The sequence below is a fragment of the Pseudomonas sp. B16120 genome, from assembly GCF_044218845.1.
In the GTDB taxonomy this organism is placed as follows: domain Bacteria; phylum Pseudomonadota; class Gammaproteobacteria; order Pseudomonadales; family Pseudomonadaceae; genus Aquipseudomonas; species Aquipseudomonas paracarnis.
Window position 1 is genome coordinate 3023956 of record NZ_CP162588.1, and the last position, 57671, is coordinate 3081626.

50 protein-coding genes and 3 pseudogenes (2 of these 53 only partly in view) are annotated in these 57671 nt (G+C 59.1%); 34 read left to right on the forward strand and 19 right to left on the reverse strand.

Going from position 1 to position 57671, the window contains the following annotated elements; translation table 11 throughout:
* Together AB4P90_RS14065 and AB4P90_RS14070 are read left to right on the forward strand one after the other, a co-directional pair.
* On the forward strand, positions 1-2594 hold the 3' portion of the coding sequence (locus AB4P90_RS14065) for an autotransporter domain-containing protein (protein WP_395606036.1). 514 nt of this gene lie to the left of the window's left edge; 2594 of the gene's 3108 nt are visible here — the last part of the coding sequence; the start codon falls outside the window, past its left edge; it ends in the stop codon at positions 2592-2594.
* Between the two features lie 128 nt (positions 2595-2722).
* Positions 2723-4147, forward strand: a complete 1425-nt coding sequence (locus AB4P90_RS14070; protein WP_395606037.1) for a lipase — start codon at positions 2723-2725, stop codon at positions 4145-4147.
* 121 nt (positions 4148-4268) lie between these two features.
* Here AB4P90_RS14070 and AB4P90_RS14075 read toward each other — a convergent pair whose 3' ends face one another.
* Positions 4269-4493, reverse strand: a complete 225-nt coding sequence (locus tag AB4P90_RS14075; protein ID WP_003191162.1) for a YgdI/YgdR family lipoprotein — start codon at positions 4491-4493, stop codon at positions 4269-4271.
* Positions 4494-4682: 189 nt separating this feature from the next.
* Here AB4P90_RS14075 and AB4P90_RS14080 point away from each other — a divergent pair, with 189 nt between their 5' ends.
* The gene (locus tag AB4P90_RS14080; protein ID WP_014718411.1) at positions 4683-6329 is read left to right on the forward strand and encodes a VRR-NUC domain-containing protein; all 1647 of its coding nucleotides are present in this window, start codon (positions 4683-4685) and stop codon (positions 6327-6329) included.
* Positions 6326-8587: an ATP-dependent DNA helicase gene (locus AB4P90_RS14085; protein ID WP_395606038.1), complete on the forward strand. Its 2262-nt coding sequence runs from the start codon at positions 6326-6328 to the stop codon at positions 8585-8587. Before AB4P90_RS14080 ends, AB4P90_RS14085 begins: the two co-directional genes overlap by 4 nt.
* A gap of 31 nt (positions 8588-8618) precedes the next feature.
* On the opposite strand, the gene AB4P90_RS14090 is transcribed toward AB4P90_RS14085, so the two are convergent.
* Entirely contained in the window at positions 8619-9569 is a 951-nt protein-coding gene (locus AB4P90_RS14090; protein ID WP_014718413.1) for an alpha-E domain-containing protein, read from the reverse strand.
* A gap of 2 nt (positions 9570-9571) precedes the next feature.
* The gene (locus AB4P90_RS14095; protein WP_014718414.1) at positions 9572-10981 is read right to left on the reverse strand and encodes a circularly permuted type 2 ATP-grasp protein; all 1410 of its coding nucleotides are present in this window, start codon (positions 10979-10981) and stop codon (positions 9572-9574) included.
* A 407-nt stretch (positions 10982-11388) separates the two neighbouring features.
* On the opposite strand from AB4P90_RS14095, the gene AB4P90_RS14100 reads away from it, so the two are divergent.
* The 3 genes from AB4P90_RS14100 (at position 11389) to AB4P90_RS14110 (ending at position 12378) form a co-directional block, all read left to right on the forward strand.
* Entirely contained in the window at positions 11389-11934 is a 546-nt protein-coding gene (locus tag AB4P90_RS14100) for a hypothetical protein (protein ID WP_014718415.1), read from the forward strand.
* Between the two features lie 85 nt (positions 11935-12019).
* Positions 12020-12232: a hypothetical protein gene (locus AB4P90_RS14105; RefSeq protein WP_395606039.1), complete on the forward strand. Its 213-nt coding sequence runs from the start codon at positions 12020-12022 to the stop codon at positions 12230-12232.
* A gap of 11 nt (positions 12233-12243) precedes the next feature.
* Positions 12244-12378, forward strand: coding sequence for a hypothetical protein (locus tag AB4P90_RS14110; RefSeq protein WP_014718417.1), 135 nt, complete (start codon positions 12244-12246; stop codon positions 12376-12378).
* On the opposite strand, the gene AB4P90_RS14115 is transcribed toward AB4P90_RS14110, so the two are convergent.
* The 3 genes from AB4P90_RS14115 to AB4P90_RS14125 form a co-directional block, all read right to left on the reverse strand.
* The gene (locus AB4P90_RS14115) at positions 12369-12716 is read right to left on the reverse strand and encodes a helix-turn-helix domain-containing protein (protein ID WP_014718418.1); all 348 of its coding nucleotides are present in this window, start codon (positions 12714-12716) and stop codon (positions 12369-12371) included. The two genes, AB4P90_RS14110 and AB4P90_RS14115, sit on opposite strands and share 10 nt — an antisense overlap.
* 55 nt (positions 12717-12771) lie before the next feature.
* The gene (locus AB4P90_RS14120) at positions 12772-14118 is read right to left on the reverse strand and encodes a sodium:proton antiporter (protein WP_019820078.1); all 1347 of its coding nucleotides are present in this window, start codon (positions 14116-14118) and stop codon (positions 12772-12774) included.
* A gap of 218 nt (positions 14119-14336) precedes the next feature.
* On the reverse strand, positions 14337-14780 hold the full coding sequence (locus AB4P90_RS14125; protein ID WP_014718420.1) for an Lrp/AsnC family transcriptional regulator: 444 nt from the start codon (positions 14778-14780) through the stop codon (positions 14337-14339).
* A 108-nt stretch (positions 14781-14888) separates the two neighbouring features.
* Here AB4P90_RS14125 and AB4P90_RS14130 point away from each other — a divergent pair, with 108 nt between their 5' ends.
* Positions 14889-15797 carry a DMT family transporter gene (locus tag AB4P90_RS14130; protein WP_032903427.1) on the forward strand — a complete coding sequence of 303 codons (909 nt, stop codon included), beginning with the start codon at positions 14889-14891 and terminating at the stop codon, positions 15795-15797.
* Positions 15798-15873: 76 nt separating this feature from the next.
* Here the strand turns inward: AB4P90_RS14130 and AB4P90_RS14135 are convergent, their stop codons facing one another.
* The 3 genes from AB4P90_RS14135 to fabF all read right to left on the reverse strand — a co-directional run bounded on the left by AB4P90_RS14135 (position 15874) and on the right by fabF (position 19836).
* Positions 15874-17853 carry a U32 family peptidase gene (locus AB4P90_RS14135; RefSeq protein ID WP_019820074.1) on the reverse strand — a complete coding sequence of 660 codons (1980 nt, stop codon included), beginning with the start codon at positions 17851-17853 and terminating at the stop codon, positions 15874-15876.
* 262 nt (positions 17854-18115) lie between these two features.
* Positions 18116-18496: a RidA family protein gene (locus AB4P90_RS14140; protein WP_014718423.1), complete on the reverse strand. Its 381-nt coding sequence runs from the start codon at positions 18494-18496 to the stop codon at positions 18116-18118.
* Positions 18497-18567: 71 nt separating this feature from the next.
* Entirely contained in the window at positions 18568-19836 is a 1269-nt protein-coding gene (gene fabF / locus AB4P90_RS14145) for a beta-ketoacyl-ACP synthase II (RefSeq protein ID WP_014718424.1), read from the reverse strand.
* 107 nt (positions 19837-19943) lie between these two features.
* On the opposite strand from fabF, the gene AB4P90_RS14150 reads away from it, so the two are divergent.
* Entirely contained in the window at positions 19944-20420 is a 477-nt protein-coding gene (locus tag AB4P90_RS14150) for a helix-turn-helix domain-containing protein (RefSeq protein ID WP_014718425.1), read from the forward strand.
* A gap of 4 nt (positions 20421-20424) precedes the next feature.
* Here AB4P90_RS14150 and AB4P90_RS14155 read toward each other — a convergent pair whose 3' ends face one another.
* Positions 20425-21294, reverse strand: coding sequence for an oxaloacetate decarboxylase (locus tag AB4P90_RS14155; protein ID WP_019820071.1), 870 nt, complete (start codon positions 21292-21294; stop codon positions 20425-20427).
* Positions 21295-21436: 142 nt separating this feature from the next.
* Between AB4P90_RS14155 and AB4P90_RS14160 the strand changes: the two are divergent.
* From AB4P90_RS14160 to AB4P90_RS14195, 8 genes and pseudogenes are all read left to right on the forward strand, one after another.
* A pseudogene (locus tag AB4P90_RS14160) lies at positions 21437-21553 on the forward strand (ATP-binding protein); the annotation flags it as partial.
* A 176-nt stretch (positions 21554-21729) separates the two neighbouring features.
* Positions 21730-22686 (forward strand): ABC transporter substrate-binding protein, encoded by a 957-nt coding sequence (locus AB4P90_RS14165; protein ID WP_019820070.1) that lies wholly within the window; start codon positions 21730-21732, stop codon positions 22684-22686.
* Positions 22687-22708: 22 nt separating this feature from the next.
* Positions 22709-24040 carry an LLM class flavin-dependent oxidoreductase gene (locus tag AB4P90_RS14170; protein WP_014718429.1) on the forward strand — a complete coding sequence of 444 codons (1332 nt, stop codon included), beginning with the start codon at positions 22709-22711 and terminating at the stop codon, positions 24038-24040.
* Positions 24041-24141: 101 nt separating this feature from the next.
* Entirely contained in the window at positions 24142-24981 is an 840-nt protein-coding gene (locus tag AB4P90_RS14175; protein ID WP_032873985.1) for a helix-turn-helix transcriptional regulator, read from the forward strand.
* Between the two features lie 36 nt (positions 24982-25017).
* The gene (locus AB4P90_RS14180) at positions 25018-26400 is read left to right on the forward strand and encodes an aspartate aminotransferase family protein (protein ID WP_038450089.1); all 1383 of its coding nucleotides are present in this window, start codon (positions 25018-25020) and stop codon (positions 26398-26400) included.
* A 145-nt stretch (positions 26401-26545) separates the two neighbouring features.
* A complete protein-coding gene (locus tag AB4P90_RS14185) occupies positions 26546-27925 on the forward strand; it encodes an APC family permease (RefSeq protein WP_395606040.1) in 1380 nt (459 codons plus the stop codon).
* A gap of 222 nt (positions 27926-28147) precedes the next feature.
* A complete protein-coding gene (locus AB4P90_RS14190) occupies positions 28148-29638 on the forward strand; it encodes an aldehyde dehydrogenase (RefSeq protein ID WP_395606041.1) in 1491 nt (496 codons plus the stop codon).
* A gap of 131 nt (positions 29639-29769) precedes the next feature.
* Complete coding sequence (locus AB4P90_RS14195; RefSeq protein ID WP_072434559.1) at positions 29770-30702, forward strand: cupin; 933 nt, start codon at positions 29770-29772, stop codon at positions 30700-30702.
* A 1-nt stretch (position 30703) separates the two neighbouring features.
* Here the strand turns inward: AB4P90_RS14195 and AB4P90_RS14200 are convergent, their stop codons facing one another.
* From AB4P90_RS14200 to AB4P90_RS14210, 3 genes are all read right to left on the reverse strand, one after another.
* Entirely contained in the window at positions 30704-31609 is a 906-nt protein-coding gene (locus tag AB4P90_RS14200) for a LysR substrate-binding domain-containing protein (protein ID WP_323556321.1), read from the reverse strand.
* A gap of 117 nt (positions 31610-31726) precedes the next feature.
* Positions 31727-31987, reverse strand: a complete 261-nt coding sequence (locus AB4P90_RS14205; protein ID WP_173877502.1) for a metallothionein — start codon at positions 31985-31987, stop codon at positions 31727-31729.
* A 56-nt stretch (positions 31988-32043) separates the two neighbouring features.
* Positions 32044-32271, reverse strand: coding sequence for a hypothetical protein (locus AB4P90_RS14210; RefSeq protein ID WP_003191203.1), 228 nt, complete (start codon positions 32269-32271; stop codon positions 32044-32046).
* 217 nt (positions 32272-32488) lie between these two features.
* Between AB4P90_RS14210 and AB4P90_RS14215 the strand changes: the two genes are divergently transcribed.
* The 9 genes and pseudogenes from AB4P90_RS14215 (at position 32489) to AB4P90_RS14255 (ending at position 40206) form a co-directional block, all read left to right on the forward strand.
* The gene (locus AB4P90_RS14215; RefSeq protein WP_020301502.1) at positions 32489-34216 is read left to right on the forward strand and encodes a hydrogenase maturation protein; all 1728 of its coding nucleotides are present in this window, start codon (positions 32489-32491) and stop codon (positions 34214-34216) included.
* Positions 34217-34358: 142 nt separating this feature from the next.
* Positions 34359-34967 carry a dTMP kinase gene (locus AB4P90_RS14220; protein WP_014718438.1) on the forward strand — a complete coding sequence of 203 codons (609 nt, stop codon included), beginning with the start codon at positions 34359-34361 and terminating at the stop codon, positions 34965-34967.
* 319 nt (positions 34968-35286) lie between these two features.
* Positions 35287-35535, forward strand: coding sequence for a CsbD family protein (locus AB4P90_RS14225; RefSeq protein ID WP_014718439.1), 249 nt, complete (start codon positions 35287-35289; stop codon positions 35533-35535).
* A gap of 490 nt (positions 35536-36025) precedes the next feature.
* Entirely contained in the window at positions 36026-37393 is a 1368-nt protein-coding gene (locus AB4P90_RS14230) for an epoxide hydrolase family protein (protein WP_288856694.1), read from the forward strand.
* A 62-nt stretch (positions 37394-37455) separates the two neighbouring features.
* Positions 37456-38529 carry an alpha/beta fold hydrolase gene (locus AB4P90_RS14235; RefSeq protein WP_395606042.1) on the forward strand — a complete coding sequence of 358 codons (1074 nt, stop codon included), beginning with the start codon at positions 37456-37458 and terminating at the stop codon, positions 38527-38529.
* A gap of 24 nt (positions 38530-38553) precedes the next feature.
* Positions 38554-39063 (forward strand): cytochrome P460 family protein, encoded by a 510-nt coding sequence (locus AB4P90_RS14240; protein WP_103451372.1) that lies wholly within the window; start codon positions 38554-38556, stop codon positions 39061-39063.
* A gap of 25 nt (positions 39064-39088) precedes the next feature.
* Positions 39089-39865, forward strand: a complete 777-nt coding sequence (locus AB4P90_RS14245; protein ID WP_137270508.1) for an alpha/beta fold hydrolase — start codon at positions 39089-39091, stop codon at positions 39863-39865.
* A gap of 12 nt (positions 39866-39877) precedes the next feature.
* A pseudogene (locus AB4P90_RS14250) lies at positions 39878-39955 on the forward strand (creatininase family protein); the annotation flags it as partial.
* A 119-nt stretch (positions 39956-40074) separates the two neighbouring features.
* A complete protein-coding gene (locus AB4P90_RS14255) occupies positions 40075-40206 on the forward strand; it encodes an aldehyde dehydrogenase family protein (RefSeq protein ID WP_014718444.1) in 132 nt (43 codons plus the stop codon).
* Between the two features lie 99 nt (positions 40207-40305).
* Here the strand turns inward: AB4P90_RS14255 and AB4P90_RS14260 are convergent, their stop codons facing one another.
* Together AB4P90_RS14260 and AB4P90_RS14265 are read right to left on the reverse strand one after the other, a co-directional pair.
* Positions 40306-41517: a cytochrome c biogenesis protein DipZ gene (locus AB4P90_RS14260; protein ID WP_395606043.1), complete on the reverse strand. Its 1212-nt coding sequence runs from the start codon at positions 41515-41517 to the stop codon at positions 40306-40308.
* Positions 41518-41547: 30 nt separating this feature from the next.
* Positions 41548-41808 (reverse strand): DUF2790 domain-containing protein, encoded by a 261-nt coding sequence (locus AB4P90_RS14265; protein ID WP_395606044.1) that lies wholly within the window; start codon positions 41806-41808, stop codon positions 41548-41550.
* Positions 41809-42112: 304 nt separating this feature from the next.
* On the opposite strand from AB4P90_RS14265, the gene AB4P90_RS14270 reads away from it, so the two are divergent.
* Together AB4P90_RS14270 and AB4P90_RS14275 are read left to right on the forward strand one after the other, a co-directional pair.
* Positions 42113-42853: a response regulator gene (locus tag AB4P90_RS14270; RefSeq protein ID WP_014718447.1), complete on the forward strand. Its 741-nt coding sequence runs from the start codon at positions 42113-42115 to the stop codon at positions 42851-42853.
* Entirely contained in the window at positions 42850-44157 is a 1308-nt protein-coding gene (locus AB4P90_RS14275; RefSeq protein WP_395606045.1) for a sensor histidine kinase, read from the forward strand. Before AB4P90_RS14270 ends, AB4P90_RS14275 begins: the two co-directional genes overlap by 4 nt.
* A 25-nt stretch (positions 44158-44182) precedes the next feature.
* On the opposite strand, the gene AB4P90_RS14280 is transcribed toward AB4P90_RS14275, so the two are convergent.
* The 4 genes from AB4P90_RS14280 to AB4P90_RS14295 form a co-directional block, all read right to left on the reverse strand.
* Positions 44183-45460: a DUF2254 domain-containing protein gene (locus tag AB4P90_RS14280; protein WP_395606046.1), complete on the reverse strand. Its 1278-nt coding sequence runs from the start codon at positions 45458-45460 to the stop codon at positions 44183-44185.
* A 245-nt stretch (positions 45461-45705) separates the two neighbouring features.
* Positions 45706-46578 (reverse strand): HNH endonuclease, encoded by an 873-nt coding sequence (locus AB4P90_RS14285; protein ID WP_125970060.1) that lies wholly within the window; start codon positions 46576-46578, stop codon positions 45706-45708.
* Complete coding sequence (locus tag AB4P90_RS14290) at positions 46579-48891, reverse strand: AAA family ATPase (protein ID WP_395606047.1); 2313 nt, start codon at positions 48889-48891, stop codon at positions 46579-46581. It lies immediately after the preceding gene.
* A 488-nt stretch (positions 48892-49379) separates the two neighbouring features.
* Entirely contained in the window at positions 49380-50273 is an 894-nt protein-coding gene (locus tag AB4P90_RS14295; protein WP_395606048.1) for a hypothetical protein, read from the reverse strand.
* 466 nt (positions 50274-50739) lie between these two features.
* On the opposite strand from AB4P90_RS14295, the pseudogene AB4P90_RS14300 reads away from it, so the two are divergent.
* The 6 genes and pseudogenes from AB4P90_RS14300 to AB4P90_RS14325 form a co-directional block, all read left to right on the forward strand.
* Positions 50740-50998 (forward strand): annotated as a pseudogene (locus AB4P90_RS14300) (IS3 family transposase); the annotation flags it as partial.
* Positions 50999-52248: 1250 nt separating this feature from the next.
* Positions 52249-52716 carry a hypothetical protein gene (locus AB4P90_RS14305; RefSeq protein WP_125970064.1) on the forward strand — a complete coding sequence of 156 codons (468 nt, stop codon included), beginning with the start codon at positions 52249-52251 and terminating at the stop codon, positions 52714-52716.
* An 11-nt stretch (positions 52717-52727) separates the two neighbouring features.
* The gene (locus AB4P90_RS14310) at positions 52728-53687 is read left to right on the forward strand and encodes a hypothetical protein (RefSeq protein WP_395606049.1); all 960 of its coding nucleotides are present in this window, start codon (positions 52728-52730) and stop codon (positions 53685-53687) included.
* Entirely contained in the window at positions 53674-54348 is a 675-nt protein-coding gene (locus tag AB4P90_RS14315) for a hypothetical protein (protein WP_395606050.1), read from the forward strand. The genes AB4P90_RS14310 and AB4P90_RS14315 overlap by 14 nt, the downstream gene beginning before the upstream one ends.
* A gap of 102 nt (positions 54349-54450) precedes the next feature.
* Positions 54451-56352: an ATP-dependent nuclease gene (locus AB4P90_RS14320; RefSeq protein ID WP_395606051.1), complete on the forward strand. Its 1902-nt coding sequence runs from the start codon at positions 54451-54453 to the stop codon at positions 56350-56352.
* Positions 56352-57671: the 5' portion of a UvrD-helicase domain-containing protein gene (locus tag AB4P90_RS14325; protein ID WP_395606052.1), read on the forward strand. Its footprint extends 474 nt past the window's final position; the window shows 1320 of its 1794 coding nt (coding positions 1-1320); its start codon is at positions 56352-56354; the stop codon falls past the right edge of the window. The genes AB4P90_RS14320 and AB4P90_RS14325 overlap by 1 nt, the downstream gene beginning before the upstream one ends.

A 57671-nucleotide genomic window follows, 5' to 3' on the forward strand; every position in this document is an offset into this window, starting at 1 on the left:
TCAACGCACAAATCCTCACCGCCGAAAACGGTGACCCGGGCCCGGAAGACGGGATCATCCTCGGCAACGACGGCGCCGTGTACAAGGCCGGCTGGGATGGGCTGGTCGCCAGTGGCGCGCGTATCATCAACAACAGCTGGGGCATCGGCATCGGTGATCAGTACGCCAAGGGCGGCCGCGATCCGGCGTTCCCCAATTTCACCGTCAACGAAGCCCAGGCGCAGTTCAATACCATCAGGCCGATCCTTGGCACCCTAGCAGGTGGCGCGTACCAAGGCGCCATCGACGCGGCCCGCAGCGGTGTGCTGACCATCTTTGCTGCAGGCAATGACTACAACCTCAACAACCCGGATGCGATTTCCGGCCTTGCGTATTTTGTGCCAGAGATCGCGCCTAACTGGCTGTCCGTCGCGGCCCTCCAGCAGAACCCGAATACGGCAAGCCCCGATCCGTATGTGATCAGTACTTTCTCCTCGCGTTGTGGCTATGCGGCGAGCTTTTGCGTGTCGGCACCCGGCACCAAGATCTACAGTTCGATCATCAACGGTACCGACCTGAGCAACCTCACCACCGACTGGGCCAACAAAAATGGCACCTCCATGGCCGCACCTCACGTGGCAGGCGCCGCAGCGGTGCTGATGGAGCGCTTCCAATACATGAGCGGCGACCAGATCTCCACCGTGCTCAAGACCACCGCCACCGACCTCGGCGCGCCGGGCATCGATTCGCTGTATGGCTGGGGCATGATCAACCTGGGCAAGGCGGTCAACGGCCCCGGGATGTTTATCACCGCTGAGGATATCCCGGCCGAGTTCCGTATCGACGGCGCCTACGGCAGCGGCCAGTTCGTCGCGGACCTGCCGGGTGTCGGCGCGGTGGTGGATGCCGGCAAACCCACCCAGCGTGTGTGCGATGACCTGCACTGCGGGCGGGATGTGTGGAGCAACGACATCTCGGGCCATGGCGGCCTGACCAAGCAAGGCATCGGTACCTTGGTGCTCACCGGCGCCAATACTTACAGCGGGCCGACGCTGGTCAACCAGGGCTTGCTGGCAATCAACGGTTCGGTCACCTCCGACGTTACCGTCAGCCAGAGCGGTGTGGTCGGTGGTTCGGGGCGTATCGGTTCGCTGAGCGCGAAAAGCGGCGGCACCGTGGCGCCGGGCAATTCCATCGGCACCTTGAACGTGGCGGGCAACGTCAACTTTGAACCGGGTTCGACCTACGCGGTAGAACTGTCGCCCACCAGCAGCGATCGCATCGTCGCCGGCGGCACGGCCACCCTCAACGGCGGCACCGTGACTCTTGCCCTGGAAAACAGCCCGACCTTGCTGAGCGCCACCCAGGCCCAAAGCCTGATCGGCCGTCAGTACAACATCCTGCAAGCGGCAGGCGGCGTCACCGGTAGCTTCGCGGCAGTGGTGCCCAATTACCTGTTTGTCGGCGGCACCTTGAACTACGCCGCCAACGGTGTGCAGCTGGATGTGGCACGCACTAACAGCTTCGCCAGCGTGGCGGCTACGCCGAACCAGCGCGCCGTGGCCGCCGCCGCCGAGCAATTGGGCGCAGGCAATGGCGTGTATGAAAGCTTGCTGCTGACACCCACCGCCGCTTCGGCTCAAGGCGCGTTCCAGCAACTGAGCGGGGAGGTATACCCGGCGCTGGAAACCGCACTGGTCAATGACAGCCGCTACGTACGCGAAGCGGTGGGCGAACGCCTGCGCAATGGCGAGATGGGCGCTACCAGCCAAGCCATCGACAGCCGTGGCAACGTGTGGGTCAAGGCACTGGGTGCATGGGGCAAGACCGACAGCCGCAACGACACGGCGGGCTACACCACCTCTATCGGCGGCATGCTCGCCGGTGTGGACGGCGCCCTCGATGAGGCCACACGCATCGGCCTGGTGGCCGGCTACAGCGACACGTCGCTGAACATGGGCAGCGGCACCCACAGCCGCGCCTCGGTCGACAGCTATCATTTCGGCGCCTATGCCGGGCATGAAATCGGCGCCTGGCGCCTGAGTGGCGGCGCGACCTACAGCTGGCACCGCGCCGATGTCAAACGCGACCTGCAATACGGCGACGTCAGCGGCAAGCAAAAAGCCAAGGTCGATGCCCACAGCACCCAGGTATTCACGGAGGCGGCGTACCGTATCAACCTGCAACCGCTGGCCCTGGAGCCGTTCGCCAATCTGGCCTACGTGCACCTGGACACTGACAGCTTCAAAGAGAAGGGCGACGCCGCCGCGCTGAGAAGTGGCGACGACAGCCGTGACCTGGTGCTCAGCACCCTGGGTATGCGTGCCTTGAAGACCTTCAATATCAACGACCATCAGCAACTGGAAGTCTCCGGCACCCTGGGCTGGCAGCACAACCTGAGCAGCACCGATTCGGAGCAGCACCTGGCGTTTGCCTCGGGCGGCCCGTCGTTCACGGTGGAAAGTGCGCCAATGGTGCGCGATGCCGCGTTGGTCGGAGCACGGGTCAGCCTGGCATTGAGCAAGGATGCGCGGGTGAACTTCGATTACAACGGCCTGCTGGCCAGCAAGGAGAAGGTGCACGGCTTCGGCTTGAGCCTGGACTGGGCGTTCTAAAGGCCAGATGCAGTGGGTTGTGGCGAGGGAGCAAGCTGCCTCGCCACACAAGCTCGCTCCTACAGGTGGTAACGGATAACAGGTGTTTTGGCTTTCTCTACAAATCCAACAACAGAGAGGCACTACCAATGGGTATCTTTGACTATAAAAACCTCGGTACCGAGGACTCCAAGGCGTTGTTCGCCGATGCCATGGCGATCACGCTGTATTCCTACCACAACCTGGATAACGGCTTTGCCGTCGGTTACCAGAACAACGGCCTCGGGCTGGGCTTGCCTGCCACCCTGGTCAGCGCGCTGATTGGCGGCAGCAATGCCCAAGGGGTCATCCCCGGCATCCCCTGGAACCCCGACTCGGAAAAAGCCGCCCTGGAGGCGGTGCAAGCAGCCGGCTGGACGCCCATCAGCGCCAGTACCCTGGGCTACAGCGGCAAGGTCGATGCGCGCGGCACCTTCTTTGGCGAAAAATTCGGCTACGGCACGGCGCAGGCTGAGGTGCTGGGCAAGTACGATGATGCGGGCAAGCTGCAGGAAATCGGCATCAGTTTTCGCGGCACTTCGGGGCCTCGGGAAAGCGTGATCACCGACTCCATCGGCGATGTGATCAGCGACCTGCTCGCCGCCTTCGGGCCCAAGGACTATGCCAAGAACTACGCGGGGGAAGCCTTTGGCGGCTTGCTCAAAAACGTGGCGGACTACGCCAGTGCCCAGGGCCTGGGCGGCAATGACGTGGTGGTCAGCGGCCACAGCCTTGGGGGCCTCGCGGTCAACAGCATGGCCGACTTGAGCGACAACAGCTGGTCGGGGTTCTATAAGGACTCCAACTACGTGGCCTACGCATCGCCGACCCAGAGCGCCGGCGACAAGGTGCTTAACGTCGGCTATGAAAACGACCCGGTGTTCCGCGCCCTGGATGGCTCGTCATTCAACCTGTCGTCTCTGGGCGTGCACGACAAACCCCACGAATCGAGCACCGACAACATCGTCAGCTTCAACGACCACTACGCCTCATCCCTGTGGAACGTGCTGCCGTTTTCCATCCTCAACCTGCCCACCTGGGTCTCGCACTTGCCCACCGGTTACGGCGACGGCATGACCCGCATCCTCGATTCGGGCTTCTACGAGCAGATGACCCGCGACTCCACGGTGATCGTCGCCAACCTGTCCGACCCGGCACGGGCCACCACCTGGGTGCAAGACCTCAACCGCAATGCAGAGACGCACAAGGGCAATACCTTCATCATTGGCAGTGACGGCGACGACTTGATCAAAGGCGGCAGGGGCGCGGACTTTATCGAAGGTGGCAAGGGCAATGACACCATCCGTGACAGCAGCGGGCATAACACGTTTTTGTTTAGCGGGCAGTTTGGCAATGACCGGGTGATTGGCTACCAGACGACGGACAAGCTGGTGTTCAACGACGTGGCGGGCAGCACCGATTACCGCGATCACGTCAAGGTGGTGGGCGCGGATACCGTCATTAGCTTTGGTACGGATTCGGTGACGCTGGTGGGTGTGAGCAGTCTGTCGGGGGAGGGGATAGTCATCAGCTAACGTATTCGGTGTGGGAGCTTGCTTGCCTGCGATGGCGGCGGTCGAGACAGCCATGCGGTGACTGACAAATCGCTATCGCAGGCAAGCCAGCTCCCACATTTGATGGGGTGTTGCTAGAAGATCACTTTTCCTTACGCACCGTGGCCACATCATCGGCCTTGATACGAATACGCTTGCCGGCAATATCGGTGAACTCGTAGAAGCCGTCGGCGGTCTTGGCGTTGGGCGTGTCCTTGGTCAAATACTGCGTGCCGTTCTGCAAGGTCACCACGGTTTGCGTGGAGCAACCGGCCAATACCAGAAAAGTGAGTGCAACCAGTGGCAGACCCAAATTCTTCATGTTCATAACCCTTACCTTTAACCCTGAAAAGTCCCGCAGCGTCTGGCTGCGCGGCCATAAATATTACTTGATCAACCCCCTCATCAGATTGTTTTTTTGCAAAAAGTTGCAGGCGCCATTTATCTATTACTGATTGCAACAACCGCTTTGCCCCGGCACTCTGTATGCATAACCAGTATTTGATTGCTCTGCGCCATGGCCAACCCCCTCGAAGATCCCTTGTATTACCTGCATAACTTCCGCCAAGTGCTGGTTTGGTTGGGGCAGCGCTATGCCGATTTGCTCGATGCGCACGAACAGCATTTCATTCAGCAATTTGACAGGTTGCCTCTGGCGTCCCAGGCGTTGTTGGTGCGGATGGTGATGCGCAAGGGCGTGCATTTTCGCGCCACCAAGCTCCATTACCTGGAAATCGGTTGCCCTCATGCGGCGGCGGGGCCACTGCGTGAGTTGGGGTGGGTGGAGGATCAAAGCCCGCTGCCGTTTGCCACCCTGTTCGCCCTGCTGCAAAAAAGTGAATTGCTCGGCGCCTTCAGGCCCTGGATCGACCAACCCAAGGGCAACAAGGCCGACTGGCTTGAACCCTTGGCGGCGCAATTTACCGAACCGCGCAGCTTTGCCCAGTGGTGTCCCGACGTGGGCGATGTGCTGTATAGCCTGACAGTGATGGAGTTGTGTGATCGCCTGCGCCTGATGTTCTTCGGCAACCTGCACCAGGACTGGTCGGAATTCGTGTTGGCAGATCTGGGCATCTATACCTATGAAAAAGTCGAGTTCTGCGCCGAGTCTCGTGGTTTACGCAGCCGTGACGACGTGCATGGGTTTTTATTCCTGCACCAGTGCCAGCAAGCCTTTGAAACCGGTGAGGCACTGGATACGGTGTTGGCGCAGGTCGCCACGTTGTGTACCGACAACCCGTGGCTGGAAAAGCGTCGTGCCAAGCTGCTGTTCCAGATCGGCCAGTATTGCGAACGGTGCGCCGAGCTGGCACTGGCCGAACAGATCTACCGCAATTGCACTCATCCCGGCGCGCGAGCGCGGCTGATCCGCGTACTGGAACGTCAGGAGGATTACGCCCAAGCCATGGCCCTGGCGACCGAGGCGCAACAGGCGCCACACAGCGCAGCGGAACACCAACACCTGCTTCGCGTAGTGCCGCGCCTGCGGCGCAAACTCGGCGGGCCGGCGCTGCCCAGGGCAAAGCCCCAAGCGGTGGCACGCCTGGACCTTTCGCTGGTGCAGGAACCGCTGCTGTCGGTGGAATCCTGTGTGCTGGCGCACTTGAGCGAACCGGATGCACCTGTGCATTACGTCGAGAATGGCCTGATCAATTCGCTGTTTGGCTTGCTGTGCTGGGAGGCGATTTTTGCGCCGCTGCCGGGGGCGTTCTTCCACCCGTTCCAGCGCGGGCCGGCGGACCTGCACAGCGAGGACTTTTATCAACGCCGAGAAGCTTTGTTTGCCGCGTGCTTTGCGCAATTGAAGGACGGTCGCTACAAGGCAAGCATCCGCCAACGCTACGTGGATAAATGGGGCATCCAGTCGCCCTTTGTGTTCTGGAACCTGCTCAGTGAAGACCTGCTGGAGCAAGCCCTGGCCTGCCTGCCCGCCGAGCATTTGCGCCATTGGTTCACGCGCCTGTTGCAGGATATCCGTGCCAACCGGGCCGGGATGCCGGACCTCATCCAGTTCTGGCCGGCGCAAAACACCTATCGCATGATCGAGGTCAAGGGGCCCGGCGACCGCCTGCAAGACAACCAGTTGCGTTGGTTGGCGTTCTGCGGCGAGTACCAGATGCCGGTCACCGTCTGCTACGTGCGTTGGGCGGAGCAACCCGCTTGAGTTACAGCGTGGCCGTGCGGGCGCTGTGTGAGTTCACGGCCAAGGTCGGCGACCTCGACCTGCGTTTTACGCCGTCGCCCAGCGCCCAGGAAGGCATCGTCGGCCATCGCACGGTGGCATCCCGGCGCAGCGCGCACTATCAGCACGAGGTCACCCTGGAGGGCGATTACCAGCAGCTCAAGGTGCGGGGCAGGGCGGACGGCTACGACCCGGACGCCAACCGCCTGGAAGAAGTCAAAACCTACCGTGGCGACCTCGCTGCCCAGCCCGCCAACCATCGGCAACTGCACTGGGCCCAGGTCAAGGTGTATGGCTGGCTGATGTGCCAGAAACTCGGGCTCGATCATATCGACCTGGCGCTGGTGTACTTCGACATCGTCGGCGAAGGCGAAACCGTGCTGAACCAGCGGTTCGATGCACCCGACCTTGAGCAGTTCTTCAATCAGCAATGCGCGCTGTTCCTGGACTGGGCCCGGCAGGAGATGCAGCACCGTGCGGCACGCAACGCTGGCGCGCAGAGCCTGGCGTTTCCCCATGTCGACTTCCGTACCGGGCAGCGCGACTTGGCCGAGTCGGTCTACAAAGCGGTGACTACGGGCCGGTGCCTGATGGCCCAGGCGCCCACGGGTATTGGCAAGACCATCGGCACCATCTTCCCGCTGCTCAAGGCCCTGGCGCCGCAGCAACTGGACAAGCTGTTCTTCCTCACCGCCAAGACGCCCGGGCGCAAGCTGGCGCTGGATGCCGCCCAGGTGCTGTACGACAGCAGCCCCGAGCTGTCACTGCGTGTGCTTGAACTGGTGGCCCGGGACAAGGCGTGCGAACACTTGGACAAAGCCTGCCACGGTGATTCCTGCCCATTGGCCAAGGGCTTTTACGACCGCCTGCCTGCCGCCCGCCAGGCCGCGTCCAAGGTGCGCCTGCTCGATCAACAAAGCCTGCGCAACGTGGCGCTGGCCCATCAGGTATGCCCGTACTACCTGAGCCAGGAAATGGCGCGCTGGAGCGACCTGATCGTCGCCGACTACAACTATTACTTCGACTTTGGCGCCATGCTGTTCGGCCTGGCCCAGCTCAACCAGTGGCGTGTCGCGGTGCTGGTGGACGAGGCGCACAACCTGGTCGAACGCGCGCGCTCGATGTACAGCGCCAGCCTGGACCAGTACAGCCTCAAGACCTTGCGCGATAACGCGCCCGAGCCCCTGAACAAACCCTTGCAGCGCTTGAACCGTGAGTGGAATGCCTTGCACAAGGACCAACTCGCACCGTATCAGGCGTACGCCGCCAAACCTGACAAACTGCTCCAGGCCCTGAGCCTGTGCACCAGCGCCATGGGCGACTACTTCAACGACCACCCCGAAGCCCTCAGCGGTGACCTGCAAGCCTTCTACTTCGACGCGCTGCAATGGGCCAAAGTGGCCGAGCTGTTCAATGAGCACTTTATCTTCGATATCACCAAGCGCTCGTTCAGCGGCAAGCGCAGCAGCTCGACCCTGTGCCTGCGCAACGTGGTGCCGGCCGAGTTCATCCGGCCCAGGCTGACCGCCGCGCGCAGCAGTGTGCTGTTTTCCGCGACCTTGAGCCCGCGCCATTATTACGCGGACTTGCTGGGCCTGCCGGCGGATACCGCCTGGGTTGATGTGGCATCACCGTTCAAGGCCGAGCAATTGCAGGTCAGCATCGTTGACCGCATCTCTACGCGGTTTGTGCATCGCCAGGCGTCGCTGGAACCTATCGTGGAACTGCTCGCGCGGCAATTCGCTGCGCAACCGGGTAACTACCTGGCGTTTTTCTCAAGCTTCGATTACCTGCAACAGGTGGCCCAGTTAATGGCCGAACGGCACCCGCAGATTGCGTTGTGGTTGCAGGCGCGGGGCATGGCCGAGGCCGAGCGCCAAGCCTTTTTGGAGCAGTTCACCCACCACAGCCAGGGCATTGGCTTTGCGGTGCTGGGCGGTGCGTTTGGCGAAGGTATCGACCTGCCCGGAGCGCGCCTGATCGGTGCGTTTATCGCCACCCTGGGTTTACCGCAGCTCAACCCGGTGAATGAGCAGATCAAGGCACGTATGGGCGCTGTTTTCGGCGCGGGGTATGACTACACCTACCTGTATCCCGGTATTCAGAAAGTTGTGCAGGCAGCGGGGAGGGTGATCCGCAGCCAGCAGGATCGCGGGGTGGTGATGCTGATCGATGACCGCTTTGGCGAATCGCGGGTGCAGCAGTTGTTGCCGCGTTGGTGGGCGATCAAGCCCCTGTAGGAGCGAGCAAGCTCGCTCCTACAGGTTTGGGCTACACCACTTCCAGGTAGGAGCTCTGTATCTCCCGGGCCAACTCACGCACGGTGTCGATGAATTCTGTCAGCCGAGTGTGCAGCCCATCTTCCAGAATCTCATCAATCCCCGTGTACCGCAGCCGCGCCTCGAACTCCGCCGCCAGGCGTTGCGCCGTGCGCCCATAACTGCCGGGCAGGTCGGCCAGGATATGGCTCAACTCCTCGATGCAGGCATGCAGCGAACGCGGCACATCGCTGCGCAACAGCAGCAACTCTGACACCGAGCGTGCATTCAAGGCATTCGGATACAGCTCGGTATAGGCCTCGAACGACGACAACGCGCGCAGCAGGGCGCTCCACTGGTAATAACCGCGTGCCGATACGTCGCTGACTTCTTCCGACTCCTCGCCGAACATCTCATAGCGCGCATCCAGCAGGCGCAAGGTGTTGTCAGCACGTTCGACAAAGGTGCCCAGGCGAATGAAGCGGTAGGCGTCATTGCGCATGATGGTGCCCGAGGTCGCGCCCCGAAACAGGTGCGAGCGTTGCTTGACCCAATCACAGAAGTGGCTGATGCCATGCCGTGCCAGGCCGCCGGCGGCGATACTGCGCATTTCCAGCCAGGTGGCGTTGAGGTTTTCCCACATGTCGGCGGTGATGCGCCCGCGTACCGCATGGGCATTGCCTCTGGCGGCACGCAGGCAGTTGTAGATGCTCGCGGGGTTTTGCGCGTCGAGCGCAAAGAAGTGCAACATGCGTTCGGCATCCAGGGTCTGGTGCCGCTCCAGGTAGCTGTCCAGGGTGCCGCTGCTGAGCAACGACATCGCCAGTTCATCCAGGCCATCGCTGCGCCCGGCCTGGGGCATCAAGGACAACGAATAACTGACTTCCAGCATGCGTGCCAGGTTCTCGGCGCGCTCCAGGTAACGCGACATCCAATACAGATCTGCAGCTGTTCTACTCAGCATACTCAGCCCTCCACCACCCAGGTGTCCTTGGTTCCACCGCCTTGCGACGAGTTGACGACCAGCGAGCCTTCCTTCAGCGCCACGCGGGTCAAGCCACCGGGCACCAGGCGGGTTTCCTTGCCCGAGAGCACGAAGGGTCGCAAGTCGATGTGCCGGGGCGCGATGCCGTTTTCGACAAAGGTCGGGCAGGTGGACAGGCTCAAGGTGGGTTGGGCGATATAGGCATGGGGGCGGGCCTTGATGCGCTGGCGGAAGTCTTCGATCTCGGCGGCCGTCGACGCCGGGCCCACCAGCATGCCGTAGCCGCCGGAGCCCTGGGTTTCCTTGACCACCAACTGCTCCAGGTTGGCCAGCACATGGGACAGCTCATCGGGCTTGCGGCATTGGAAGGTCGGCACGTTCTGCAGGACCGGTTCCTCGTCCAGGTAGAAGCGGATCATCGCGGGTACGTAGGGGTAGATCGACTTGTCGTCAGCCACCCCGGTGCCGATGGCATTGGCCAGCACCACATTGCCGGCGCAGTAAGCCGCCACCAGCCCCGGCACGCCGAGCATCGACTCGGGATTGAACGCCTGGGGGTCGAGGAAAGCGTCGTCGATGCGTCGGTAGATCACGTCCACGGCCTTGGGGCCGTCGGTGGTGCGCATGAACACCTTGAGGTCCTGCACGAACAGGTCGGCGCCTTCCACCAGTTCCACGCCCATTTCCCGGGCAAGGAAGGCGTGTTCGAAGAAAGCGCTGTTGAAGCGCCCAGGGGTCAACACCACCACATTCGGGTTATCGAGGCGGCTGGCGCTCTTGAGGGTCTTGAGCAAGAGGTTGGGGTAGTGGTCCACCGGGGCAATGCGCTGCTTGGCGAACACTTCCGGGAACAGGCGCATCATCATCTTGCGGTCTTCGAGCATGTAGCTCACGCCGCTGGGGGTGCGCAGGTTGTCTTCCAGCACGTAGTAGGTACCGTCGCCGTCGCGCACCAGGTCGACGCCCGAGATGTGCGAATAGATGCCGCGGTGCAGGTCGAGACCGACCATGGCTTTCTGATAGCCCTCATTGCCCAGGACCTGATCGGCGGGAATGATCCCGGCCTTGATAATGCGCTGGTCGTGGTAGATGTCGGCCAAAAACAGGTTCAGCGCGTTGACCCGTTGGATACAGCCGCGTTCGATCAGGCTCCACTCACTGGCGGGGATGCTGCGGGGAATGATGTCGAAGGGGATCAGGCGTTCGGTGTCTTGCTCGTCGCCATACAGGGTGAAGGTGATCCCGGCGCGATGGAACAGCAAATCCGCTTCACGGCGACGCTGGGCCAGCAGTTCCGGCGGCGTGTGGGCCAGCCAGCGAGAGAAGTCCTGATAATGCGCACGGCAAACGCCGTTTGCGTCATTCATTTCATCAAAGAAAGATCGAGCCATTCCAGTACCTTGTCAGTGCCCAGTGTGGCTTTGGGTGGCACTGCCGCTTAAAAAAACGCATGTTTTTATGAGCCCGTGGCTGAAGGTGCCAACAGACCTGGTCCTTACTTTCTTATGGGGGCGGCTCTGGGTCGGGGGGTAACGCATGCTCCTGTTTTCCGGGTGGTGAATGGATAAAGCAATGCCTGTGCCGGAATGCCGTTAATCCCCTGTGGGAGCGAGCTTGCTCGCGAAAAACTCACCGGCACCGCGTTTAATCAGGCAGCCCGCGTTAGCGTTGACGTATTTCGCGAGCTAACTCGCTCCTACAGAGGGCGGCGGTCGCCCTGAATTGGTGCGCGAACCTACTTGAACTTCACAAGGCCCCGATTCTTCTAAGAAGTTTCGTCACCTTGTGGAGCACCGTCGTGTCCAGAATCATCTCCCCCCACACTCCGGAAGCGGCCCTGAACGACCACAGCGAACACAACGCAAAGATATTCGGCTCGCCCAAGGACCGCCTCGACTTTTACCGGCGCGAGATCCAGTACGAAACCAGCATCCTGGCCAACCGCACCGACGCCTACCTGACCGCGCAATCCTTCCTGGTGATTGCCTTTGTCTCCGGCATGGGCAACCTCAACCCGGAATGGGGCAAGCTGTTCACGCTGGTGGTGCCGATCTTCCTGGTTTCGCTGGGTATTCTCAGTTCGCTGAATGCCTGGCCCGGTATCCGTGCGGCGTATGAAATCATCGACCACTGGCACTACAAGCAAAGCGAATTGCTGCGCAGCGAGCCAGTGATGGGCATGGCCTACGATGAGTCGCCCCTGTTTTCCGAAGTGGAGTCGAGCCACAAGGGCTATCGCAAGTCGTTGTTGTTTTCCATGCGTGCGCCGTGGTTGTTCATGGTGTTCTGGCTGGTGTTGGGCATCTATGCGTTCTATATCCAGGTGGACAATCCACTGCGCTGACCATGCGGACGGAACTTCAGCCGTGGCCGTGACGCCTTAGCTCTATGCGGTACAGATTTTTCACCGGCCAGCAAAGAGGTGCCTCATGCCCCAGCCTAAAGCTCCCCAGACCCACAATCGCAACGACCCCGCCATCGACGGCGGCGAGCCTGCCCCTGGCACCGCCGCCGATGCGCCCAAGGATCCAACGCCTGCCAGCGACCCAAAGGCCAAGGAAAACGACTACAGTCCAGACTTCAAGCCCGAGCGCGAGCACAAGCCTGAAACCGATGCCGATATCGATACCCAAGGCGGTTAGAGGAGACGCACATGTCAAAAGAACTGGACGATGAACTCAACGACCCCGGCAATGAAGACCCGGGTTCGTTGATGGACGATGCCGAGGTGCCGCTGAACGACCTGGATGAAGCGGCGGACGTTGGCAACACTGAAAATCAGGACTGATCCGGCGGCGGGCCCGAGGGATTGCTGAGCTTGAAGTAGACGTCTTCCTCGGCCCCGCCGTCCAGCGACACCTCCTGGCCCACCACGCGGTTATCGATCAGCGTCTGCGCCTGATCGCGGCTGATATTGACCACCGTGCTGCGCTTGCCAGTGATCACATACACCACATCCACCCCATGCTCGGCCAAAGCTGCCAGGTAGTTGGCATGGGGCAGGTCTTCGCCCAGTTCATATTGACGTTGCTCGCGTGTGGTCACGCCGCCTGCCTGCGCCAGGTATTGCTGCGAATATCCCAGGCGTTGGCGTTCCTCAAGCAATCGTTGGGCGATCTTTTTCATTAGCTGACTCGCAGTGTGGGTCTTGGCTGTTTGAAACCCCGGCGTGGTGCAGGATTCAATTTTTTTGCGCAGCCTGACGCTCATACCATGCCAGCATGGGCTGGGTAGTCAGGCCATGGGCCAGGATGCTCAATGCGATGACCGACAACGTCAGGTTGACCGCCACCGCACTGCTGGTGCCCACCAGACCGTGGTTGAGCGCATAGAACAGGTAGTAAATGCTGCCGATCCCACGGATGCCGAACCAACTGACCAGGCTGCGTTGGCGATGGTCCAGCAGGCGGCCCCAAGGCATGGCGAATACACTGGCGGGGCGAATCACACAGAACAGTAACGGCGCCACCGCCAACGCGGCCCACTCCCAGTGGCTGACCAGCACGATGCCCAAGACGGTCACCAGGAACACCTCCATGGCCCGCTCCACCAGGCTGCCGAAGGCCAGCATGTCACCCATCATCACGCCTGCCGCGATCTGGGTGTCCTTCAACTGGCTGACGTCGCCGTGCAAGGCTTGCTCGGGCTCGATTTCGAGGTGGCCCACCACCGGTTGCGCCAGGTGCTCGGCGGGTGTCTGGGCGTTGCCGGTGGACTTCACCTCGGCCTGACGCAACCCCAGGCCCGCCGCGAATACCGACAGGAAGCCATAGCCGCCCACGGCTTCGGCGGTCACATAGGCAAGGGCGATCAATGCCAGTGTCAGGTAATCATTGGGCGAGAGGGTGCTGTCGGCATTGATCAGGCGCAGGCGCAACGTCACACGGCCGATACCTCGGCCCATCCAGTAGCCGATCAATAGCCCGACCGGCACCGCCCATACCAGGTTTTTCAGCACCCAACCGCCGACCCAGTCGCCATCGAAGCCGCCGTGTTGCATGAACAGCAAGCCGAAGATCACAAACGGAAAGGCGCTGCCATCGTTCAGCCCCGCTTCGCCGGACAGACCGAAGCGCAGCGCGTCGTAGTCCTGGGCATTGTTGACCTGAACCAGACCCGCCAGCACCGGATCGGTCGGCGCCAGGATCGCGCCCACCAACAAAGACACCCCCCACGACAGATCAAGCAGGTAATGCAGCAACAGCCCGGTGCCGAGGATGGTCAACAGCATGACCGGGCCGGCCAGGCCGAAGGCGATGCGCCAGGTGCGATGCTTGAGCGGCAGGCGCAATTTAAGGCCGCTGACAAACAGCGAAAACAGCACTGCCACTTCGGTCAGGTGCTCCATCCAGCGCGCCGACCCCTTGATGTCCAGGTGCAGCAGGTCCACACCGAGGGGGCCGATGGCGATGCCGAGCAACAGGCACACCGCCGAAGTGGTGACCGGCATCCAGCGCAGGTAGGAGGACGTGAGGGCGAGGGTGAGCAGCACCGCGCCCAATACGGCCAACCATAGAATGAAAGTCATAGTGCGTGCACCCGGCCGTGGTTCATTCAGGTTGGAGGGCGGTGGCCAAGTGCGGGTTCAAACAATCACCGGGTTGAAGTGGCATTCTGTGGGAGCGGGCTTGCCCGCGAATGCGGTATACCCGTCAACAGAGTCGGTGTCTGACACCCTGTATTCGCGAGCAAGCCCGCTCCCACATTTGACTGTGTTTGGTCATGACACTCCCTTGGCATGACACCTCAGCGAGCCCCTAGCGGCGGCAAGCGCCGTTTCACCGGGGTTTTCTTCACAATCGCAGTATTGGTTTCGGCATACCCATTGATCCGGTCCAGCAGGCTGTCCAACTGATCCATGGTGCGCACATGCAGGCGTGCGATGAAGCAGTCCTCGCCGGTGACCTTGTCGCATTCGGTGAACTCAGGGATCGCCTGGATCTGGCGCTCCACTTCCTGCAGTTTGCCGGGCAGGGGGCGGATGCGCACGATGGCTTGCAGCAGGTAACCGAAGTGTTTGGGGTCGATGTCGACGGTGTAGTGGGTCAGCACGCCGCGTTCTTCCAGGCGCCGCAGACGTTCGCTGACGCTGGGTGACGACAGCCCGGTGATGCCTGCCAGGGCCTTGAGGGACAACCGCGAGTCGTCCATCAAAGCGGCGATCAATTGCTGGTCGATGGTGTCGATCATGGTCTGTGCCTAATAAGAAAAGGTGATTTCGGGCTTTTGCCTTTTTTAGTCGCTGTAGCCGTCGCCGACAGATTGCCATACTGGAGCCTCACTTGAGGAGCCTCAATCATGGATTCATCCATCCGTCGCGGGTCGTGGGAAATGGTCGCCGCCATGCTGATCTCGGGCAGCATTGGCTGGTTTGTGCTGGTGTCTGGCGTGTCGGTGATCGAGGTGGTGTTCTGGCGCTGCGTGATCGGTGCGCTGACGCTGGTGCTGGTGTGCGCCTGGCTGGGTTACCTGCGCCTGGACCTGCTCAGTTGGGCAAAACTGGGGCTGGCCGTGCTCAGCGGTGTGGCCATTGTCGGCAACTGGTTGCTGCTGTTCGAATCCTACTCCCGTGCCTCCATCGCGATCAGCACCGCGGTGTACAACGTGCAGCCGTTTATTCTGGTAATGCTGGCGGCTGTGTTTCTCGGTGAAAAAATCACCGTGCAGAAACTGGCGTGGTTGAGCGTGGCGTTCCTGGGCATGTTGGCGATTGTTACCGCCCATGGCGAGCAAACGGGTGGAGGAGATTACCTGGTAGGCATCGCGCTGGCCCTGGGCGCGGCATTTTTGTATGCGGTCGCGGCGTTGATCATCAAGCGCCTCAAGGAAGTACCGCCGCATTTGATGGCATTGATCCAGGTGGCCACTGGCGCGCTATTGCTGGCGCCGCTGGTGCCCTGGAATGGCCTGCCGGCATCCACCACGACGTGGGCGGCCTTGGTCACCTTGGGGGTGGTGCACACGGGTTTGATGTATGTACTGCTGTATGGCGCGATCCAGAAACTGCCGACGGCCATTACCGGCGCACTGTCGTTCATCTACCCGATTGCGGCGATCTTTGTGGATTGGATTGCGTTCGGGCATCGCCTGGGGTGGCTGCAATGGCTGGGTGTGGCGGCGATTCTGCTGGCAGCGGCAGGGTTGCAGCGGGGCTGGTGGTGGCCCCGCAACCTCGGTAGGCGCGAGCTTGCTCGCGAAGAAGGCTAACGATGACGCAGCGCATCGGGTTGAAACGCGGCGTCCTCGAGCTTTTCGCGAGCAAGCTCGCTCCTACAGATGAGGGTTAGTGCGTGCCCTGATAGATGAGGTTTTCCGGGTTGAAATGCTCCACCGCGCTGCCAGGCTGCGGCAGGCCGAGGATATGCCCCTTGATCTTGCCCACCACATGCATCTCGCAGGGTTTGCAGTCGAACTTCAGGGTCAGCACTTCGTCACCGTGGATCAATTGCATCGGCGCCACCTTGGTCTTTACCCCGGTCACACCCTTGGCCTGTTTAGGGCACAGGTTGAACGAGAAACGCAGGCAGTGCTTGGTGATCATCACCGGCACTTCGCCGGTTTCTTCGTGGGCTTCGAAGGCTGCATCGATCAGCTTCACGCCGTGACGATGGTAGAAGTCCCGGGCCTTCTGGTTGTAGACGTTGGCCAGGAACGACAGGTGCGCCTCAGGGTAAACCGGCGGGGGCGAGGTTTCAGCCTTGCGCCCGCCCCGCGGATGCGCGGCGACGCGTGCGGCGGTCAGTGCTTCGATCACTTCACGGCGTAACGCCTTGAGCTGCGAGTTGGGGATGAAGAACGCCTGCGGCGCATCCAGTTCGATGCGGGTGGCGTGGTACTCGGTGGTGCCGAGCTGGCCGAGCAGGTCGCGCAGGGTGTCCAGCGCCTGTTCCGGTTTGTTGGCCACGCCAAACGGGCCGGGCAGGGTGACACTGGCGCTGATGCCTTCTTCGCTGGTCGCGGTGATTTGCAGTTGCTCTTCACGCAGGCGCGCGACCCATGACAAACCGATACGGCGCTCGGCCGAGGTCTTGAGCAGGGCCTGTTGCCAGTTGTGGTCCAGGTTGCGATTGAGCGGGTGATGCGGGCGCAGTTGGTGCAAACCGGCCGGCATTTCGTTGGGCTCGACGCGGTAGCGGTAGCGCTTCTCACCGTCTTCCTCGAACTCACCCTTGGGCTCGGCGATGTTGGCGCGAAAACCCACCACTTCACGCTTGATCAGCACATTGAGGCCGTCGCCGTTGGACAGCGGCTCATGGGTGACCACCTGCAAGTCGCGCTTGCCAGCTTTTTCCACGGTGCCCACGGGCAGGCCGGTAAAGGTCGGGGTGTCAAACGCGCCGATGTCGATCTTACGGTCGCTGACAAAGTAATCGGTGCTGCCCCGGTGGAAGGTTTTTTCCGGGTCGGGCAGGAAGAAGTGCGCGGTACGCCCGCTGGAAGCGCGGGCCAGGTCCGGGCGGTCTTCGAGGATCTCGTCGAGGCGCTGTCGGTAGTAGGCGGTGATGTTCTTCACATAGCCCATGTCCTTGTAGCGGCCTTCGATCTTGAACGAACGCACACCCGCTTCGACCAGGGCGCGCAGGTTGGCGCTCTGATTGTTGTCTTTCATCGACAGCAGGTGCTTTTCAAAGGCTACCACGCGGCCTTGGTCATCTTTCAGGGTGTAGGGCAGGCGGCAGGCCTGGGAGCAATCGCCACGGTTGGCGCTGCGGCCATTTTGCGCGTGGGAGATATTGCACTGCCCGGAGAACGCCACGCACAGGGCGCCGTGGATAAAGAACTCGATGGCGGCATCGGTCTCGTCGGCAATGGCGCGGATCTCTTGCAGGTTCAACTCGCGGGCCAGTACCAACTGCGAGAAACCGGCCTGGTCGAGAAACCTGGCCCGGCCCAGGGTGCGGATGTCGGTCTGGGTGCTGGCGTGCAGCTCGATCGGCGGAATATCCAGCTCCATCACGCCCAGGTCTTGCACGATCAGCGCATCCACACCGGCATCGTAGAGCTGATGGATCAGCTTGCGCGCGGGCTCCAGCTCGTTGTCATGCAAAATGGTGTTGATGGTGGTGAAGACGCGGGCGTGGTAACGGCGGGCGAATTCCACCAGTTGGGCGATATCGCTCACCTCGTTACACGCATTATGGCGGGCGCCAAAGCTCGGCCCGCCGATGTAAACGGCGTCGGCGCCGTGCAGGATAGCCTCGCGCGCAATGGCGACATCGCGGGCAGGGCTGAGCAATTCCAGGTGATGCTTGGGCAAGGACATAGTTTTTTTAGTCAGGCTTGTCACGGTTGAGGCGCGCATTGTAGCTGTGAAATGCCTGGGCGGCATCTACCGCAGGGCTGTCGGGCCTAATGCGAGTCCGTTAAGCGAACGCATTACTCAACGCAACGAAGCCCCAATGTGGGAGCTGGCTTGCCTGCGATGGCGATTGAACATTCACCACCGCTATCGCAGGCAAGCCAGCTCCCGCCTTTTTGACGGCGTTCGACATTCCGATCAGATCGGCGCTAACGGCGTCACAGATTCAAGCCTTGGCAGCCATCGCCGTCACTTCCACCCGCATACCTTCTACCGCCAAGGCGGCAACGCCCACTGCCGCCCGCACTGGCCAGGGCTTGGCGAAAAAGCGCTTGTAGACCTCGTTGAACGCCGCGCGGTCGGCCATGTCGGTGAGGTAGATGGTCAGGTGCATGACCCGGTCCATGGAGCTGCCGGCTTTTTCCAGCGCAACTTTCAGCGCTTGCAGGGTGCACTCGCTTTGCAGGGTGATATCGCCCAGCTCCAGGCTGCCATCGGCATGGGTGGGAATCTGGGTGGAGACCAGGATGCCGTTGAAGCCGATCACGTCGGAGGAGATGGAATCGGCGTCCGGGTCAGGGGTATAGGACAGGTCGTGGTTGGCCATGGGCACCTCGTGTTGGCAGGAACAGAAAGGCGCCATGGTCGGTGAAATTCAGCCCAGGGGCAAACCCCGGCTTATATCCAGCGTCGGAACAGTACGCTGGCGTTCACGCCGCCAAAGCCGAAGCCATTGGACAGCGCATATTCAATCGGCATGGGACGCGCCTCATCGCGCACCATGTCCAGGCCGTCGGCGAGGGCGTCCGGGTTTTCCAGGTTGAGTGTCATTGGCGCGATCTGGTCACGCAGGGCAAGCACGGTAAAGACGGCTTCGATGCCCCCCGCAGCACCGAGCAAGTGGCCGGTGGCGGATTTTGTCGAGCTGATCGCCGGGCTGCCGCCGGTACCGAATACCGTCCTGATCGCCGCCAGCTCGCCTTTGTCGCCCACAGGCGTGGAGGTCGCGTGGGCATTCAGGTACTGCACCTGCGATGCCTCGATGCCCGCCTGGCGCAACGCTTGAGTCATTGCCCGGCGCGCACCGTCACCGTCTTCAGGCCCTGCGGTCATGTGATAGGCGTCTGCACTGGTGCCATAGCCCACCAGTTCGGCAATCGGCTGCGCGCCCCGCGCCAGGGCATGCTCCAGTTCTTCAATTACCAGAATGCCGGCGCCTTCGCCCATCACAAAGCCGTCGCGCGCTTGATCGAAGGGGCGCGAAGCGCGCTGCGGCGTGGCATTGAAATCGCTGGACAACGCTCGCGCTGCGGCGAAACCGGCCAGGCTGACGCGATGAATCGCCGCTTCGGCACCGCCGCATACCGCGACGTCGACTTCCCCGGCGCGGATCATTCGCGCTGCGTCGCCGATAGCCTGAACCCCGGCTGCACACGCGGTTACTGGCGCACCCAGCGGGCCTTTCAAGCCATAGTTGATCGACACATGCCCGGCGGCCATGTTGCTCAGAAACGATGGAATGGTGAAGGGCGACAGACGACGCGGGCCCTTGCTGTCAGTGGTGCGCACCGCATCGGCAATGGCCGGGAAACCACCGACACCGGAGGCGATGATGGTCGCTGTGCGCGCCTGCTCCTCAGGTGTTTTGGGTGCCCAATTGGCCTGCTTCAGGGCTTCATCCGCCGCCGCCAGGGCGAACAGGATAAAGCGGTCCATCTTGCGCTGTTCCTTGGCCGCCAACAGTCGATCAGGATCAAAACCGGCTTCGGGGTCTTGCAACGCACTTTGCACCTGGCCGCCGATGCTGACCGCCAGATCACCGATCAACTCTTGCGGCAAACGGCGGATGCCCGACTGCCCGTCCAGCAAGCGCTGCCAAGTGGATTCCACGCTCGACCCCAGCGGCGTCAGCGCGCCCATGCCCGTCACGACGATACGTTTACTCATGCTCAATCGACTCCTGTTGCTTGAAGGATACACAGCGTATGGACGTCACTATCATCATGAAAGTAACATGGTGTCCTACAAGTTTGTACTCGCACACAGGAATACTTATGCAGCGCAAATCCCTCATCAGTGCCGAATGCCCCATCGCCCGTAGCCTTGAACGGGTAGGGGAGTGGTGGAGCATGCTGATCATGCGCGACGCCTTGCACGGCCTGCGCCGTTTTGACGAGTTCTCGCGCAGCCTGGGCATCGCGCCCAACATGCTGACGCGGCGCCTTAATGGCTTGGTAGAAGCGGGCATGCTGGAGCGCCGCGCCTACAGCGAGCGGCCGCCACGCTACGAATACGTGCCGACGGCCAGGGGCGAAGACTTTCGTATGGTGCTGATGGCGTTGGTGGCCTGGGGCAATCGGCATTACGCCGAGGAGGGCATCAGTGTCGAGGTGGTGGAACGCGAGACGGGCCGGCCGGTGCAGCCGATGATGGCGACGGCGCAAGGTGCGTGGGTGGCGATGGATCAGTGCGTGGTACAGCCCGGCCCGGCCGCCAGCGCAGGGATGCGCCAACGGCTGAGCCGTGAGTGAGTGATTACTCTTTTACATCCATGAACTCTTCTGCCCACGCCACATAGCTCTCAGGCAAGGTGTAGGTGTGGGTCAATTCCGTCGCACTGAGGTTCGAGGTGCTGTGGGTCAGCTGACGCTGGGCACGCAGGCTGTCGTAAGTGGCCTTGATCGCGGCGAAGTAGGCGCCATGCCCGGCCACCACGATGCGCACGCCCAGGCTGGCCAGGCGCTCGCTGTCGTGCAGTTGCGGGTTGCCGTAGGTCACCAGCATCAGCGGAACGCTGAGGTTCTGCGCGATCTGCTCCAGGTGGTCGAAGTCCTTGACGCCGACCATGCAGATGCCGTCAGCACCGGCCTTTTCGTAGGCCTTGGTCCGCGCAATCACGTCGCTGGTGGGCAGCACGCCGGCATTGGTGCGCGCAATGATCGACAGCGCCGGGTCGACACGTGCCTCCAGCGCGGCCTTGACCTTGCCGATGCCTTCTTCGACGGAAATCAGGTCCGTGGATTTACGCCCGAATTGCGCGGGCAAGAGGGTGTCTTCGATGGTCAGCGCAGCGACGCCGGCGCGTTCCAGTTCTTCGACGGTGCGCATCACGTTCAGGGCGTTGCCGTAGCCATGGTCGGCATCGGCGATGAAGGGCAACTGGGCCACACGGCCGATGCGGGTGGCTTGCTCGACGAACTCACTCAGGGTAATCAACGCAAAATCGGGGGCCGCCAGCACCTGCAGGGAGGCGACTGAACCGCCCAGGATTCCCACTTCAAACCCCAGGTCGGCCGCGATGCGGGCAGACATGGGGTCGAATACGGAGGCGGTTTCAACGCACAGGGGCGTTGCCAGCAGGTCACGGAAGTTACGGCGTAGCGCTGAGTGAGAAATCTTGGGCATGGTCTTTCCTGGCTTTGGTCATCGTCAAGTGACGATCAATGTCTATTCGTGGTGCCGGGAGATTACCACGCAGATGCCCCTGTGATTATGACGTTTGAGCAGGCGTGCTAACGAGCGCCGGGGCTGTATGCCGGGCCGGCCTGAGGTCAGCGACGAGGGGCCGGGGATTCCCGAAGCGGACCTGGAGCGTGTATTCGACCCGTTCTTTCGCCTTCGGCGTGGTTCGGGCTTGATGGCCCGGATTGAATTTGCGCGCTAGCGTGATGCGATATACGCATTTTTATTGAATTAGGTTATGCGTAATCAGTATTTTACATCTTACCTTCAGCCCGCAAAAATAGCCCTCACACCCCATAGCTATAAACAATAACCTTTTAAACCGAGACCGTGCGTGCGGATCGACTTGCATGCCCCACAAGGCATCTGGAGACGAACGTGCGTTACCTCAAAATCCTGGCGGCCGGGTTCGCCGCCTCATTTCTGTGCCTGACGGCGCAAGCGCAAACCCTGGTGGTCGGCGACCAGAGCTACAACGCCCAGGCCGTGATGGAAGCGGCGGGGGTGCTGGATGACTTGCCCTACACGCTGGACTGGAAACAGTTCACGGCCGGCTCACCAGTGGCCGAAGCGCTCAACGTCGGCAGCCTGGACCTGGGCCTGCTCGGGGATGCCCCGGTGTTGTTCCTGGGCGCCTTGGGTGCACCGATCAAGGTGATTGCCGTCAGCCGGCAGAATCTCGACGGCGTAGCCATCCTGGTAAAAAAAGACTCGTCGATCCGCAGCCTGGCCGATCTGGCAGGCAAACGCGCCGCGATTTGGAAGGGCTCCTGGAGCCAGCAATTGTTGCTGACCGCGCTGGACAAGGCCGGGGTTGCGCGGGATTCGCTGCAATGGCGTTACCTCAGCGCCCTGGACGCCTCCCACGCGCTGGAAGGCGGTGCCGTTGACGTGATCGCCACTTGGGAACCCTACGTCACGCAACAGGAACGCCAAGGTGCGCGGGTGCTGGCAACCGCTGAAGACTTGATCCCGGCCCAGAGTTTCATTGCCGCCAACGCCAGTGCTGTGGAGGCCAAGCGTGAACCCATCAGTGACTTTCTCCAGCGCCTGAAAAAAGCCCGCGACTGGGCGCGCCAGAGCCCGGCCAACGCCAACGCGTATGCCGATGCCTGGGCCAAGCGCACCCGCGCTGATGCCGACATCGCCCGCGTCTGGTTTGCCCGCGCACGCACCACCGTCGAGCCGCTAACGCCTCAGGCGCCCATCGAGGCGCAAAAGACCGTGGACTTTTTTGCCGGCCTGGGTCTGGTCAAGTCTTACTCGGCCGCCACGTTGTTCGACCCTTCATTCGCGGCCGCCTTGCAACCCGCCGTTGTCACCACCCAGCCCTGACCGCTTGAAGGACTACTGCGCAATGACTAAAAGACAGCTCAAACTGGGCGCTCTGACCATGGGCTGCGGTGGGCCGGGCCGCCATAACCTGTGGCTTGATCCGCAATTGCCGGCCGATGCCAGCGTCAACGTCGATTGGTACATCGAGATAGCGCGCCAGGCCGAGGCGGCGCTGTTCGACCTGATGTTCATCGTCGACAGCCAGTTCATCACCGAAGGCTCGCCCTCCCATTACCTCAATCGCCTGGAGCCGCTGACGTTGCTGTCGGCACTGGCCGTGAGCACGCGGCATATCGGCCTGGTCGGTACGCTGACCACCTCGTATAACTCGCCGTATAACGTCGCCCGGCGCCTGGCCTCCCTGGACCTGATCAGCAAAGGCCGCGCCGGCTGGAACGTGGTGACCAGTGGCGATGCCGGTACCGCCGGCAACTACAGCCGCGACGAACACTACGACTACGCCACCCGCTACGGGCGTGCCGCCGAACATGTTCAGGTGGTGCAGGGGCTGTGGAACTCCTATGAAGATGATGCGTTTGTGCGCAACCGTGCCACTGGGCAGTTTCTCGACCCGAGCAAGCTGCACAGCCTGAACCACCAGGGCGAACACTTTTCGGTGGTGGGCCCGCTGAATATCCAGCGCTCCCCCCAGGGCCAACCGGTGATATTCCAGGCTGGCGACTCCGAACAAGGCCGCGACCTGGGCGCCGCCACCGCCGATGTGATCTTCACCCACGCAGCCAGTATTGAGCAGGGCCAGGCGTTTTACCGGGATATCAAGGGTAGGGCGGCACAACGGGGGCGCGATCCGGAACAGGTACTGATCATGCCCGGTGCGGAAATTTACGTGGGCGACACCGATGCCCATGCCCGGGAAATCGAGCAGCACTATCATCAGCTCGACCACAGTTTCGCGCTGGCGCTCAAGGAGTTCGGGCGCAATTTTGGTTGGCATGATTTCAGCCAATACGACCTGGACGCGCCGTTCCCGCAAGAGAGCCTGGAGGCCGCGCGCAGCAGTTTTTTCACCGCAGCCAAACGCATCGCAGACCAGGCCCGGGAAAAGGGCTTTACCCTGCGCCAGGCCGTCGAGTTTGGCCGGCAATTGCGCCCAGGCGCGTTCGTGGGCAGCGCCGCCACGGTGGCGCAGAAACTGGCGGATTGGTTCCAGGCGCGGGCGGTGGATGGGTTCAATATCTACATCGGGCACCCTGGGCAATTTGATCGTTTTACTCAGGAGGTGATCCCTTTGCTGCAGGAGCGCGGTGTTTATCGCACGGCCTACGAGGGCTCGACCTTGCGTGAAAGCCTGGGCTTGGCGATTCCGAGGTTTGCGCGCACCCCCTCACCCTAAGGGGTGATTTCGATGACTTTGCGGGTGTGGGACTATCACTTCAGTCCCCGGCGCCAGTGACCTGGTGTCGCACCCAACCGTTATGACGGCGAGTCTTCGAAGTGGATAATGATCGACTGTCTTCAGCCCAGTGGTTCGAACAGATAGCCAGGGTGACCGAGAGCATCGGGCACGCGGGGTTTGCCGCCACGTTGTTCGATGCCCTGGGGTGTATCCGCCCCATTCAGGCCACGACCTTGTACCTGTACCCCCACGACGGTATGCCCAGCGCAGTGTTCGAACTGGACGGGCCATGGCTTCCCCAGGGCAATGTGCGCCAGTACCTCTCCGGGTTTTACTTGCTCGACCCGTTCTACGGCGCCTGCGTGGAGGGGGCGGCTTCCGGCTGCTACGACCTCGCCGACGTAGCCCCCGATCACTTCGAGCACAGCGAGTACTACCAGTCGTTTTACCGGCATTCGCACCTGGAGGATGAGCTCAACTACATCCTGCAGGCGAGCAACGGCTTGAGCCTGGCGGTGTCGCTGGCCTTTACGCAAAAGCTCGACGCGGCCACCACCGAGCAATTCAAGCGCATAGCACCTTGGGTACTGGCGGTGCTGGGCAAGCACTTCGCCGGCCTGGAGACTCAGGGCGCGCGCTTCGAAAGCCTGTTGGAACAGCGTATTCACTCGGCACTCAACAACTTCGGCTCGTCGCTGCTCACCGAACGCGAATGCCGGATCACCCAGTTGATCCTGCGCGGCCACTCCACACGTTCGCTGGCCGAGCGCCTCGGAGTCTCCGAAGACACTATCAAGTCCCACCGCAAGCACATCTACAGCAAGCTCGACATCGGCACGCAATCGGAACTGTTTTCCCTGTTTATCGACTCGTTGGCCGAGGCCCAGGGCGGGCTGAGCAAAGACCCCCTCGAACGCTACATGAGCAAAAGCCGTTGACCGACTGCATGACCACCCACAACAAGAGAAAAAGCCATGAACCTACCCTTTGAACCGCAACGCCAGACCCAGGACTACCAGGCCTCGGACGCGGCGCACCATATCCATGCCTTTGTGGATCAAAAGGCGCTGAATGCCGAAGGCCCACGCGTAATGGTCCGCGGTGAGGGCCTGTACCTGTGGGACAGCGAGGGTAAGCGTTACCTGGACGGGATGTCGGGCCTGTGGTGCACGCAGCTGGGTTATGGGCGCAAGGACCTGACGGCTGCGGCGGCTGCGCAGATGGATCAGCTGGCGTACTACAACATGTTCTTTCACACCACCCATCCGGCGGTGATCGAGCTGTCCGAGTTGCTGTTCAGCCTGTTGCCAAAGCACTACAGCCATGTGATCTACACCAACTCCGGTTCCGAAGCCAACGAGGTGCTGATCCGCACGGTACGGCGCTACTGGCAAGTGCTCGGCAAGCCGCAGAAGAAGATCATGATCGGTCGCTGGAATGGCTATCACGGCTCCACCCTGGCGGCGTCTGCCCTGGGCGGCATGAAATTCATGCATGAAATGGGCGGCTTGATCCCGGACGTCGCGCACATTGACGAGCCTTATTGGTACGCCCAGGGCGGTGAGTTGACCCCGGCCGAGTTCGGGCGGCGCTGCGCCCTGCAACTGGAAGAAAAGATACTGGAGTTGGGCGCGCAAAACGTCGCCGGTTTTATCGCTGAACCTTTCCAGGGCGCCGGCGGCATGATTTTCCCCCCAGAAAGCTACTGGCCAGAGGTCCAGCGCATCTGTCGCCAATACGATGTGCTGCTTTGCGCTGATGAAGTGATTGGCGGTTTCGGCCGTACCGGTGAATGGTTTGCCCATCAGCATTTCGGCTTCGAACCCGACACGTTGTCGATCGCCAAGGGCCTGACCTCCGGTTACCTGCCCATGGGCGGTTTGGTATTGAGCAAGCGCATGGCCGAAGCCCTGGTGGAGCGGGGCGGGGTGTTTGCCCATGGACTGACGTATTCCGGGCACCCGGTTGCGGCGGCGGTGGCCCTGGCCAACCTCAAGGCGCTGCGTGACGAAGGGATCGTGCGCCAGGTGAAGGACGACACCGGGCCGTATTTGCACACGCTCCTGCATGAAGTCTTTGGGAACCACCCGCTGATCGGCGAGATCCAGGGTACCGGCCTGCTGGCAGCCTTGCAGTTTGTCGAGGACAAGGGCACGCGCAAACGCTTTGCCAATGAAAACGACCTGGCCTGGCAATGCCGCACGTTTGGCTTCGAAGAAGGCGTGATTATTCGCTCGACCCTGGGCCGTATGATCATGGCGCCGGCCCTGGTGGCCAGCCGCGCGGAGCTTGATGAGCTGGTCGACAAAACCCGCATCGCGGTGGACCGCACCGCACGGATCGCGGGAAAACTGTGAAGGGCTGAGCCCCTGCATGCCGCTCGGTTGAACAGGGTGGGCGCCCCGTAGCGGCCTGCCCACCGCTCCCAATGGATGACTCATCAACGGTGTCGATTTGATCGAACGCCGCGGTGCCCTGCATTCCACTTTCCAGGAGTCAGCAATGAATACAATAACAAACGTAGCCGATACTCCCGCCCATCAAACCTCAACCCAACTGACCTCATCGCGCCGCTTTCGACAACCCCTGGGCCTTGTCGGGCTTGTACTGTTCGGCCTGGCGTATATGGTGCCGCTGGCGGTGTTCACCACCTACGGCCTGGTCACCCAGATGACCAAAGGGCATCTGGCCACCGCCTACCTGTCGACCCTGGCTGCCATGCTGCTGACGGCCTACAGCTATGGGTGCATGGTCAAGGCGCACCCCTATTCGGGCTCGGTCTACACCTATACGCGCAAGGCGTTTGGCGCCTCCTTCGGCTTTATCGCCGGCTGGACCTTGCTGCTGGACTACATCTTCCTGCCGCTGCTCAGCTATTTGCTGATCGGCATCTACTTGTCCGAATACTTTCCTACCGTGCCCACCGCCGTATGGGTATTGGGCTCCATTGCCCTGGTGACGGCGCTCAATCTGGTGGGTATCGAGTCGATTACCCGGGTCAATTGGGTGCTGATCGTGGCCCAACTGGTGTTCATCGTGATGTTCGTGGCGTTGTCGATCCACAACCTCAGCGGGCAAGCCGAGCCGGTGTCGCTGCTCAAGCCGTTTTACCATGAAGGTTTCAGTGTGCCGCTGATCATGACCGGCGCGGCGGTGCTGTGCCTGTCGTTCCTGGGGTTTGATGCGGTATCGACCATGGCCGAGGAGACGCCGGACCCGCGCCGTACCATTCCGCAGGCGATCATGGCGGTGTCGCTGATCGGTGGGCTGCTGTTTCTGGTGGTGTCGTATTGCGCCCAGATGGTCTTCCCGGAATGGAACAGTTTCGCCGATCCCGACGCGGCTTCGGTGGATGTGATGCGTCGGGTCGGCGGTGAGCTGCTCGTGAGTGCATTTACCGCCACCTACGTGGCGGGTTGTTTCGCTTCCGCGATGGTCTCCCAGGCCAGCGTGTCACGGGTGCTGTTCGCCATGGGCCGCGACGGCGCATTGCCCAGGGTATTCGGCAAGCTGGTGACGAAAAAACGCGTCCCGGCCAACGCGATCATGCTGGTCAGCCTGTTTTCGCTGATTGCGCTGTTTATCAGCCTGGACACCGTGGCCAACATGATCAGCTTTGGCGCGCTGTTCGCGTTTTCGGCGGTGAACCTGGCCGTGATCAAGCATTACCTGGGCGACCAGAAGCTGCGCGGTACACGCAACTATCTGCTGTACGCCGCCCTGCCAGGCCTGGGGTTTCTCAGCACGCTGTGGTTGTGGACGAGCCTGTCGGGCCTGTCGTTCACCATCGGCCTGGGCTGGATGGGCCTGGGGCTGCTGTGTTTGCTGTGCCTCACCCGAGGGTTCCGGGTGGGGATGCCGGAATTGCACATGGCCGAATAAGAAAAAAAACGGGCGTTCCCTATTGCCAATCAGTCAAGCGCAGGCCCCCTGTGGGAGCGGGCTTGCTCGCGAAGACGTCGGCCCAGCAAACATTGATATTGACTGATACACCGCCTTCGCGAGCAAGCCCGCTCCCACATTGGCACTGCGTTGCCTTGAGCATTGCGTTCGGCGTCGGGCTTGCCGCCGCGTGGATTAGACCCAATTACATAGGAGTACAGCATGTTCAACCTCGACTACTGGCAGCAACGCGCTGCCCGTCAAACCTTCATCAACACCGCCTTGATCGACGGCCAGGCCGTCGCCGCACTGTCCGGGGCGACCTTTGACGCCATCAACCCGGCGACCAACCAGCTCCTTGCACGTGTCGCCGCCTGCGGTGACGTTGAAGTGGACTTGGCAGTGCGCGCCGCACGCCGCGCCTTTGACAACGGCCCGTGGCGGCGCATGCCTCCAGGCGAACGCAAAAAAGTCTTGATCAAACTCGCCGACCTGTTGATGACCCACCGCGAAGAACTCGCATTGCTGGACTCCCTGAACATGGGCAAGCCGGTAATGGACGCCTATAACGTCGACGTGCCCGGCGCGGCCCATGTGATCGCCTGGTACGGCGAAGCCCTGGACAAGCTCTACGATCAGGTCGCGCCGACTGCCCACAACGCGTTGGCGACCATCACCCGCGAAGCCCTGGGTGTGATTGCCGCGGTGGTGCCGTGGAATTTTCCGCTGGACATGGCCGCCTGGAAACTGGCACCCGCCTTGGCGGCCGGCAATAGCGTGGTGCTCAAGCCCGCTGAGCAATCGCCGTTTTCCGCCCTGCGCCTGGCCCAACTGGCGCTGGAGGCAGGCATCCCCGAAGGCGTGCTAAACGTGGTGCCAGGTATGGGCGAGGGCGCCGGCAAGGCACTGGGGTTGCACCCGGACGTTGATTGCCTGGTGTTTACCGGCTCCACCCAGGTGGGCAAATACTTCATGCAGTACGCCGCCCAGTCCAACCTCAAACAGGTGTGGCTGGAGTGTGGTGGCAAGAGCCCGAACCTGGTGTTTGCAGACTGTCAGGACCTGGACCTGGCGGCGGAGAAGGCGGCCTTTGGGATTTTCTTCAACCAGGGCGAGGTGTGTTCGGCCAATTCGCGCCTCTACGTGCAACGCTGCATCCACGACGAGTTCATCGAGCGCCTGATCGATAAATCCCGCGCCTGGATGCCCGGCAACCCACTTAATCCCGCCAGCGCCGCCGGTGCAATTGTCGACAGCGGGCAAACCGCACGCATCATGCAAGCCATCGGCCGGGCGCACGCAGACGGTGCCACGCTGTTGACCGGTGGCCAACAGTTGAACATCGAGGGTTGTTCAAACTTCATCCAGCCGACGATATTCGCCAACGTCACCGCTGACATGCGCCTTTCCCAGGAGGAGGTGTTTGGGCCTGTGCTGGCGGTGAGCGCTTTCGATACCGAAGAACAGGCCATTCAGCAAGCCAACGACAGCCTTTATGGCCTGGCGGCCTCGGTGTGGAGTGATGACCTGAACCGTGCGCATCGCGTGGCCCGTGCCCTGAACGCCGGCACCGTGTCGGTCAACACCATTGATGCGCTGGATGTGACCGTGCCGTTTGGCGGCGGCAAACAGTCGGGGTTCGGGCGCGATTTGTCGCTGCATTCGTTTGATAAGTACACGCAACTGAAAACCACCTGGTTCCAGTTGCGTTAACTGCCCCGTTTCGCATAACTGCTGTGCCGTCACAGGCATTCATCCGCCAGTGGGCAATGCCTATAGTCCACTCACCCCGTGCAGCGCTTCAACCGCGCTGCGCGATCCAGCCCAAGACTGAGGTGAGCCTGATGAACCGTGAATTGGACCCCGCACTGACGGATATCAACCAAGTGGACGCCGAGTACTTCGAGTACAGCAAGGCGGCGAACCCCATCAGTGCCAACCTGATTTCCCGCATTCCCTACCACAGCTTTCCCGCCTCGCTGTATGACAATGGCCCCTCCCGCGTGGTACCGCTGGACCTCAGCGAGGCTTTGGGCTGCGAAGGCCCCGCCACCGGCCCCGGGTTATGCGCAAACTTCATGCGCCTTAACCGTGGTGACACACTGACCCTGCAACCCAACGCCACTTCCCAGGTGTTCTACGTGATTGCCGGGCAAGGCAGCGTGGTTCAGGGGGAGTATGAGATTCAATGGTCCAAGGGCTGCTTTATTGCCCTGCCGGGATTACAGCAGGCGCACTTCAGTGCCCGCGAGGATGCACGTCTTTACTATGTTCACGATGAGCCGTTGCTGCGTTACCTGGGGGTGACACCCCGCGCCGATCGCTTTGCGCCGACCCTGTACCCAGCAGCGCTGGCCAACGCGAAGTTGCGTGAAGCGGCCGATGATCCCAGGGCACAGGACCGCAGCCGCATCAGCATCCTGCTGGGCAACCGTCATTTCCCGCAGACGCGCACGGTGACTCACGTGCTGTGGGCCATGTACGGAATTCTGCCGGCGGGATCGGTGCAGAAACCCCATCGGCATCAGTCGATTGCACTGGACTTCATTATTGATTGCCCCAAGGGCTGTTATTCATTGGTGGGCACCGAGCTGGACGCGGATGGGCAAATCCGTAACCCGCAGCGGGTCGACTGGTCGCCCGGCCTGGCGTTTGTCACACCACCCGGTTACTGGCATGCGCATTTTAATGAATCGGATAGCGAGGCGTTCCTGATCCCGATTCAGGATGCGGGGCTGCAAACCTACTTGCGTGCGCTGGATATCCGCTTCAGTTGAGTCACTTCCAGTCCGGTGTTTCGCCCAGTCGTTCAACGATAAAGTCGATAAAACACCGGACCTTCGATGACACGATGCGCTTGGGCGGGTACACAAACCACACCGCAAACGCCCGCTCCACGCCCTGGATGTGCCATTCGGGCAGCCACACTGCCAACTCGCCGGCCTCGATACTTCGTGCCACCAGCCAGTCCGGCAACAGCCCAAAGCCCAAGCCTTGGCGCACGGCGATGAGTTGCGCGTCCAGGTCATTGATTCGAATCACGCCGTCATGCTGCAACGGGAGCGCGCGGCCGGCGGATACAAAACTGATATCGCCGGTGGTCGCCGTGCCCAGCACCGCAGGCACACCGGCCAAGTCCGTGGGCGTGGACGGAGGAGGGTGCTGCGTGCCAAACGCCGGGCTGACCACCAAGCGGTAGTGGCCGTCGCTGAGCTTGCGTGCCTTGAGCGTCGAATCGGCCAGCTCGCCAATGCGGATGGCCAAGTCGACGCCGGCATGAATCAAATTGACCTTGTTGTTATCCAGCACCAGTTCCACGCTGATCTGCGGGTAGCGCGCCAGAAAGTCATTCAACGCCGGCAGGATGTGATGGCGAGCAAACGCCGGTGGCAGGTTGAGTTTCAACACGCCCCGGGGATGCTGGTTCAGCGCAGACGTGGCTGCCTTGGCGTGTTCCAGTTCATCCAATACTCTGCGTGCGTGTATCAGGAAGGTCTGGCCGCCTTCGGTCAGATGCAGCGTGCGTGTGGAGCGGTTGAACAGCGCGATGCCCAGGTCTTGCTCAAGGTCCTTCACATAGCGTGAAACCGTTGAGGCCTTGATCCCCAAGCGCTCGGCGGCACGCGAGAAGTTGTTGCCTTCGGCGGCTTCGATGAAGGCGGTGAGCGCGGTGAAATAGTCCAAGGGCAGCCTCAGGGCAGGGCGGTGATACGTGCAGGTTGTTGAGTTTTGCCGGGGGCTGTCAACTGCTAGACCCTAGAGCCACGATGCAACCCCCGTTTTCCTAGTGGGGCTGAATGATCAAGGCGATATGGGATCGCTTGCAGGAAAGGTTTCTTCGATCGCCTCGTCGAGCTGGCTATCGCTGACGGAGCGGTCTCGCACCTTCACATTCGACTCGCAATGGCAATCGGCACTGGGGCACGCTTGACCCTGTGGGTGCAAGTCGGCGCATGCCTGGCTGCAGTAGGCTTTGCCGTTGCGTTGATGACCTGTGTCATCGGTCACCTGGCAAGTGCAGCCTGGGCAGGCGCAGGGCAAACCTTGAGTTGTCGGGTTCATAGGTCCTCCGAATATTCAGTGATTGATAAACGGGCAGCGCTTTTCTGATACGCAAATCAGGGCTGCTGGTAATGCCCTGGGATGTCATGGCCTTCATCGGCGGGCTTGTTGCGCTTTTGCACCTGGACGTCGCTCAATTTCGCGTCCTTGAGCTCTGCAAAGCGCTGCCTGAGCAGGGACTCGGCCCATTGAGGGTCCAGCGTGTCGGCATCGTGCTCAAGCGTGCGGCTTTGTGGCTGGTTGTCGAGGATGAAACTGATGAGGTAATGCGGTTTCTCGAACATGAACGTGGCTCCGTTACGGTTAACAAGGCGTACCCGAGCAGGGCATGTTCATTTGATGAGTAGGTTGCGCGGTGATTCAGAAAAAATAAGCCGCTTTCATCTATTGATCTCGATCAGGTGGGGAGGCTGGCTCGCTCTATAACCTTGGGCGCTTATCGATGGCCAGGGACGGCTCAACGGGCTGCTCTGGTCGCATATTCTCAAGGAAGAGTCAGCCATGCGATCACTGAAGATCCTGTTGTTATCATCGGCATTCAACGGTTTAACCCAACGGGCCTGGCTGGATCTGCGCCAAGCGGGTCACGACCCCAGCGTTGTGGTGTTCACCGATCAAGCCACGGTATGCCAGCAGGTCGAGGCGTCTGGCGCCGACCTGGTGATCTGCCCATTTTTGAAGGACCGTGTGCCGCATCAACTGTGGAGCCATCCGCAACGCCCGGTGGTGATCATCCATCCGGGCATCGTCGGCGACCGTGGCGCCAGTGCGCTGGACTGGGCCATCACCCAGCAGGCCCGCCGTTGGGGCGTCACCGCCTTGCAAGCGGTGGAGGAAATGGACGCCGGGCCAATCTGGTCCACCTGTGAGTTCGACATGCCCGCCCAGGTGCGCAAATCCGAGCTGTACAACGGCCTGGTGAGCGACGCCGCGATGGTTTGCATCCGTGATGTAGTGGCGAAATTCGCCAAAGGCTTCGTCCCGACACCGCTCGATTACACCCAACCCAGCGTCATCGGACGCTTGCAGCCGAACATGACCCAGGCCGACCGCACCTTCAGTTGGTTCGATTGCGCAGGCTTTATCAAGCGCAGCATCGACGCTGCCGATGGCCAGCCCGGCGTGTTGGCCAGCCTGTTGGGCGGGCAATATTACCTCTACGACGCGCACTTGGACGCTCGCCAGGGCACCCCGGGAGAAATCCTCGCAGTGCAGGACGATGCCGTGCTGGTAGCGGCTGGAGATCACAGCCTGTGGATCGGCTCGCTCAAACCCAAAGGCCCAGAGACCTTCAAGCGACCGGCACGGCACGTTCTGGCTGAGCAGTTGGCCGGGGTGCCGGTGCTGGACAGTTCAATCGCCTGCCAGGCGTTCAACGAGCGGGTCTATCAACCCATTCGCTACCAAGAGTTCGGCCACATCGGCGAACTGACGTTCGAGTTCTACAACGGCGCCATGAGCACCGAACAATGCCAGCGGCTGGTCGCAGCGTTGCGCTGGGCCAAGGCGCGAGATACCCAAGTGTTGCTGATCAAGGGCGGGCGCGGCAGCTTTTCCAATGGGGTGCACCTAAACGTCATCCAGGCCGCCGACGTGCCGGGGCTGGAAGCCTGGGCCAACATTCAAGCCATCGACGATGTGTGCCTGGAGCTGCTCACTGCCAGGCAGCTGGTGATCAGCGGCCTGACCGGCAGCGCAGGCGCAGGCGGCGTGATGCTGGCGCTGGCCGCCGACATTGTATTGGCCCGCGAAGGTGTGGTGCTCAACCCGCACTACAAGACCATGGGACTCTACGGCTCCGAATACTGGACCTACAGCCTGCCACGGGCCGTGGGCAGCGAAATCGCGCATAAGCTTACCGAAGAATGCCTGCCCATCAGCGCCATCCAGGCCCAGCAGTACGGCATGGTTCAGGCCATCGGCCCGCGTTGCCCACAAGCATTTGGCTTGTGGCTTTTGCAACAGGCCGACAGTGCGTTGACCGATGATAAGTACCTTCATGCACGCACACGTAAAGCCACGCTGGATACTCAGCAAGTTGAACGCTGTCGCGAGCAGGAACTGGCACAGATGCGATTCGACATGGTGGGAAATCGCCAGCAGTTTGCCGAGAAATGCCGCAACTTCGTGTTTAAACGCAAAACCTGCCAGACCCCGCAGCGGTTGATTGCGCCGTGGGCGTTGAGCTACGAGGCTGGCGTGCCGCAAAGCCGGATGCTGAATGACTGACCGTCGACGCGGGGAGGGCGCGGCGGCCAGCCCAGCCTCGCGTTGGGCGATAGGGTTCCCCATAATGAAGTCCAATTTGCCCAAACGCTCAAACTAGAGGCCCCATGGAACTGTACAACCTTAACGATGACGCAGCGCTCGTATGACTCGGGCGCTGTTTATTTCGTTGGATGGGCCCAAGGGTACCGGCAAAACCACGCTGTTGGAGGCCGTTACGACAGCGTTGAGGGCCGACAATAAAAAGGTCGTCCGACTGTGCGAGCGCAAGAGCGATCCCTATCGAGCGCAAACGATGGCGCTGGTTAACAAATTCGCCAGAGACCCCAGCCGGGATCTGGAACTTGAGGTGTGTGAGCGCTTTGCTGACAGCCGCAGCTGGATTACCCAGCACGTACTGGCCGCACAGCCACCTGACAGCATCATCCTGATGGATCGCTGGTACCCGTCTGATGCTGCGTTTCGTCGATTGATACCCTTTGCAGACATTCTTGAGCTGAACATTGATCGACAGGTGCAAGTGCCGGATCTGCATGTGGGGGTTGTCACCGCGGCGCAAATATCCTGGGCACGGGCGGCAGCACGACGGCGCGGGCTGAGCAGTACGGTGATGTTTAAGCTGGAGGAGCAAGTTGTGTGTACCGAGGCGTTTGAACGAGCGGCGGTGGGGCAGGGGTGGGTGATCTGTCGCAATGAAGGAACGATTGAGGAGGCGATGAGGCGGGTGGTTTCGCAGATATATAAAGTCCTTTGATCGAATTCAAGATGAAGAGCGCAAAGGCAACGAGAGTTAGCGGCGCTTGAGCAAAACATAGAAGCGTTGAAACGCCAGGGTGGTGACGCCGCCATTATTGACTGCGAGGGACGCCCGTGCGTGCGCACGCGAGAGGTCCCGGGCGAAAACCCTTATCACGATGCCGCTACAGGGAAGAAGACTTATCGGTTGATCTGGACTAAGTGAGGCTCATCAACTTTGAACTAATCAATAAGCCTGTCCACCTAACGCTTTGCACGTTGCCTCAAACCCAGGTTTTTCCTGGGTTACCCAATCACACACGAAGGTTTGGTTAATCATGAAGAGCGAACAGGTAGAAGGCGTTGTAGAAAAGGTTGCCGGCAAAGCGCAGAGCGCAGTCGGGAAGCTTTTTGGTGATTCGAAGTTGGAAGCTGAGGGCGCTGGACGCCAGGCTGCGGGTCAACTGACGCAAACCTATGGTGACGCACTGGACAGCGTTTCTACATTCGTCAAAGAAAAACCGGTTGCTGCACTGGCAATCGGGGCTGTTGCTCTACTGGTGCTGAAGAGATTGCTTGGTCGCTGAACAGCAGTAGCTTCAATAAGATTGCTAACGCGGTAGAAACGATGGTGAACGCTAACCAGAATCAGGGGCAAATTTCTGAAGTTTCTTGCAGGCGTGGAAGGGCGTGAAGTGGAGCGGGGTATCTGCCTGTTCCTTGGGTAACCAAGTCATGCTGCCTGGCAATCGACGCGGTCTCTATGCCCTTTGCCGAGCTTGATGGGCTGAAAAGCCCTTATGTTTTCCAGGTCCCAGAAAAGCCAATGCCCCGACAAGTCGGGGCATTGGCTTTTTTATGAGCGAGTGGTCGGTTTGTATCGTTTTGTATCTGCGCTTTGGATAGATACACAGCGATTCCTTTAAGTCGGTTGATGACACATACGGGATACCCGCGGGGCTTTAAATGGACCCATCGAGAAGGCGCAAACCTTTTCCAATGGATGACTCATTTAACTCGCGGCTATCTCTGCGCGTTTCGCGACGTTGTCGACCAATGACTTATAGGAAATTCAAAATGCCTGCAGCTACGTTCGGTTTCACCTGGCGCCATTGTCTGGCTTCTTCCGTGAGAATGGGCGCTTTGGGGTTGGCCCTGATAGCCGGCAGCGGTGCTGCCTGGGCTGCTGGCCCGGCCGTCGATGCGTCAGGTGCCAGCTCGGCCTCGACCCATCCCGAATCGATTAGACCTTATCGAATTCACGTCGATGAAGCTCAATTGGCCGATCTGAAAAAGCGCATTGCGGCGACCCGCTGGCCGGACAAAGAGACCGTCAACGACGTTTCCCAAGGCGTGCAGTTGGCCCAGGTCCAGGCGCTGGTGAAGTATTGGGGCAGCGGCTATGACTGGCGCAAGGCCGAAGCGAAGCTCAATGCGCTGCCTGAATTCATCACGACTATCGACGGCGTGGACATTCAATTCATCCATGTTCGCTCGCCAAACCCCAACGCGATGCCGCTGCTTCTGACACACGGATGGCCTGGCTCACAGTTTGAGTTCCTGAAGACGATCGGCCCGCTGACGGATCCCGTTGCTTACGGCGGTAAGGTTGAAGATTCGTTCGACGTGATCATTCCATCGATTCCAGGACACGGTTTTTCCGGTAAGCCAACTGAATTGGGCTGGGGGCCGGATCGGGTCGCGAAGGCTTGGGATGTGCTCATCAAGCGTCTGGGTTATACCCACTATGTTTCCCAGGGCGGAGATCACGGTTCGGTCATATCGGATGCATTGGGCCGCCTGAATCCGCCGGGGCTGTTGGGCATTCACTTGAACATGCCGGCCACCATCCCGCCCGAATTGGTCAAGCCGATCAATAGTGGTGACCCGGCCCCTGACGGGCTCACTGAGCCTGAACGCAAGGCGTTTGATTCCTTGAGCACCTTCTTCGGCCGCAATGCAGCATACGGCGCGATGATGGTTACGCGCCCGCAGACTATCGGTTACCTGCTGGCCGATTCGCCTACCGGAACTGCGGCGTGGATGTACGAAAAAATCGCCGCGTGGACGGACAGTGATGGCCAGCCTGAACGGGTATTGACCCGTGACGAGATGCTGGACGATATCAGCCTGTACTGGCTGACGAACGCAGGCGCATCGTCATCGCGTTTCTACTGGGAAAACAACAACAACAATTTCAGCGCTGCCGCGCAGAACACCGCAAGCATCAAGGTGCCGGTGGCGATCACGGTCTTCCCGCACGAGATCTATCAGGCGCCAAAAAGCTGGGCGCAACGCGCTTACCCATCACTTTCCTACTACAACCAGGTTAACAAGGGCGGCCACTTTGCTTCCTGGGAGCAACCTCAATTGTTCAGCGAAGAGTTGCGGGAGGCCTTCCGGCCGCTGCGCGCCAAGCTGAGCGCAACGAAGACTGGCCAGTAGCTCACACGCAATCGAGCCAACACACCGGGCCGCTATTCGGCGGCTCGCTACGGAGAAATACCATGGAGATGACCTTGCTGAACAATCAAAATAAATCCAGCCGCCTGCGGGGTCTTGCCCCATCGCTGTTGGCAGCAGCAGTGCTGCAATTCGCGGCGGTGGCTGTCGGTTTTTCCCAAGCCAACGCGGCTGATGTACCCGCGTCCACCATTGGGGCTATCACCCCGGGAGCTCACACCTCTCTCGGCGCACTTAAGCATGTGAAAGCGGGGCTGCTGAACGTTTCTTACGCGGAACTCGGCCCAGCCGATGGTCCTGTGGTCATTTTGTTGCACGGCTGGCCCTACGATATCAACGCATACGCTGATGTCGCTCCTGCTTTGGCGGACAAGGGATATCGAGTGTTGATCCCTTCTGCGCGTGGTTATGGCGATACGCATTTTCTCTCGGCCAAGACCATTCGCAATGGTCAACCTGCTGCGCTGGCGACCGACCTGATCGACTTCATGGACGCGCTGAAGATCAAGACCGCGGTGCTGGGTGGGTTTGACTGGGGCGCCCGCACTGCGGATATCGTTGCCGCACTGTGGCCGGAAAGAGTGAAAGCCCTGGTCGCTGTGAGCGGTTACCTGATAGGCAGCCAAGAGGCGGGCAAGGCGCCATTGCCGCCAGCCGCCGAACTGCAGTGGTGGTACCAGTTCTATTTCGCGACCGAGCGCGGGCGCCTGGGCTACGAGAAAAACACCCATGACTTCGCCAAGCTCATCTGGAAGCTGGCGTCGCCACAGTGGAATTTCGACGACGCCACTTATGAGCGCAGCGCGGCATCCTTGCAAAACCCTGATCACGTGGCCGTGTCGATTTTCAACTATCGCTGGCGCCTGGGGTTGGTCAAGGGCGAGGCCAGATACGACGCGCTGGAGAAGAAACTCGCGGCATTTCCATCCATCAGTGTGCCCACCATCACCCTGGAAGGTGATGCGAACGGCGCACCGCACCCACCTGCCGAAGCGTACGCCAAGCGCTTCACTGGCAAGTATGAGTACCGATTGATCACCGGTGGTGTAGGCCACAACTTGCCGCAGGAAGCGCCGAAAGCCTTCGCCCAGGCGGTGATCGACGCCGATCATCTTTGAAAACCGGCTGAGAGGATGGCGATGATGAAGCTGAAATTTCTGGCCGCGATGTCGGCTGCCATTGCAATCGCAGCGTTGAGCGCTACGGGTGTGGCCTCGGGCGACGCCAGTACTGGCGACGCCTCACCAATCTATGGCGTGAAATTGCCGGAAAACTACCGCCTATGGCCGCTGATTGCGCCGGCGCAGGAAGCGGCCCCCTTGAACGAACTGCGAGCCGTGCTGGGCAATGACTTGGCCATCAAGGCTTATCAGGATTCAACGCTGCCATTCCCTGATGGCACGGTGCTGGTAAAGCTGGCCTGGAAACATGTGCAGTCCCCGGAATTCGAGCCGGCGTCCATCCCGGGGCCGGCCACGACCGTGCAGGTGATGGTCAAGGACTCGAAAAAATATGCAGCAACCGGTGGTTGGGGATTCGGGCGGTTTATCAACGGTAAACCGGCCGATGAAGCCCAACACCAAACCTGCTTCGCCTGTCACCAGGCGCGAGTGCGTAATCACGATTTTGTCTTCACTCGCTTCGCTCCCTGATTTCCCGTCAAACCTGGAGTCAACAATGAAAAAAGTAGTAACCGCACTGGCCGTCGCCGTCAGCCTGAGCATGGCGACACACGCCTGGTCGCAAACTGAAAAACCCACGATTGTGCTCGTACATGGCGCCTTTGCCGATGCATCGAGTTGGAATGGGGTCGTGAAGATTCTCGAGAAGGACGGTTATCCAGTGGTTGCCGCTGCCAACCCATTGCGCAGTGTAAAGAGCGATGGTTCGGCAATCTCGGCATTGTTGACGAACATTCATTCGCCGGTGGTGTTGGTCGGCCACTCCTATGGCGGCAACGTTATCAGTGACGCGGCCAACGATCATGCAAACGTCAAAGCCCTGGTTTACGTCAGTGCGTTTGCACCTGAGGCCGGGGAAACCGTCGCCGGGCTGGCCGGCAAATTCCCGGGCAGTACGCTGGGCCCAACGCTGGCTGCGCCTGTACCGCTGGCCGATGGGGGCAAGGACTTGTACATCCAGCAGGACAAGTTTCACAACCAGTTCGCCGCTGACGTCCCCGCGAAAGAGGCGGCATTGATGGCCGCCACCCAACGCCCGGTAACGGAAGCGGCGCTCAACGAAGCGTCCGGCAGCCCTGCCTGGAAGCATATACCGTCCTGGTACATCTACGGCGACAAGGACAAGAACATTCCCCCGCAAGCCATGGCATTCATGGCCAAGCGCGCCGCTGCCAAAGCCGTGGAAGTGGTCAAGGGCGCTTCACATGTGGTGATGGTTTCGAACCCGGAACCGGTTGCCCGCCTCATCGAAAGAGCCGCCACGGCGAAATGACACGCCAGGGGCGAAGCGGCGTTTTCAGCGCTCTACGCCGAGGCGAGTTTTGCACGTCGCCCGGCGGGTTTCGTTTTCAAGTTGTGCAACGCTGAAACGCGGGAGAGGGGGATTCGACGCGGCCAACGCCTGGGCATACCGGGCGTTGTGCTTATCGCGGGCAACCGGACCGTGCCCAACACCTGGCGGCCCAGCTGCAGGTCGGCTCGGTGTTGATCAACAGAATTTCGCCAGAGTTGCTGGCGCCGTTCGGCGGGGTAAAGCAGTCCGGTGTCGGCCGGGAGTTTGGAGTCTTTGGGCTGCAAGCATTTCTTGAGGCCAAAAGCATCGTGTCGGATTAGCCTGGGGTTGGCGGGAGAGGGTGGTCGCGCAACCCAGGCCGCAGGAGAAAAAGCTAATGGCCCACAGCACGTTGCCTGTGGGCCATGGATTTTCAAGGGTTACGCGGCTGGAGCTTTCGCCTCTTGCAGCAGTTGCTGAATCATCTTTTCCTGCGTCTCGTAGCGTCCTTCTCCGAAGTGGGTGAAACGCACTTGCCCTTTGGCGTCGATCAGGTAGTGCGCGGGCCAGTACTGGTTATCGAAGTTGCGCCAGATCGCGTAGTTGTTATCGATGGCTACCGGGTAAGTGATGCCGAGCTTTTTCACCTCATCCCTGACATTGCTGATGATGCGTTCAAAACCGTATTCCGGGGTGTGGACGCCGATTACCACCAAGCCATCCTTCTCGTACTTCTGCGCCCAGTCCTTCACGTACGGCAGGGTATGCTGGCAATTGATGCAGTCGTAAGTCCAGAAATCGACGAGCACCACCTTGCCTCTGAGCGATTCACTGGTCAGTGCGGGCGAATTGAGCCATTCCACCGCGCCAGAAAGCGACGGCATCGGGCCTCGGGCGTTGTCGAGGGTGGGTTCGGCCTTGGCCTTGCTTACCAGGTATTCGACGACTTTGGGGACGCTTTGCAGCACGCCGTTTTCCAGCACGCTGACGCCTTCGGACGACGCCCCGGCCAACAGCGTCTTGTCGGCACCGGTAGAAATCATCAGCGCTGCGGCCAGGACCGCAAAACCGGTGGCGCGCCGCAGCCAACCAGTGACCGGAATCGAGGCCTTCAGGCGATTGACTAAACCACGTCCGGCGAAAATCAGCGTACCCAACGACAGTGCACTGCCCAGGCCGTAGGCCACCAGCAGCAGGCTGGTTTGCGCATTGGCGCCTTGCAGCATGGCGCCGGTAAGGATCACCCCGAGAATAGGCCCGGCGCACGGCGCCCAGAGCAGGCCGGTGGCGACGCCGATCATCAGTGAACCCAGCGGCCCGGACATTTTGCGCGTCTGGGGGTCGAGGCGATTGCCCAGTAACACGAACGGGCTGGCCAGCCAGCCACTGATTCGCGCCGAGATCAGCGACAAGGCAAACAGCGCCATCACCACCAGTGCCACATGACGCCCGGTTTTGTTGGCCTGAATCACCCATTCACTGCTGACCACGGCCAGGCTGGAAACCAGCGCGAAGGTCAGGACCATGCCACCAAGGGTGAGCAGGATCGAGGAGCGTGTGCGGTCGATACCGGCGAACAGAAATGGCACGACCGGCAGGATACAAGGGCTGAGGACGGTCAATAAGCCGCCCAGGAATGCGATGAGGAACATAAGGGTCTCCTGATGAAATGTGGGCCGGGCTCAGTTATCGCTGTGGCACTCGGCAAATTTGCGGTAGTTCAGGATCTCGGTCTTGCCCTGCGAATTCAGGTAGGTCAGTTGGGCATCGACAATGCCGCAGGCCGCCCCGGCATCCTGTGTCAATGCCACGACTTTCTGGATGTCCAGATGCGTGCCGTAGGTGTAGGTTTGCGGCGTGACGTCGGCTTCGGCGCGGGCCGAGAAGGTGCAGATATTCAGGGCGGCAAACAGGCAAGCGGCATAGAGGGTATTGGTGTTCATGGTCGTTTCCTCAAGGCTTCAAGGGTTGGGTCGTTCGATTGAGCCGAGGCGCTTGGGTTGGCCTCGATGTGGCTCATTAGAAGCCCGCGAGGTATCTCGCCTGTGTCAAAAACCGGCGCGGATAAATCGGTTCGTATCAGGACCCCGTCCCGATACACAGCCATACAAAGCCTAGAAAATTGTGGTTTTTGCCTCTGCATGTATCCTTCGCCACAGCAGATACACTGCAATACAAACCGCCGCGGGCGAACGGGCTCAGCCTCTATAGACTGAGCCGCAATTCCCATTGACAGAGGCTTGGCCCATGGAACACGTTGATCACATCCTCATCGTGGACGATGACCGTGAGATTCGAGAGATGGTAGGCAACTACCTGAAGAAGAACGGCCTGCGCACCACCGTGGTTGCGGATGGCCGCCAGATGCGCTCGTTTCTCGAGGCCACGCCGGTAGACCTGATCGTGCTGGACATCATGATGCCCGGCGACGATGGCCTGGTACTCTGCCGCGACATTCGCGCCGGCAAACACAAGGCCACGCCGGTGCTGATGCTGACCGCCCGCAACGACGAAACCGATCGCATCATCGGCTTGGAAATGGGCGCCGACGATTACCTGGTCAAGCCGTTCGCCGCCCGTGAATTGCTGGCACGCATCAACGCTGTGCTGCGCCGTACGCGCATGCTGCCGCCCAACCTGGTCGTTACCGAAACCGGAAGGTGGCTGGGGTTCGGGCGCTGGCGCCTGGACACCTCCGCCCGCCATCTGCTTGATGAAGACGGCACCATGGTCGCCCTCAGCGGCGCTGAATATCGCCTGCTGCGGGTGTTCCTCGACCATCCGCAACGGGTACTCAATCGCGACCAGTTGCTCAATCTGACCCAGGGCCGTGACGCCGACCTGTTCGACCGTTCCATTGATCTGCTGGTCAGCCGCCTGCGCCAACGCCTGCTTGACGATGCGCGCGAGCCGGCTTACATCAAAACCGTACGCAGCGAGGGGTATGTCTTCTCGCTGCCGGTGCAAGTGCTTGGAGCACCGGCATGAAGCCTTCGCTGCATTGGCCTCGTACCCTCATCTCGCGGCTGTCGCTGATCTTTCTGGTAGGGCTGACCCTGGCGCAGGCCTTGTCCTTCGGCGTGCAGTATTACGAGCGTTACGAAACCGCGAAAAACACCATGCTCGGTAACCTGGAAACCGATGTATCGACGTCCATTGCCATCCTTGACCGCTTGCCCGCCGAGGAACGCATGAGTTGGTTGAAACAACTGGATCGACGCAATTACCGCTATTTGCTCGACGAAGGCTCGCCAGGCGTCGCTCTGCGTGACACGCCGATTGCAGTGACCTCGATCAAGGAGGCCATCGGTAAGGATTACCCGATGACCGTGACAGACATTCCCGGGCCTATCAAACATTTCCAGGTCCATCTGAAACTGGCCGACGGCAGCCCGGTGACCATCGACGTGCGCCCCTCGATGGTGCCGTTGTCGCCGTGGCTGCCGGTGGTTTTGCTGGGCCAGTTGGCCTTGATGATTCTATGCACGTGGCTGGCCGTTCGCATTGCCATAAGCCCGCTGACCCGCCTGGCCCAGGCCGTGGAAAACCTCGATCCCAACACTCACCCGGTGCATCTGGATGAACAAGGCCCGACCGAAGTCGCACACGCTGCCATCGCCTTCAATGCCATGCAGGCGCGCATCGCGGCCTATCTGAGAGAACGCATGCAACTGCTGGCGGCGATTTCCCACGACCTGCAAACCCCAATCACGCGCATGAAGCTGCGTGCCGAATTGATGGACGACTGCGGTGACAAAGACAAATTGTGGAATGACCTCGGCGAGATGGAACATCTGGTGCGTGAAGGCGTTGCCTATGCCCGCAGCGTGCATGGCGCCACCGAGGAAAGCCGCCGTACCGATCTTGATTCATTCCTCGACAGCCTCGTGTTCGACTACCAGGACATGGGCAAGGACGTGCAGCTCAGCGGCAAAAGCAACGCGGTGATTCACACTCGGCCCCACGCGCTGCGCCGAGTGCTGGTAAACCTCACGGATAACGCGCTCAAATTCGCCGGTGCCGCGCAGCTGCGGGTCGAGCCGGAGGAGGGCGACAGCCTCTCGGTGACCGTGATGGATCGTGGTCCCGGCATTGCCGAAGAGGAGCTGGCCCGTGTGATTGAGCCATTTTACCGCGTGGAAAATTCGCGCAACCGCAGCACCGGCGGCACGGGCCTGGGCCTGGCTATCGCCCAGCAACTGGCACAAGCCCTTGGCGGATCCCTGACCTTGAGAAATCGCGAAGGCGGTGGACTGTGTGCTGAACTTAGATTACCGACGCGCTTATCGTAGGAGGAGCGAATCACGCAGGAGTGGGTCAGTGCAGCAGCGGTCGCGCCGCCGCGCTGAGCTTTTGCCGGTCCTCTTCGAGTACAAGCGCAGTGTTTGCGTGCTTGAGCAGTCGTTCTGCGTGCCGGGTACAGACGCCCCTGAACATCGCCGGGTTTATCTGTGCCAGGCTTACAAGGGCCTTCATCATGCGCAGGTCGACTTCCACTAGACCCGCGCCATCTCTGGCAATCGGTGCGAAGAAGTCATCGAACAGGTCATCTACTGTCAAGCCGCGCAGGTAAACGTGCTGGCAATCAGCGTCGGCTTTCGCGGTGGGTTCTTTGGGTGTACCCCAGCATGTCAAGCTTCTGACGCCGCGCCCAATCACGTCAATGGCGGTGCCGGGGTCATTGACGGCCGGCGACAAGGCGCGGGAGGCGATCTCTGACAACACTGACAAGCCGAACCGGGGGTCGTGTTCGAACGTTCGACGCACTCCCATAGCCAGGGTTGTGATGATTTTTTCGTTGCTCGACGCCAGTTCCTCACCGCGTGCGTTGCTCAAGCTGACGGTTCTTGCGAGCGGCATGCCTACATGCACGAAGCTTCCCGGCAGGACATCCATAAATATCTGTATCTCATCTGCTTTGGCGATCGCGCCTAACGCCTGAACGTCAATGTGCTGGACGTACCCCGTGTGCTGGCTTGTGATGATCAGCGCCGAACTGGGGATCACTGACTCGCAAGGGTAGGGGGATGCACCCAAATGCGGCCATTGGACTCGATGGTTAATGGCATCAATGGCTGCCTGCTCGACACGGTCAATGGTTTCTCCCACCCGCCCAAGCTTGGACAAATGATCGATCCAGCGCAGCAGCGTGTAGACAATCAGAATGACCACCGCGATGGTTACCGCAAATAGCAAAACCCTCCCTTGTGTACCGTAGGCGCCGGTACTCAAAGCAATGATCCCAACCAGGCTGAACAGAAATGAGCCGATAAAGGTGGCCAGGGCATTTTGTGTCGTGGTGTCTTCCATCACCAGGGTTGTGGCACGGGGCGTCACGCCGCTGCTCGCCGCACCGTAGGCGCTGACCATGGTGCTTAACGAAAAGGTCGTGACCGCGAGCATGCTTGAGGCAATGATGCCCAATATCTTATCGACGGCGTCGGCACCCATGCGGGCGGGCAACGACTCGGGAATGTAGTCCTTGAAGACAACGGCGAGTAACGCGGTCGCAATACCCAGCAAGGAAAACAGACTCGCCCTGAACCACAGCCGTTTGGTCAATTGGTGTAGCACCCAGCGCCAGCGTGCGAGCATTTTTTATACCTTCTGCAAATAACACGACGGAACCCACCGCAAGGATTCAGGGAAACGAAGGCGGTGAGTAGATTATCCTTACTCTATTAGAAACAATAATATGAACTAAAAAAATGAATTACATGTTCGCCAGAATACGTTCATAGCCGGGTTTTCTATCGGTTCTGAAGTCGCGACGATTAGTAGTAGGAGGTCCCCTAGGCGAGCGACCACAACAAACGTGATCAACCCGCCTAATCAATTATTCAGCGCTTCAGTAAATCGATCGACCGCTCAGACAAGGCGCCGACCAGACTCTTGAGCGCAGATTCCAGATGGCTGCCTTCCTTTACGTCGAATCGCTCGATGGTTTCCATCGAGCTTTTGAGTGCCGCGTTAGCGTTCACGATAACCTCCTTACCTGCGATGGTGGTTAGCAAATCGTCACACAGCTTTTGTCCCTGAGGCGTGATCCCCCGGTACAAGGTGATGCTGTGGTCATTGGTCTGCACGCGGATGAAGCGCACGTGTTCGTCGAATCGGTGGAACCGCGGGTGGAACATCTCTGTGAAGGTGCTTGGCAACGGATAAGTTTCAAAGCCGTGTTTGTCCGGGTTTGCCCAATCAGTTTCCTTCTTCAGAGCATTGCAGTCCACGCAGGCGACGGACAGGTTCCAGAAGTGAAACGAGTACTGCTCGTAGGTTTTGCGAGGCAATATGTGCTCAATGGGTTTGGAGTACCCGCTGTTACACAGCCAGCGTCGGCAGTAGCAGCATCGATTTCTCTGCGCCGTCTCGATATAGCTCCTGAACGCACCCTTGATATCGCTAATGATTGGTTTAGCCTTACCTCGTTTGCGCTTGGCCTTCACCGTGGGCGCCGCCTCGCCAGTGGCAGCCATTGCAACCGTCTTAGGTTTTTTCTTGTTCTCAGGGTTCGAAAATTCGTTCCAGAGGTTGCAGTCCTCAATCTCTTCACCGGCCTGCCTCCTATTGAAACGCTGGAGTGCAGTAGCGTGAAACCGCAGGAGATTAAACATAACGACTTTGTGGAATCGCTCCTCGGCGTGGCACAGGACTTTATAGTCATCGTACCTAGGCCTGAGCTCGGCTTCGTCTAGAACGAAATAATCAGTCATTTACACCCCCGCTTTACTGGCGGCGTTGTTTACCACGCTTTGGTCTTGGAGGAGCAGCTGAACAGCCGTGTAGGCCTTTTTTATGAGGTCAATGTCTTCCTGTTGACCTGGCGGAACGTATGCGCCTTGCGAGAAACTCATTTTTTCAAGCATCTCGTCAAGCTCTGCCAACGGAGAGAACTGATCGGCTTGGCTACCTTTCGATTCCATGGTCTTCGCAACGATACGCGCACAGGCCTCGTGCACTGCGCGGTTGTGCGGGGTGTAGGTGCCAAAACCGCCCAAGATGATCGATTCGACCGAGTAGCGCTCTCTCGCGCTTAGCTCCGGCAGCTTCCCCAAGTCCAGCATAAAGCTGTGACTGCCCCGATCGTTGGCGTTGCTGATCAGGGTAGGGGCGTGCGTGGCCACGACAAATGAACAGCCGAACCGCTGAGACAGCAGATGGAAAACCCTTGGCAGCGTCTGCTGCCATTTCAAGTGCAGACTTATCTCCGGTTCGTCTACTAGGAAAACCGTGCCTTGCTCAGCTGTAGTGATGACGCTGAGTAGCAGTTGATTGATGTTCTGCTCACCCGAACTCAGTGAGGAATAAGAGACAATGCGCTCCCTTTGGTCTTCCGTTGCCGGGCGCACCACGCCGAACTCGTAATGGGCCAGAGACTCAGGTACGTCGTTCTCTGCAGCGTTGTCCGACATTCTCATGAGCCTAATTTCTTCAGGGGCGTTATCGAGTGCCATCTCAGGCCTGAGCATGAAGTAGAAGCGCGTTGCGAACCCCAAGCACTGCTGGCATTCCTTCAAGGCATCGAGCATGCGTTGATCGGCGAGCACTCGCGCCGCCAGAGAGGTGACATTTTTCGTTAGCTTGGACGGCGATATTGAATCGGCGCTGGTACGAACGCCCCTGTATTCGAAATGACTAATCTGCTTTGTCCGTCCGAGCGGGAATCGGTCGTGCACGCCTGTCGAGATGCCGACCGTTCTTCGATCCATTTCGCCGATGCGGTCAATGAGTTCACAAAGCAGCCTCGTCTTTCCAGCACCATTATTTCCGATAATGTAGACGCACGCCGGCTCTAAGGGGTCGCTTAGCAGTCTTAGAATGGCTTGAGGGTCTGCCGTGATGTTGAAGGTATTACCTTCCAATCGATTGTTGCGGATGAAATTTTTAGGTGAGTGGATCTTCAAAGGTTTTCCAAGATCAACTTCATTCTCAATGCATAGAGTCTTGACATTATGATAGCCATCAGAAAACTGGGCATTGAGAATCGTTGCGACCTTTGTAGGTATACGCTTCCACATTTCGAACAGGTCACGTGCTTCATGAATATTTACGATGTGTCCTGCAAGAATAGCTCGCTCTTGCAGATCCAAATGTTCCAGAGATTTGTTTGACATTGATACATCAATATAAATGTGAGGATTTCTCATCAGGTTAATACCCTGACTGAAAATCAGAAGCACTTTGTCGTTGTTGGCGCCTCGGGTTTCACTGACGCTGAAACAAATCGCCGCATCCAGCCTGAGCCGTGTTTTTAATGCAGGTGACAGGCCCTTGACCAGATTGCCGAGTTTCGCGTTGCTAGCCGGAATCACCAGTATAAAACGAGCGGCGTTGTTATGATTCAAGGTGAATTCACCAAAATTACTCAGGCCTGTCGCTGCCGAAAGGCTGAATTGCTCGTGTGAATCCAAAAGAAAACTGGGTTTGTCATCGAAATTTACATCTTGGATGTGACCGTCGATGAAATACGGATATATTTTGTTGATAATCAGCTTCAGAGAAATGAGGTACCTCAACGCTCTGGAGGTTGGGTGGATCATCGGGAGGGAACTGTCGTCAATGCGTTCCTTGCCCATGGAGAGTTCCGCGGTGGTCGGAGCGACTTCGATAACATGTGAATGGAGCGTGGAATGTATGCTCCCAACTAATGCGGCTACCGCCGTTGGATGTCCGTACGGAATGTTGCACGAATCCATGATGAACAGATCGATAAGGTAAGTGGCTGTTTTAACTCGAACCTCTCTATCCATGGGGCTGGATCTTAGCTCTTTCATTTGCGTCAACTTATCGTTGAATGCAGATCTAATTTCCGTATCGTCGAAATCTTTCAAAGTCGTTTCGATAACAGCTGAGCAAGCGTCCTCGAAGATATCTTGGTATTGGCGCTGTAAGGTAAGGCCTTTTGTAAGGTGAAGCGCCGCTAGAAGACGGATTCTCTTTGGAGATATCTGGGGGAAGCTAGTTCCGACGCTGAGCATCTCCTCAGCTATCAGCCTAGTGATTTCTCGGCCTTCGTCGTATTCCATATGACGTTCTCAATCCTGCTGTGTTGGTAGGCATGGTGGCAGGATGGCATGATGTGCCAGTGTGAAAGAGTAGGCAAGGTACTCAAGGCAATTGACACCATGCATAGGCTAAGCCCAAACGAATTTCGTCCGATCGGCTCACTAGACTGCTTCCGGATTACCTTTCCCAGATTCCGCTAGATCGCCCAAGCAACCTGGCGGCCCGGTTCGACGAACTCCTGCAGGTTCCCCCTGTAAGGGACAAAAGCTACTGCCTCATCTCCAAGCGCTACACGCTGATTGGTCAGGGCTGCAAGTGTCATGGTCGTGACTCTCAAAGCTTATAGAAGCGCTTCAGGCTCACTGGTCAGTGCTATCAAGCCGTTACTCTCACGTAGAAGAAGTACGTGGGATGAGTATTGATCTTACAAAACTTCGGGGGAGCAGATGATAGAGCCCAAGCCCAAGAAGACAGCGCGGCAAGGCTGGCACTTTACTCTTAGCCCGTGTCACTGATGAACGATGAATCGGCTGGGATACGCCTCAATGACTTCTGCGGGCGAGAGTTCTCTGACAAGTCCCAAGAACCGAGCGCGCCCGAGTCCCTCATTGCGGAACGGGTAAAAATTAAATGACGTTGTCAGATTCAAGCGCGTACTTGTCTCGGTTATGTCGGAGATCGTTGAGGCAGAGATAAGCACCCCGTCAAGGCAGCTCTTCTCTCTGACCCTGTCAAAAGCGGCGAAGTTTTCCTGGAAGAAACTCTTGGTCTCGCGCGACAAGATATCGAGAGCGACCTTTGGACTTTGGGAAGTTAGTATGTGGTCGCCAGGCAGGAGGTCGTCAATATTCAAGGCAATGACGCCAGGGCTGCCCGATTTGCTGATTTGCTTGGCGCCGTCCCGCAGTCTAGAAAACAGGCTTTTGAGCTCATAGATTTTCTTGCAGGCAATCGCGTACGAACCCATTTGGAGTTCAACAACGATATCTGGTGGATCCACAAGCTCTGCACTGATCTGCTTTCGCAGAAGGGTCGTCAGCAAGCTGAGTTCCCAGAGGGCATCCTTGCCCTGTGACTTGAGGCGGTGGGATAGATTTATGTCGCTGCCTGCGATGCGCTGCAGCGCTTCCTCAACCCCGGGTGCGTCAATCAGATCAGTGACAATCCTGGCAATTTTCTCTGCATAAACGGAGTTTATGCCGGTAACGAGACTTGGGGATCTGCTAGAGTCGCGCCAATCCCTATCTAACTTTCGAGCATCAGCAAACAGCTTGTGCAGGACGCTTTGGGGGGTGAACCGGATACCTCTCTCAAGAATAACGCGTTCCGCCACGTCCACTAGCTGGGCGACTTCTGAGTAGGTCGAGCTTTTGAAATCAAAATTACCATCGACCTTATCCATTCAGTGAGCCTTCATTCTGTTCGCCGTTGGCGAGGATTATCTAGATTTCCATTGCAGCGATCAATTTGTGAGGCCTTGCCTCTGCTGGAACCTGAAGCTTCAGTCATCGGACTCGGGGACAGTCCTATCAGGGCTTGGGAGCGCTTCAAGTCCATTTTTTGATACCAACTCATGCCATTTGCTTCTAAATCCACAGTGATTGCAGCGTTCAAAATATCGCCTAAGAAGGGTCTTCAGCAGCCAAATGCTGAATCGCCCCGGTGCTTCGATTGCCAGCATCGCACTCAGCCACAACCTCAACGCAAACCTCGTCCACAAATGGATTCGGCTGCAATCGCAGAAAAGCACAGCGCTACAACCTGCATTTATTCCGTTAAAGGCGATGGCGCTTCGGCTGGCTCTCTTTTTTGGGCATAAAAAAGCCCCGCAGTGCGGGGCTCAACGCAAATAGTGACGTCACCACCCCTATTCCATTCGAAGGCTTTTCCTGACGCTTAAAGTCCATCCCAGTGGTTATTACACCTCGTTGTCTGAGCCGCAATCTGCCCGCGCACGACCAGCGATTGCTGGATTTGATCAAGCATTAGTGGCTGGAGGGCGGTGGAGTTTATGGCCATCGCAAAATCCATCATGATCTAAGCTCGCGGACAGGATATCGACGTCGCCCTGGAAAGTACGGCGGGAAGCTAGCGGTCGCCTCACCCAATTTGCTGAAGAGCCAGTTTGACTCAGGGTGTAGCAGAGTGGATCGACTTCGGGGTCAGAACTATCGCGCCGACGCTCAATCCTAAACTGGCGAGTAGTTCAGGTGGCAAGTCGACGATGGCGTCACCACTTCCATCAGCAGGGGCTTGGCAACTCACTGTCCAGCGTTTGGCTTCGGTCATGATGTAACTCACATGCGTGGATGACTCATTATGCTTGCAATGTCTTTGCTGGTTGAAGAGTGCGGCTGAATGGTGATGACTTCACCTGATCTTTCGCTGACTGTAACAAAGGGCAACAGTCGACCTAGCGCCGTCGGTTACCGGGCGCAGAAACCGGCCAAAGGCGGACGTTCGACACCGACCGGTAAATCGTCGAAAATCCGGAAAATTGCTCGACTCTCCCCGAGATAAAAAGATGAAGCTACTAAATGATGATGATAGAGCGGAATTTCAAGCTCTAGCGGCAGCCGCAGAAACGGCCAAAAATGAAATGCCCGCCATAATGTCTCGCATAGCCAACGCTAGGCGAACCTTCGCGCTGAGCCCCTCAGACGAAGCACATCGGATTTTAAAACAAACTGAAGACGAGGGCGCATAGGTCAACGGCAGACTTCACGATACATTGGAACGCATGGCAGCTCTCTTAGAGCTATCGGACGATGATATAAAGTCGATTGAGAGCGCGCAAAGGAGAGGTGATAGTCCTCCCAGATACAGCCGCGAGCAGTTGACCGTTGACCAGCTAGAGTCGAACGGGCGCGTTGATGATCCGCTTGAGAGAACGTACGAAAGCCTACTTAGGCTAATGCCGGCCAGCATATTGGAAAAGTACCGTACCTTGGATTCGAGTGCGCCTTGGCTCAATCGAACGAATGGAATTCTATAGTCGAGCGTGTCGCAGTCGTTATAGAACGTGAGCACCCAGCCATCGGTCTCGACTGTCATCAAACCGCAGTCGGCGCATGCTACGAACCCCGAGAGCGATGTCCCGCGGGATTTGATAAGCCTCGCGGGCTGTCAGTGGTTTTCCTTCCAAAAGAACGGTACCTGTATCTGGGGGGTTGTCGGTCTATCCGTGTCCGACCTGGGCTGACCGAATGATAAATGAAACCTTGCGTGTCGAGCGTGTTGCGAGGACATCACATGGAGTATTGGGCTGCGAAGGAACGCAACATACCGGCCCAAAGGTGCTCAGCAGGTACGAACATGACGAATCGCTCAGTTCTCCGTAATATGTTGGCACAACGCCATACAGGAGTTTCAGCGTAATGCCTACAGCCTCCATCCCCGCATCTAAGGCAGTTTCACCCCTGCTCGCAAGAAACGCTGTGCCGAGAACAGGTACCGACAATCTGCCAGGGTATTACTCGACTCAGCACGATATGTGGGTCGTTGAGACACCTAATGGTACTCAGCCCATTATTGCTCGTGGAGCGCTGGACGAGCTTCTCACCAAGACGAAAGTCAATAGTGAAGAGGATGACGACTCGTTCGTGACGCTCGAAACGCTCACAAAAACATACTCCAAGCCCGAAAGTGACGACGATCTCACCTCCAATGGGCAGGCCTCTCATCTGCTCCAACTGATGACCAAGACCGATACGGTGATCGAAGAAGATGACCCGGGTGACTGCTACGCCATGCTGGAGCTGATGACCAAAACCGAGGCAGAGCTTGAGCACGACGATCCAGGGGATATGCAATTCGGCCTCGACGAGCGTTTTTACCTGGATTGAGGCTTTCCACTATGTTTCTGCTGGTCACTAATCGCCGCGACATAACGATGGACTTCGTCGTCGCAAAGCTCCAACGGCGGGGCTTGCCTTATTTCAGGCTCAACACTGAACTGCTCCCTCTATCTCGAAGCACGTTGGGCGTGAGTGCCATGGATGATTGGGCAATTGAGCTGGAAGGGAAACGAATTACAGGGCGTGACGTTACTGCTGCCTATTTTCGCAGGCCTGGCGCGCCACAAGCACCTGAGGCAGTCCTGGATGCGGGTGAGCGTGCCTACATTGAGGCGGAATGGAGCAGCTTCCTGAAGAGTCTCTATTTCCGATTGGAGGGTTGCTGGTTCAGTGACCCTACTCAGATCTTTCTGGCTGAGGATAAACCGCGACAGCTCCTGATTGCGCGGCACCTCGGTTTCAATATCCCGGATACTGCCATAACGAACCAGTTGGAGCCCGCCGAGTTACTGACGGCAGAGGGAAGGGCTGTTGGGAAGCCTCTTCGGCAAGCGGTATTGCCGGGCGCGCTGGAGAAGGTGATGTTCACCTCACGGCTGCAGCCATTGACCGAAGCAGATGCGCCTGCCCTTGGCCTTGCCCCGGTGATCATTCAGGCTGAAGTGCCAAAAAAATATGATGTTCGCGTCACGGTCGTTGGCGCTCAGGTGTTCGCCACTGCCATCTGGTCTCAGGATAACGAAGAAACCGAAGTTGACTGGCGACGGGGTAGCCGCCTTGACTTACGCCACGAGGCCATCAGCTTGCCTGATCAAGTGGCTGCTCAATGTCGAGAGTTGGTACACCGTCTGAACCTGCGGTATGGCGCTATTGATCTGGTGTGCGACACAGACGAAAAGCTGTGGTTTTTGGAGATCAATCCAAACGGTCAGTGGGCCTGGATCGAAAATCAAACCGGATACCCAATTGCTGCGGCAATCGTTGATGAGCTGGAGATGATCCGAAATGGCCCGCTTTGATAGGGAGTTGTTTTGGCCGACCCTGGCTCCTCCTACGCCTGAACAGGTTGTGGCAAATGACCAAATGCGCGCCGGGTGGAAAGCATCCGTCAACAACGGCAATTGGGATCTGCAGAGCGAAATAGCGTTGGAAGAGGCGCGCCGGATGTACGACGCCGAACAGGAGCGTCGTAGGGGGGCTGACACCAAAGCAGGGGTCTATCTTGCGGCAGTAACCGCACTCATCCCGGTATTGGTGTCGTTATTGCCGACCCTTTGGAGCGACAAGACCAGTAAAGCCCTTGGCGCCCTGTCGCTGGCGGTGTTTGCGCTTGCCGTGGCGTATGTCCTTCGAGCGGGGTACAGCGCGTTCTGCGTACTGCGCGTGAGCAATGCCCACACAGTGGGTGCCGGTGACATTTCGCGTTGCTGGAGCACACAACAACCTGCCGCGAGCTTGGCCAAGTCTATCGCTATCAAAGTCATCGAAAACTACCCGGGCAACAACGCCAAGGTGAGCCATATCAAGCTGGCGCATGACTACCTTTTGCGAGCGTTTTTCGTTTTTACCGTGCTGCTGGCTGTTCAGGCACTGTGGCCTTGCGCGGCATGGGTTGTAGAAAAGATCGCCAAGCTGATGGCACCTGAGGTGAGACGACCGCTGATGATGTGCTTTAGCTGACCAAGCTCGGCAAACGAGCACAGCTGGCTCTATGTCAATTTGATAGTACAGGTGGCGCGGCTCAAATCCGGCTATCTAGCAATTTATGAAGAAGGGATGCTCATGTATTTACGTACGCTGGACGTTCGGGGCTTCAAGTGCTTTGGGGAGCTGTTCTCGATCGAGCTACATGACGGCCTGAACGTCCTGGTCGGCGAAAACGGGGCCGGTAAGACTGGTGTCGTCAGCGCGATACGTCAGCTCTTCAATGACTCTGAGTCGGGCAAACGAATTATCAGCGAGCGCGATTTCTACAGGGGATTTGGCAAGGATGATGTCGCGGCTGAAGAGATCAAAATTCAGGCGACCTTCTCCGATCTCGACAAGAACGATGTGATTGCGTTTGACACTTGGTGCGGCAACCATCCCGAGGCAAAACTCACGTTCACGGCCCTGAACCAGGAGTCTCGTGGTAGGTTCAAACACCATACGTACGGCGGCCACGAGTACACCAAAGCGTTTGAAACCGAGAAATTAGACTATGTCCACTGCGTATACCTACCGCCCTTACGCGACGCTGAAACTAAGCTGAGAGAAGGGCGCCAGTCTCGCCTCGCGCGCCTGTTAAAAGCGCTCTGCCGTAAAGACATAGAAGCCGCCAGAAAGGCGCGGGTGCTGCATCCACTGGAGCAACATGTTGGGGACTTCAATCGCCAGCTATCAGAGAGCGACCAATTTGCTATCAAAGCTGCCAACCAGCGAATTGGTGAAAGCCTAAAAGCTGCCCTGGGCGCTCATCTATCTCAGGGCACAGTGATTCAGTTTTCGGAAGTGAGCTTCTCCCGAATCGTGGAAGGTCTGAGGCTCCTGTACTTTCCAGACTTGAGCAAGGCTGATGCTGCACAATTTCGGGCGTTGGAAGAAAACAGCCTGGGCTTCAACAACCTGCTGTACATCGCTTCCATTTTGGCAGAGCTGACCTACGAAGCCGATGAGGGGCAGGGCGAGAAAACGTACCTGCGCCTGCTGTTGATCGAGGAGCCGGAGGCGCATCTTCATCCCCAGCTTCAGCTCCGGCTCCTTCGGCACCTTAAGAAGGCTGCTGAGGCTCGCGGAATGCAGGTGATCATAACCACCCACTCGACTGTGATCACCGCTGCAGTATCTGTAGATCACGTTATTCACCTGTCCAACCTGAGCCTCCCCAAGGCAGTGCCCCTCAGGAACTGCGGCCTGCCCAGGCAGAGCCGACAATTTGTGGACAGATGGCTTGACGCAACAAAGTCGAACCTGCTGTTCGCCAAGGGCACAATCCTAGTGGAGGGCATAGCGGAGGCGATGGTCTTACCGGCACTCGCCAAAATCGCGCTGCAGCCATTCGGCGAGGGACGGAACTCCCTGGACGACTACGGTGTGTCTGTCATCAACCTGGGCGGAATTTATTTCAACCACTTTATGCAGCTGTTCTGCGACGTCAGAGCTGAGCATCAAGGTGAGAATATCCCTGTCAGGTGCTCAGGACTGACCGACAACGATCCTCCAAAGTCTATGATTGAGGACGACGGCGCGGGCGGTCAAAAGAGTGTTCCATTTTTGCCCCATGCAGACAACTGCATTGTAGGCAACAACCCGGCGCTGGAATTGCAGAAGCACATCGGCCTATCAGAGTTCGCTCGCCTCTTTGCGGGAAAATACAAAACCTTCGAGTACGACGTCGCAATGGAAGGCAACAATCTCAAGACGATGCTGATTCTCGCAGCTGGGCTCTGGGAGGCCCAGGATGGAACGGTGGTAAAAGGTTTAAAGGCAGACGCGAAACTCGACTTTGCTGCCATGACGTCCGCCCAGCGGGCGCCTTACGCCGGCGCACTACTGGGTCGCATTGACTCCGATGACATTGGCAAGGGTATATACGCCCAAGCCTTCGCGGATGTACTTGAGGCAAATGGGGCCGGCTTCGTGGTGCCGGTGTACATCCGCCAGGCAATCCTCTGGGCGTGCGGTCTGGAAGAGGGTGCGGCCTAATGGCGGCGCAGGATAAGGCTGCTCAAGCGGGTGCAGCCGACATCGAGTTCACCGACCAGCAGCAGAGATACATTGATGCGCCGCTGGATAGACACGTGTACCTGAGAGCCTGTCCCGGTAGCGGCAAAACAGAGGTCGTGGCCGCAAAAGTATGCAAGATCATCCAAGAGTGGAAGTATCGCCCTTCTGGTATCGCTTTACTCACCTTTCTCAATAGTGCTACGGAAGAGCTCCAGAGCAGGGTTTATAAGTACCTCCGCGAGCCATTGGGCCTGCCGCACTACATCTCCACCTTCGATAGCTTCGTGCTCACACACCTGCTGTCGAGTATCGCCAGCGAGATCACGGGCTTTCAAGGCCGGGACGGCGACTTCCGCATACGGATCATCGACAAGTCAGCTGATATCTACCACACGCGCATCAAGATCTGTGGACGCACCGTATCAGCTTGTCGATACAACTACGATAAAGAATCCAAACGCTATGTCTTTTCGACCAAAGACCGGAAGTGGGATAACGAAGCCAACCTCGCCCAACAGGGCGAGGCCGACCAGAAGGCACTGTTGTCGACCAAAAAACGGCTTTGGGCCGCTGGCTTTGCGACCTACGGTGACATCGATATCCTCGCTTTAGTGGGGATGCAAGAAGAAAAATTCAAAGATTACTTCTCGCGTATCGCACGCCGATTCCCGTTGGTGATCGTCGATGAGTGCCAAGACTTGTCGGCAGAGCAGCTTCTGATTGTCAAAAGGCTGAGCCTACTAGGCGTGAAATTCCATTTTGTAGGTGACCTTAACCAGTCAATTTATGGTTTCAGAAAATCGAATCCTGCACACGTGCGTCGGCGCATGGAGGAGCTTGGCTTTGAGGAGTACGTCCTCAACGAAAATTGGCGAAGCGGCCAAGCCATCGTAGATGTGTGTTCCAACATTCTTCAATCCGACCGTGTGGTGGGAAATCCTCGTATTGCTTCCGTAATGCCAACAGTCGTCGAGTATCAAAACTGCCCGTCGGAGGTGCTTCCAGCCATTCGGGAAATGAGCCTGATACATCACAAGGTGGTGGTCGTCGCGCGCGGACATGCAACACTCCAGCGCTTACGTACTGGTAGAGCTTTCGAGGGCATCGAGCTGCTGGCGCTGGCCTGCATAAACCTCAAAGCAGGTAGGTTGACGGACATAGCGCAGTGCCTGGAAACATTCGGTAAGTGGCTGGCGGCCCGGCTAGAACTGCAGGTGACGAAAGCAGGCCCTTACTGCCCTATGGATATTGAGTCAAAACTGGCTTGGCGTATATTCCTTCACGACGGACTCCAGTTC

Bases quoted from the DNA above. Each gene is read 5' to 3' on its own strand.
- AB4P90_RS14105 (WP_395606039.1), top strand. From the start codon at position 12,020: ATGCCCCAGCCTAAAGCTCCCCAGACCCACAATCGCAACGACCCCGCC.
- AB4P90_RS14310 (WP_395606049.1), top strand. From the start codon at position 52,728: ATGTTTCTGCTGGTCACTAATCGCCGCGACATAACGATGGACTTCGTC.
- AB4P90_RS14240 (WP_103451372.1), top strand. From the start codon at position 38,554: ATGAAGCTGAAATTTCTGGCCGCGATGTCGGCTGCCATTGCAATCGCA.
- AB4P90_RS14275 (WP_395606045.1), top strand. From the start codon at position 42,850: ATGAAGCCTTCGCTGCATTGGCCTCGTACCCTCATCTCGCGGCTGTCG.
- AB4P90_RS14215 (WP_020301502.1), top strand. From the start codon at position 32,489: ATGCGATCACTGAAGATCCTGTTGTTATCATCGGCATTCAACGGTTTA.
- AB4P90_RS14265 (WP_395606044.1), bottom strand. From the start codon at position 41,808: ATGAACACCAATACCCTCTATGCCGCTTGCCTGTTTGCCGCCCTGAAT.
- AB4P90_RS14280 (WP_395606046.1), bottom strand. From the start codon at position 45,460: ATGCTCGCACGCTGGCGCTGGGTGCTACACCAATTGACCAAACGGCTG.
- AB4P90_RS14260 (WP_395606043.1), bottom strand. From the start codon at position 41,517: ATGTTCCTCATCGCATTCCTGGGCGGCTTATTGACCGTCCTCAGCCCT.
- AB4P90_RS14130 (WP_032903427.1), top strand. From the start codon at position 14,889: ATGGATTCATCCATCCGTCGCGGGTCGTGGGAAATGGTCGCCGCCATG.
- AB4P90_RS14180 (WP_038450089.1), top strand. From the start codon at position 25,018: ATGAACCTACCCTTTGAACCGCAACGCCAGACCCAGGACTACCAGGCC.
- AB4P90_RS14070 (WP_395606037.1), top strand. From the start codon at position 2,723: ATGGGTATCTTTGACTATAAAAACCTCGGTACCGAGGACTCCAAGGCG.
- AB4P90_RS14315 (WP_395606050.1), top strand. From the start codon at position 53,674: ATGGCCCGCTTTGATAGGGAGTTGTTTTGGCCGACCCTGGCTCCTCCT.
- AB4P90_RS14225 (WP_014718439.1), top strand. From the start codon at position 35,287: ATGAAGAGCGAACAGGTAGAAGGCGTTGTAGAAAAGGTTGCCGGCAAA.
- AB4P90_RS14110 (WP_014718417.1), top strand. From the start codon at position 12,244: ATGTCAAAAGAACTGGACGATGAACTCAACGACCCCGGCAATGAAGAC.
- AB4P90_RS14140 (WP_014718423.1), bottom strand. From the start codon at position 18,496: ATGGCCAACCACGACCTGTCCTATACCCCTGACCCGGACGCCGATTCC.
- AB4P90_RS14220 (WP_014718438.1), top strand. From the start codon at position 34,359: ATGACTCGGGCGCTGTTTATTTCGTTGGATGGGCCCAAGGGTACCGGC.
- AB4P90_RS14125 (WP_014718420.1), bottom strand. From the start codon at position 14,780: ATGATCGACACCATCGACCAGCAATTGATCGCCGCTTTGATGGACGAC.
- AB4P90_RS14190 (WP_395606041.1), top strand. From the start codon at position 28,148: ATGTTCAACCTCGACTACTGGCAGCAACGCGCTGCCCGTCAAACCTTC.
- AB4P90_RS14270 (WP_014718447.1), top strand. From the start codon at position 42,113: ATGGAACACGTTGATCACATCCTCATCGTGGACGATGACCGTGAGATT.
- AB4P90_RS14210 (WP_003191203.1), bottom strand. From the start codon at position 32,271: ATGTTCGAGAAACCGCATTACCTCATCAGTTTCATCCTCGACAACCAG.
- AB4P90_RS14170 (WP_014718429.1), top strand. From the start codon at position 22,709: ATGACTAAAAGACAGCTCAAACTGGGCGCTCTGACCATGGGCTGCGGT.
- AB4P90_RS14305 (WP_125970064.1), top strand. From the start codon at position 52,249: ATGCCTACAGCCTCCATCCCCGCATCTAAGGCAGTTTCACCCCTGCTC.
- AB4P90_RS14245 (WP_137270508.1), top strand. From the start codon at position 39,089: ATGAAAAAAGTAGTAACCGCACTGGCCGTCGCCGTCAGCCTGAGCATG.
- AB4P90_RS14205 (WP_173877502.1), bottom strand. From the start codon at position 31,987: ATGAACCCGACAACTCAAGGTTTGCCCTGCGCCTGCCCAGGCTGCACT.
- AB4P90_RS14095 (WP_014718414.1), bottom strand. From the start codon at position 10,981: ATGGCTCGATCTTTCTTTGATGAAATGAATGACGCAAACGGCGTTTGC.
- AB4P90_RS14185 (WP_395606040.1), top strand. From the start codon at position 26,546: ATGAATACAATAACAAACGTAGCCGATACTCCCGCCCATCAAACCTCA.
- AB4P90_RS14150 (WP_014718425.1), top strand. From the start codon at position 19,944: ATGCAGCGCAAATCCCTCATCAGTGCCGAATGCCCCATCGCCCGTAGC.
- AB4P90_RS14075 (WP_003191162.1), bottom strand. From the start codon at position 4,493: ATGAACATGAAGAATTTGGGTCTGCCACTGGTTGCACTCACTTTTCTG.
- AB4P90_RS14320 (WP_395606051.1), top strand. From the start codon at position 54,451: ATGTATTTACGTACGCTGGACGTTCGGGGCTTCAAGTGCTTTGGGGAG.
- AB4P90_RS14155 (WP_019820071.1), bottom strand. From the start codon at position 21,294: ATGCCCAAGATTTCTCACTCAGCGCTACGCCGTAACTTCCGTGACCTG.
- AB4P90_RS14235 (WP_395606042.1), top strand. From the start codon at position 37,456: ATGGAGATGACCTTGCTGAACAATCAAAATAAATCCAGCCGCCTGCGG.
- AB4P90_RS14080 (WP_014718411.1), top strand. From the start codon at position 4,683: ATGGCCAACCCCCTCGAAGATCCCTTGTATTACCTGCATAACTTCCGC.
- AB4P90_RS14230 (WP_288856694.1), top strand. From the start codon at position 36,026: ATGCCTGCAGCTACGTTCGGTTTCACCTGGCGCCATTGTCTGGCTTCT.
- AB4P90_RS14195 (WP_072434559.1), top strand. From the start codon at position 29,770: ATGAACCGTGAATTGGACCCCGCACTGACGGATATCAACCAAGTGGAC.
- AB4P90_RS14295 (WP_395606048.1), bottom strand. From the start codon at position 50,273: ATGGATAAGGTCGATGGTAATTTTGATTTCAAAAGCTCGACCTACTCA.
- AB4P90_RS14290 (WP_395606047.1), bottom strand. From the start codon at position 48,891: ATGGAATACGACGAAGGCCGAGAAATCACTAGGCTGATAGCTGAGGAG.
- AB4P90_RS14285 (WP_125970060.1), bottom strand. From the start codon at position 46,578: ATGACTGATTATTTCGTTCTAGACGAAGCCGAGCTCAGGCCTAGGTAC.
- AB4P90_RS14115 (WP_014718418.1), bottom strand. From the start codon at position 12,716: ATGAAAAAGATCGCCCAACGATTGCTTGAGGAACGCCAACGCCTGGGA.
- AB4P90_RS14090 (WP_014718413.1), bottom strand. From the start codon at position 9,569: ATGCTGAGTAGAACAGCTGCAGATCTGTATTGGATGTCGCGTTACCTG.
- AB4P90_RS14120 (WP_019820078.1), bottom strand. From the start codon at position 14,118: ATGACTTTCATTCTATGGTTGGCCGTATTGGGCGCGGTGCTGCTCACC.
- fabF (WP_014718424.1), bottom strand. From the start codon at position 19,836: ATGAGTAAACGTATCGTCGTGACGGGCATGGGCGCGCTGACGCCGCTG.
- AB4P90_RS14135 (WP_019820074.1), bottom strand. From the start codon at position 17,853: ATGTCCTTGCCCAAGCATCACCTGGAATTGCTCAGCCCTGCCCGCGAT.